Here is a 56,343-nt window from a genome sequence, read left to right as displayed (position 1 = left end):
CCTGGCCATGGAATCGGCACGCGCGGTGACATCGGCGAGGTTCAGTTCGCTGAGGGCGGCGGCTACCTGGCTGTATTCACCACGGGCCTGCTGGCCGGACGCGAACATTTCGTCGAAGGCGGGCGTGCGGCTGGCGGCAGCGGCATAATCTTGGAAGAGATCGGACATGGGTTCAACATTGCCACGGATTTCTTGGAATACATATTGTGCAGTAGGTCACTCGTGTGGCGTTTTGAAGCGGCCTCAAGGGCGTCGAGCCTGGGAGAGCGTAGAGTGCCGCCATGACCCGCTATGTGATCGATCCGCCGACGCTCGTGCACCTCGTCAACCAGGACCGGCGCCCCAGTGCGGAGCATCAGCTGGTGGCACCGAATACCATCCGTTCGCAGGCCCTCGCCATCCTGTTTGCCGCCGTCCGCTGCGGGGAGCTCACCGAAGCGGAGGCCCTCAAACAGCACGACCGGATGACCGAGCTGAAGCTGCGGCTCCTGGGAGACCGGGTGTCTCGCCGGACCGCCTGGATGATCGCGCGGGATCAAGGCTGGGCCGCTATCGACGACGCCGAGTACCTCGCCGTCACCCGGCTCCAGGCCGATGCGCTCGTCACGGTGAATGAGGATTTCGCGGTGAAGGCCCATGGCGTGGTCCCGGTCGCTCCCCTGGGGTCCCTGTTCGCTGACTGATATTCCGGCTGCCACCCGTGATTGAATGACCGGGTGATGAACGAGAATCTCCGCCGCGATGAAGCGGCCCACCGGTCCAGTCTCCTGAGCGTCGACAGCTACGAGGTCCACCTTGACCTCACTGCGGCTGCCGACCCCGATGTCGCCGGCTTCCTGTCCCGGTCGACCGTCAGGTTCACCTGCGCCGAACCGGGCAGCGATACCTTCATGGACTTCATCAGCGGTGAGGTCCACTCGATCACCCTGAACGGCAGCGAGCTGGACCCCGCAGTCGTCGTCGACGGCGCCCGGATCAACCTGCCCGGACTGGCGGCAGAGAACACCGTCACGGTGACGGGAACAGCTCTCTACAGCCGGAGCGGCGAAGGAATGCACCGCTTCACCGACCCGGCCGACGGCGAGACCTACCTCTACACGCAGTACGAGCCAGCCGACGCCCGCCGTGTTTTCGCAAACTTTGAGCAGCCGGATCTGAAAGCCTCCTTCACCTTCTCGGTGACCGCGCCGAACGGGTGGATCGTGGCTTCCAACGGCGCGGAGGTCTCCCGGACAGAAGAGGAGCCACCCGCCGCGGCTGGGGACCGCGTGGCGGTGTGGAGGTTCGCTCCGACCGAACGGATCTCCACGTACATCACCACGGTCCTCGCCGGACCCTACTTCGCAGCCACCGACCATTGGTCCGGCACCCTGTCCGACGGCGGCACCCTGGAGATCCCGCTGGGTCTCTACTGCAGGGCGTCCCTGGCCAGTGCGTTCGACACCGATACCATTTTCGACGTCACCAAGCGCGGGCTTGAGTACTTCCACGAGCGGTTCGAATATCCCTACCCGTTCGGCAAATACGACCAGGCGTTCGTTCCGGAGTACAACCTCGGAGCCATGGAGAACCCGGGCCTGGTCACGTTCACCGAGAGCTACATCTTCCGGTCCAAGGCAACCCACGACGAGTACGAAGCCCGCGCCAACACCATCCTGCACGAGATGGCCCACATGTGGTTCGGCGACCTGGTGACCATGTTCTGGTGGGACGACCTCTGGCTGAAGGAGTCCTTCGCCGACTACATGGGCGCCCTCGCGGTGGCCGAGGCAACCGGCTCCGCCACCTCGTGGGTGAGTTTCGCGAACCGCCGCAAGGCGTGGGCCTACCTCCAGGACCAACTGCCCTCCACCCACCCGATCACCGCTGACATTGTTGATCTGGAAGCAGCCAAGCAGAACTTCGACGGCATTACCTACGCCAAGGGTGCCTCGGTGCTGAAGCAGTTGGTGGCCTACGCCGGCAGCGACGCGTTCTTCGAAGCGGCCCGCGCCTACTTCAGGAACCATGCCTTCGGGAACACCCGACTGGCCGACCTGCTCTCAGCCCTGACCGACGCCACCGGCCAGGACATGACCGGGTGGGCCCAACAGTGGCTCCAGACCTCCGGTGTGCCTTCGCTGGGTGCCGAGGTGACGGTCGACGACGACGGCGCCTACCGCTCCGTAGTGATCCATCAGGAGGCCGTAGACCCGGTCACCGGTGAATCAGCGTTGCGGCCGCACCAGATCCGGCTGGGACTCTACAGTCGGGTCGCCGGGGCCCTCATCCGCACCGGCACCGTCGATGTGCGCATCAACGGTGCTCTCACAGAGGTTCCGGAACTGCGCGGTACGCTCCAACCGGATCTGCTCCTGATCAACGACGACGACCTGACCTACGCGAAGATCCGCTTCGACGACCGCTCCCTGGCGACCCTGCTGAAGAGTGTGGGGCAGCTGGACGAGCCGTTGGCACGCGCGGTGTGCCAGGCCGCACTGTGGTCGAACACCCGTGACGCCGCGCTCTCCGCGGCCGACTATGTCGGCGCTGTCCAGCTGGCTGCGCCCGGCGAGACGGGCGTCGGTGCGTTGCAGGTCATGCTGCGCAACGCGCACTACGCCGTCGAACACTATGCGTCGGCGGAGGGACGCGGGCAGCTCCGGGAGCGGTTGTTCGGCTTTGTGGTGGACGGCCTTCGCGCCGCGCGGCCCGAATCGGACCAGCAGCTGGTCTGGGCACGCGCTGCCGCCGCGCTGGGTCGTCACAGCGACACCCATTCGGACCTCTTCAGAGCGCTGCTGGAAGGACAGGACCGCGTGCCCGGACTCGCCGTCGACGCCGAACTGCGCTGGCTCCTCTGGCAGGCCCTCGCTGCCCAGGCACGTGCGTCCGCAGTGGACCTGGAGGCTGAGCTGGAACGCGACCGCACTGCGGCTGGCAAGGCCGGGTTCACCCGGGCATCCACCTCGGTTCCCGACCCGGCCATCAAGGAGAAGGCGTGGCAGGAAGCGGTGTTTGGCACCCGGCTCTCCAACGAGCTGCTCTCGGCGACGATCGCTGGGTTCGCTGAAGGCCCGGACGAGCTGCGCGCCCCCTACCTGGAACAGTACTTTGCCGAGATTGGGCGGGTGTGGGAAACCAGGGGCATCGAGATGGCCAGCCGGATTGTGCGCGGACTGTTCCCCGGCTCCCAGGACCTTGAGCCAGGGTTGCCAGCAGGGGAACATCGGGTGGTGCGGGCGGCCGATGCGTGGCTGGCGGACCACCACTCGGCCCCTGCCGCCCTGCGGCGGATCGTGCTGGAGGAACGCGACCACCTGCTGCGCTCACTCCGGGCGCAGGAGAAGCAGGCCCGGTAGGGAAAGATCCGGTGCCTAGGGCACCCGGTAAAGCCAGTCGGAGGTGCCGAATTTCTCGTCCACGAGCTGTCCGGCGCGGGCGAGCTCAGCCTCGGTGAAGGTCGAGTCCTGCGCACCGTACCGCGCCTTGAACGTGTCAATCATGACCCTGATGATGTCCTCCCGGCTGCGACCGGTCTGGCGGCGGAGCGGGTCGACCCGTTTCTTGGCGCTCCGCGTGCCCTTGTCGGACAGCTTCTCCTTGCCGATCCGCAGCACCTCGAGCATCTTGTCCGCGTCGATGTCGTAGGACATGGTGACGTGGTGGAGCATTCCGCCATTGCTCAGCCGTTTCTGCGCTGCCCCTCCGATCTTGCCGACGTCGGTGGCGATGTCGTTCAGCGGCTGGTACCAGGCCTCAATGCCGAGCGTCCGGAGGGCCTCCATCACCCAGGCATCCAGGAACGGGTAGGACTCGGCGAAGCTCAGCGAATCCACGAGGGTTTGCGGCAGGTACAGGGAGTAGGTGATGGCGTTACCGTGTTCCATGAACATCGCTCCCCCGCCGCTGACCCGCCGGACCACGCTCACGCCGTGCCGCGCCACCCCGTCAGGATCGACCTCGTTGCGCATCGACTGGAAACTGCCGATCACCACCGACGGCGATTCCCACTCCCAGAACCGGAGGGTCGGGTTGCGACGGCCGTCGCCCACCTCACGGGTCAGCACCTCATCCATGGCGACATGCATCTCGGTGGACAGGGGCGTGGGGGCGATGACATCCCACTGGTGGTCGGACCAGCCGGTAGCCAACCCCAGCGCGCGGCGGACCGCCGTCGCCACCGCCTCCGGGGAAAAGCCGAACAGCTGGGCTGCCGGGTCCAGGCCCTGCGCGACGGCCGCGGTCAGCTCCCCGTGCGTCGCAGCTGCCGGCTGGCCCTCCAGCGCCCGGTTGATGTCGTCGAGCGCCTCATCGGGTTCAAGGAAGAAGTCACCGTTAATTGACACCTTGGTCAGGAAACCGCCGTCAACGGTGAAGTCAGCGGCGACAAGCTTTCCGCCGGGCACCTTGTACTCGCCGTGCAGTTCTCCCGCGGGGAGTGGGCTGGTCATCTGGTGGCTCCTTGGAGGCGTAGTGGGTGGTGAACGAGAAATGGGTCCGGACCACCGAAGTGGTCCGGACCCATCCGGCAGAACTAGGCCGCGGTCGGCGTTACTTCTTGCCGAAGCCCTTGAAGCGGGCGTTGAAGCGCTCCACGCGGCCGGCGGAGTCCATGATCCGCTGCTTGCCGGTGTAGAAAGGGTGCGATTCGGAGGAGATTTCGACCTCGACCAGTGGGTAGGTGTTCCCGTCTTCCCATTCAATGGTCTTCTTGGAGGTCACGGTGGACCGGGTCAGGAATGACTTCTCGGACGCGAGGTCGCGGAAGACAACCGTTGAGTACTTGGGGTGGATATCAGACTTCACAGTGTTACCTTCGTTAGTTGCCTGGATTTGGCCAGGCACAAGGGGGTTGGAAAAGTTGTTTGGCCCGTGGACCAGCAACCTACTCTACCGCACCGCGCGCCTTCGCGGCTAAAAGGCCAACGGTGCGCGTGGCCCGCCTAGCTGAGGCGGCATTCCCAGAACGCGACGGCGCTGGCAGCGGCCACATTGAGCGAATCGACGCCCGCCCGCATCGGGATCTGCACGCTCTGGTCGGCGAGGTCCAGGGTCGCCTGGGTGAGCCCGTCGCCCTCGGTGCCGAGGACCAGGGCCAGCCGCTCGTGGCGTGCCGCGCTGAGCTCGTCGAGGTCCACGGACCGCTCCCCCAACGCCAGCCCCGCAACCACAAACCCGGCGTCCTGCAAGTCGGCGAGCTGGGTTGGCCAGTCGGTCAGCCGCACCCAGGGCACCTGGAAAACGACGCCCATACTGACCCGGATCGCCCTCCGGTACAGCGGGTCGGCACACCGGGGACTGATCAAGACGGCGTCGACGCCGAGCGCCGCAGCGGAACGGAAGATGGCACCGAGGTTGGTGTGGTCGACGATGTCCTCCAGGACCGCGATCCGGCGGGCTCCGTTCAGGACGTCGGCAAGCGCCAGCGGGCGTGGCCGGTCCATGGCGGCCAGGGCCCCGCGGTGAAGATGGAAGCCGGTGATCTGCTCAAGGATGTGCTCGGTCCCGACGTACGCCGGGACGTCCGGGAAACTGTCCAGCAGGTCCTGCAGGTCGGGCAGCCACTTGTCGGTGAGGAAGAAGGACCGCGGCGTGTGGCCGGCGTCGACCGCGCGGCGAAGCACCTTGGTGCTTTCGGCGATGTAGAGACCCTCGGCAGGCTCCCTGCGACGGCGCAGCTGGGTGTCGGTGAGCGAGGTGTAATCCGACACCCGCGGGTCGGCCGGGTCAACGAGCCGGTGGATGCTCATCCGATCACCAACCGCGCAACCATGATGTACAGGGCCACCAGTCCGAGCGCCACGATGATGGAGCGCAACACCACCGGCCGCAACCGGCGGCCGATCAGCGCGCCCAGGAACCCGCCAATCAGCGAGCTGACCGCGATGACCAGCACCACCCACCAGTTGATCCGGTCAAAGGCGAAGAGCATGTAGGAGATTCCCGCCACCACGTTCACAGCCAGTACCAGCAGGTTCTTCACCGCCGTGGCATTCTGGATGGTTCCGTGGAGGAAGATCCCCAGAATGCCCACCAGCAGGATCCCCTGCGCAGCCACGAAGTACCCGCCGTAGACGCCAGCCAGGTACACCAGGATGGTCAGTCCGACGGGGTGCGAACCGGTGGATTCTCGGCGTTCCGCCCGGAGGAGGACCCGTCGTTGCAAGGCGGGCTGAAAAATCACGAAGCCGAGGGCGATGATGATCAGCACCGGTGCGGCGAATTCGAACACCTGCTCCGGGAGATTCAGCAGCAGTGCCGCCCCGGTGATGCCGCCCAGGATTGAGGCGGGCAGGAGGCGCAGGATGGTCGAGCGGAGGCCAGCGAGTTCCCGGCGGTACCCCCAGGTGCCCGAGACGCCGCCGGCAATCAGCCCCATCGCATTGCTGATCGTGGCAGTCACCGGCGCAAACCCCAGGGCGAGCAACACGGGGAAGGTCACGAGGGTGCCGGAGCCGACCACCGAGTTGATGGCGCCCGCCCACAGCCCGGCGACAAAGATCAGGGCGCCCTGCAATAGTTCCATCAGCAGGTTCCCTGGATATCAGGCGCTGACGCGGGCGACAGCCGTGTAGCGGCCGTCCTGCTGGCGGACGTCCAAGGGCACGTCGAACGCCGCGCTGAGATGCTCCTCGGTGAACACGGTGTCGATGGGGCCGGACGCCACGATCCCGCCGTCGCGCATCAGCATGGCGTGGGTGAACCCCGGAGGCACCTCTTCCAGGTGGTGGGTCACCAGGATCATGACGGGTGCTTCCTCGTCCTGCGCCAGGGTGGTGAGGCGGCTGATCAGGTCTTCCCGGCCGGCGAGGTCGAGTCCTGCGCCGGGCTCGTCCAACAGCAACAGTTCGGGGTCGGTCATCAGGGCACGGGCGATCTGGACCCGTTTGCGCTCCCCCTCACTGAGGGAGGAAAACTTGCGGTTCATGAAGGTCGACATGCCCCACGTGTCGAGAAGGGCGAAGGCCCGGCGCGCGTCCTGCTTCTCGTACTGCTCCCGCCACCGGCCGGTTACGCCGTAGGAGGCGGTAACGACCACGTTCAGCACCGTTTCGTGCTCGGGAATCTGTGCGGCGAGGGCCGCGGAGGCGAGCCCGATGCGTGGCCGTAGTTCAAACACGTCAACGGCACCGAGTACTTCATCGAGAATGCCTGCCACTCCGGTGGTGGGGTGGATCCGCGCTCCGGCCACCTGCAGCAAAGTGGTCTTGCCGGCACCATTGGGACCCATGATCACCCAGCGTTCGCCCTCCTTGACCTGCCAGTCCACACTGTCCAACAGCTTCTTACCGCCCCGGACAAGGCTTACCCCAGCTAACTCAAGAACATCACTCATAGCACTAGACATTAGGCCAACTGCCGGGGCAAACGCGAAACGGCTCACCCGTCACCGGATGGGTCCCGTGGACGGCGCCGTCGCCGGGCAACGATTTCGGACGCCGCCCGGCGCATGCCCATAATGACTAAAGGAAGCGGACGGCGATCCGGCTGCACGACGATTAGTGAAAGCTGAGGAATATGCCCAGGGAATTCGGTGTGGTCAGTTACGGCATGGAACTCGCGGATGACTTCCTGATCGCCGTGCAGGGCGCGGTGCAGGAGACCGGAGCGCAGATCGTCGAGTTGGAGAACGCCGACGAGTCCCGTTTCCAGGCGTCCACCCTCCTGGTTTCCTTCGACGGCACCGCAACAGAGCTCCGCACAGCGGTGCAGTCCCGGGTCACCGGCGGCCACGGGTGCGCCGTCGTTCCACCGGCATTGCTGGCGGAGGGCCGGAAACTGCTCATCATGGACGTTGACTCCACCCTGATCCGTCAGGAGGTCATCGAGCTGCTCGCTGCGCACGCCGGGCGTCAGGCCGAGGTCGCGGCGGTCACCGAGGCGGCAATGCGCGGGGACATCGACTTCACCCAGAGCCTGCGCTCACGGGTGGCGGTGCTCAAGGGACTTCCCGCCAGCGTCCTCACCGATGTGGGGGCAACCATCGAACTCAGCGATGGCGCGGCGGAGCTGGTGCGGCACTATCTGGCCTCAGGGCACGCCGTCGCCGCTGTTTCGGGCGGGTTCACCCAGCTGCTGGATCCCCTCGCCGCGCAGCTCTGCCTGACGTTCGCCGAGGCCAACCTGTTGGGAATCAGTGCCGACGGGTACCTCACCGGTGAGGTGGTGGGCCCCGTGGTGGACCGTGCGGCGAAGGAGCGTTCCCTGCGGCGCTGGGCTGCTGAGGCGGGTGTTCCGGTGGATCGGACCATCGCCGTCGGCGACGGAGCGAATGACCTGGACATGCTCACGGCGGCCGGACTGGGCGTGGCGTTCAACGCGAAGCCCGCGGTGCGGGCCGCCGCGGACGCATCCATCGATCTGCCCTACCTGGACGTGGTCAAGTACTTCAGCAGGCACTGACCTGATCCCCACTGCCCCCGGGAGTCGATCCGGGGGCGGTGAGCGAACCGGTTACCTGGTGAAGTATTCGTGACCGCCGACGTACTCGGTGTGGCCGTTGGGCACATCCGCGGTGGCCATTTTCGCGATTTCGGCAGCAAACTCGGCGACTGAGTAGAGCTTCCCTGCCTGCTCGCGGCGTGCCTCGATAGCCCCCGGGGTGGCCCGGTCGAGCAGGGTGGCGGTGACAGTGCCCTCGATCATGTCGCCGGAGACCACCACAAGGGTGATGCCCTTGGCTTCCAGCTCGGGGAGAAGCTCGCGGAGCGCGTCCTCGCCGGCACGCTTGCTGCGGGCAACGGCCTCGTAGGCTGCCATGGTGGGGACTTCATTGATGAAGTGCGCCTGGTGGCTGGTGATGAAAACCACCCGCGACCCTGCAGGCATGACCTCCATCGCGGCGCGCAGCATGTTGACCTGGGCATCGCGGTTGAGTTTCAGGGCGTAGTCTTCCTCGACCCCCGATTCCATCCCGCCGGACGCGTTGAGGACCAGCAGGCCTAGCCCGCCGAAGTTGTCGACGGCTGCCTGGATCAGCGCTGCCGACCCCTCAGCGGTGGTGAGGTCGGCGCCCACGGCGACGGCCTTGCCCCCGGCAGCCTCGATCCCGGCCACCACCTTCGCAGCGCGGGGTGCCTTCTGGCGGTAGTTCACGACGACGGCGGCACCCTCGTCGGCGAGCAGTTTCGCGACATCAGCCCCGATTCCCCGTGATGATCCAGTAACGATTGCGGTTGTGCCGGTCAGCGCAGCCATGGGTACTCCTTAGGTTTGATGAATGAGGTGAAGATGCCGCACGGGGTTCTCACACGGCGCTAGTGGCCCATGCCCAGACCGCCGTCAACCGGGATGACGGCACCGGAGATGTAGCCGGCGTCGTCGCTGGCTATCCACTTCACCACGTTGGCTACCTCAGTGGGCTCGGCGAAGCGGCGGGCAGGGATCGTCGCGAGATAATTCTTGCGGGTGTCCTCAGGCAGTTCGGCGGTCATGTCGGTGTTGATGAAACCTGGGGCCACGACATTGGCGGTGATCCCCCGCGAGCCGAGCTCCCGGGTGAGCGAGCGGGCGATGCCGATCAGGCCCGCCTTGGAGGCCGAGTAATTGATCTGGCCTGGTGCGCCGTACAGGCCCGTGACGGAGGAGATCAGGACCACGCGGCCCTTGCGAAGCCGGATCATGCCCTTCGACGCGCGCTTGATGACGCGGAAAGCACCGGTGAGGTTGGTGTCGATGACGTCGGTGAAGTCGGACTCGCTCATCCGCATCAGCAGGGTGTCGCGGGTGATCCCGGCATTGGCGACGAGCACCTCAACCGGACCGTGGGCTTCCTCGACGGCGGAGAACGCCGCATCAACCTGGTCCTCGCTGGTGACGTCGGCCTTGACGCCCAGCATGCCCTCGGGAACGTCGCCGCTGCGGTAGGTGATGGCCACCCGGTCGCCGTTCTCGACAAAGGCCTGCGCAATGGCGAGCCCGATGCCGCGGTTGCCTCCGGTTACCAAAACACTGCGTCCCTGTTCGGCGTCTGCCACGGAATCCTCCAAAATCATTGCTCCAACTATCCCTGCCGATCCTAGCTGGCGCCCACGCAACCGCAAGTTTGCGGCAGGAGGGAACCTTTGGTGTCGCTGGGGCTTTTAACAACTGGAGCACTGGGTGAGACAATTGAGAAGTCCCTTGGAGTGTGATGAGCAAGCAGATCCGGCACGGCGCTGACGTACACAGTATTACTGACGCGCGAACCCCTCATAGTGACGAAGTCCGCGGGCGGATGATCAAGTACTCCATTTCGATGGGGATCCGCCTGGTGTGTCTCGTTCTGGTGTTCTTCGTCGAGGGTTGGCTGCAGTGGGTGGTCATCGCGGGCGCGGTTGTCCTCCCCTACTTCGCCGTGATCTTCGCCAACGGAGGATCCGACACAAGCGACATCCCGCACAGCCAGTCCCTCATTGACAATGTGCCGCTCCCAGCGCTTGAGCCCATGGCTCCGGCCCCGGTGGAGCCTGCCGACGATGTGCTGCAGGGCGAGATTATCGACGACGACATCGATCCCACTGCCATCCAGGACGCTGACCGTGAGTACATCGACCGTGAGTACATCGACCGTGACAAGGGCCGACCCACCGCATGAACCTTCTTGACCAGCTGCAGCAGCTCAACCCTGCCCCGGACGAGCGGCCCGCGGAGGCTGTCTGCTCGCGCAAGGCCTGCCGCCTGCCGGCTGCCTGGCAGCTGCTCTGGAACAACCCCAAAATCCACACCCCAGACCGCCGCAAGACCTGGGTGGCCTGTGCCGACCACCGGGACTGGCTTGAGGACTACCTACAGACCCGTGGTCTGTGGAAGGAGACCCTTCCCCTGGCTGGGTCCCACCCGGAGGGGAACCCTTCACAAGGCACGGCATCGGGAGGAAGCAGCCCCGCTGACAGCACCACCGGAGAAAGTGCCACCGGAGAAAGCACCAACGCAGAGAGCGCCACCGCGGACAACACCACCGGAGCAAGTGCCACTGCAGAGAGTGCCACGGCGGAAAATTCTACTGGCGGGAACACGGACTAGATGTATCGGTTCCTTATCTCACCCCGCTGGCTCGGTTGGCTGGCGCTCGTGACTGTCCTGGCCCTCGCCTGCGGTGCGCTCGGCATGTGGCAGTTGGACCGTCGGGATCAGCTGGCTGACACGATCGAGCGGATCGAGGCCAACTACGATCAGCCGGCGGTGCCCTATGCTGCTGGGTCCGCTGATTTCAGGTCCTTCGACCCGGCGGAGGAGTGGCTGCCCCTTGAGCTGACCGGCACCTATGACACGGCCAACCAGCTTGTGGTCCGTAACCGCCCCTTCAGCGGGCGGCCGGGCTACGAGGTGCTGGTGCCACTGCAGCTCCCCGACGGGTCAGCCGTGGTCATCAACCGGGGCTGGCTTCCCATCGGCAACGATGAGGCGGGACGTCCCGACGCTTTCCCGCAACCGCCAGAGGGTGAAGTGACGGTGACCGCCAGGATCAAACCCGGTGAGCCAGAGCTGAATCGCGGCGCGCCCGACGGCCAGATCCCGTCGATTGACCTCACCCGGTACCAGGAGGTGGTCGGCTACGACCTGCAGACCGGTGCTTACGGCCTGATGTCGGCAGAGAGTCCCAGCCCCGCGACGTCGCCCCAGATCTTCCCCCGTCCCTACCTGGACTCCGGACCACACCTGTCCTACTCGATGCAGTGGTTTGCGTTCGGCGCCCTCCTCTTCGTCGGCTTCGGCTACGCCGCCCGACAGCAGCAGCGTTCCGATGAGGAAGACCTGGCGGAAGCCAACGGCACCGTGCAGGCCGCGCCAGTCAGGCGACAGCGCCGGCCGACCGCCGAGGAAGAAGAGGACGCCTATCTCGACGCGCGCGGCTACTAGCGGACGGCTTCCAGGTCGGTTGCAGCCAGCTCCGCCGTAGTCACGCTAGCTGTAGTCACGCTCCCAGTAGCCAGGCTCGCAAGAACCCGGCCCGCACTCTCTAGGCCATCGTTCTAGGCCATCGTCACCAGGTCGAGGTAATCGTCGCTCCACAGGTCCTCGACGCCGTCGGGCAGCAGGACCACCCGCTCCGGGTTCAGTGCTTCCACTGCCCCCTCGTCGTGGCTGACCAGGACGACGGCGCCGCTGTAGTTGCGGAGTGCATCGAGAATTTCGGCGCGGCTCGCGGGGTCGAGGTTGTTGGTCGGTTCATCGAGGAGCAGGACATTCGCTGACGACGCGACGATCGTGGCCAGGGCCAGTCTCGTCTTCTCACCACCGGAAAGCACGCCCGCAGGCTTGTCGACGTCGTCACCCGTGAACAGGAACGACCCGAGAACACCACGGACCTCCGCGTCTTTCATGTCCGGCGCCGACGAGCGCATGTTCTCCAGCACGGTCCGCTCGGTATCGAGGGTTTCGTGCTCCTGGGCGTAGTAGCCCACCTTCAGGCCGTGGCCGGGGATGACCTCGCCGGTATCGGGCTTGTCAACGCCCGCCAGCATCCGCAGCAGGGTGGTTTTGCCTGCACCGTTGAGTCCGAGGATCACGACCTTCGATCCCCTGTCGATGGCCAGGTCGACGTCGGTGAAGATCTCCAGTGACCCGTAGGACTTGCTGAGACCCTCAGCGGTCATCGGCGTCTTGCCACACGGCGAGGGTTCGGGGAAGCGCAGGGCGGCGACGCGGTCCTGCGCACGCACCGCTTCCAGCCCGCCAAGGAGACGTTCGGCGCGCTTCGCCATGTTCTGCGCGGCGACGGCCTTGGTGGCCTTCGCGCGCATCTTGTTGGCCTGATCCATGAGAACCTGGGCCTTCTTCTCCGTGTTGGCACGCTCACGCTTCCGCGCGCGCTCGTCTGTTTCACGCTGCTGCAGGTAGCGCTTCCAGCCGATGTTGTAGATGTCGATCGTGGCGCGGTTGGCGTCCAGGTGGAATACCTTGTTCACCGTCGCCTCCAGGAGGTCCACATCGTGGCTGATCACGATCAGTCCACCCTGGTGGTTCTTCAGGAATTCCCGCAGCCAGGTGATGGAATCGGCGTCGAGGTGGTTGGTGGGCTCATCGAGGAGCATCGTCTCGGCACCCGAATAGAGAATGCGCGCCAGCTCGACACGACGGCGCTGGCCACCGGAAAGGGTGCTCAAGGACTGGTTGAGGATCCGGTCCGGGAGGGCAAGGTTGGAGGAGATGGCAGCAGCTTCGGCTTCTGCCGCGTAGCCGCCGTGGGCGAGGAACTCCGCCTCAATCCGGTCGTAGCGGGCCATGGCCTTGTCACGCACCGCGTTGTTCTCGCTGGCCATGTCTTCCTGGGCCGCGCGGAGCTTGGTGACGACGACGTCCAGGTTGCGGGCGGACAGGATGCGGTCGCGTGCCAGCTGGGCCATGTCCGGGGTGCGCGGATCCTGGGGCAGGTAACCGATCTCACCCTTGCGGCTGACGGTGCCGCCGGCGGGCAGCCCCTCCCCCGCCATGACGCGGGTGAGTGTGGTCTTACCGGCACCGTTGCGCCCCACCAGGCCAATCTTGTCCCCGCGGTCAACACGGAATGACACCGCATCCATGAGCAGGCGTGCTCCCGCGCGCAGCTCTAAGTTCGAGACGGTAATCAATTACGTGGCCTTTCAATGGACGGGTCCGCACCATCGGATGGTTGCTGGATGCCTAGTTTTGTAGGAAACCTACAAGCGAATTTGGATCCGGGGGCACTAATCTCAGTAAGTGACGGCAAGCTGTTGTCGATAACTAACAGAAAGAGCCATCATGCGTCTGAAGAATCAGGTTCCGGCGGCCGCCGCTGTGGATACTCCCACTCACGCCAGGCGCCGCTGGAATGCCACGGATCTTTCGCTGATCGCGGTCTTCGCGGCCTTGGTGGCCGCTCTTGCAATCCTACCCGCTATCCCCGTCGGCCCGCTCGGTGTGCCGCTGACCCTCCAGACCCTCGCCGTCATGGTCACGGGAATTGTCCTCGGCCCGGGCCGAGGATTCGCGGCGGTGGCCCTGTATCTGGTCGTCGGACTGGCCGGACTTCCCATTTTCAGCGGCTTCAGCGGGGGTGTCGGGGTTCTCGCGGGCCCGTCCGCCGGGTACCTGCTGGCCTTTCCCCTTGCCGCGCTGGTCGCCGGTTTCCTGGCACGACTGGTGCTGGCCAGGGTCCAAAGGTTCCGGTACGCAGCTCTTTTCGCGGCCTGCCTGGTCAGCAGCCTGCTGGTCATCCATCCCCTCGGTATTGCGGGTCTGATGATCAACGGAAAGCTGGATCTGATGGCAGCCGTCGCCGCCGACGTCATCTATTTGCCCGGCGATGTGCTGAAAAACCTGGTCGCCGCGGCCATCGGGCTGAGCGTGCACCGTGCGTTCCCCCGGTTGATCGGTACCGGTCGGCGCCCGGTAACCGCCGCCGGGACTGCTTCCTGAGCGGGCGGTCGCACCGGATAAAACCATGATTGTCTTTGAGGGTGCCGCGGTCAGCGTCACGGGACCGGAGGGTGAGCGCCGGATCCTGGCGCCCCTTAACCTCAGTCTCACCGAGCGTCGGATCGCGGTGATCGGTGCCAATGGGTCGGGTAAATCCACCCTGCTGAAGCTCATCAACGGCCTGGTCCCCCCTACGGCCGGACGGGTGGCGGTGGAGGGACTCGACACGGTCAAGGCCGGCCGGGCGGTCCGCCAGCGCGTCGGGTTCGTCTTCACCGATCCCCTGTCGCAACTCGTGATGCCCACGGGACTCGAAGACGTGGAGCTGTCGTTGCGCGCCCGTCTCCGGAACCCCACCGAACGACGGACCGCCGCCCTGGCTGTCCTGGAGCGCCTGGGGCTGGCGTCCCTGGCCGAGCAGAGTATCTATGACCTTTCGGGTGGTGAGCGGCAGCTGATGGCACTGGCTGCCGTCCTCGCCGTCGACCCCGGCATCCTTGTGGCCGACGAACCCACCACCCTCCTGGACCTGCGCAATGAGCGCCGGGTCCGGCGGCTGTTCAGCGGCCTCGACCAGCAGCTGGTCTTCACGACGCATGACCTGGAGTTCGCGGGCGACAGCGACCGGGTTTTAGTGATCGACGACGGACGACTGGTGTTCGACGGCGCTCCCCGCACCGCCATCGACCACTACCGCCGCCTGCACCTGGACGCGGAAGCGCTGCCGGGAGACGACCGGTGAGGGGCCACGGAAGCCTGTTGGGCACCTACGTGGAGGGTGACTCGCGGCTGCACCGCGCTCCTCTATGGTCGAAGGGCCTCGCCGTCCTGCTCCTGTCGACGGGCGTACTGCTGGCCAATCGTCCCGCGGTCACCGGGGCGGCCCTGGTGCTGGTCGTCGTCGGGTATCTGGTGGGTGCTCGGCTGGCGCCGGTGCACCTGTGGCGGCCGTTGGCCCCGGTCTGGCCGATGCTGGTCATCCTCGGCGGGTACCAGGTGATCGTCAACGGCCCTGCGCCGGCGGTGCTGCTCGTGGGGAACATTGCCACCTGTCTCCTGGCTGCCCGCCTGCTCACCCTGACCACCGAGGGGCAGCGTCTGCTGGATGGGCTGGTAACCCTTGCCGTCCCGTTCCGCCGGGTGGGAGCAGATCCGGAGCGGTTTGGGCTGACCCTTGCCCTCATGACCCGCAGCATTCCCTACCTTGTCGGCTCGGTCGCTGACGTCCGGGACGCGGCGAGGGCGCGCGGCCTGGAGCGGAACCCGCGGGCCCTGGTCATCCCGGTGGTCATCGGCGCGGTCGCCTACGCGCACCAGACCGGTGAAGCGCTGGCTGCCCGCGGGCTTGGCGAGTCCGGCCCGGAGGATGGCTAACGCACCAGGAAACGGCGACCGCAGTGAAAATGGCAGCCGCAGAACGGCCGGCACAGCAGAAAAACGGCAGCCGCACCAGAAATATCTGGTGCGGCTGCCGTTTTACACTGCGGACTACCGGATCGCCCTGTCCTGAATACTGCGCCGTCCTAAATACTGCGTTGTCTTGAATCCTGCGCTGTCCTAGACCTAGATGTTGAACCCGAGGGCCCGCATCTGGTCGCGGCCGTCCTCGGTGATCTTCTCGGGACCCCAGGGCGGCATCCACACCCAGTTCAGACGCCAGTCGTCGACGACCCCGTCGAGCGACTGCCCCACCTGCTCCTCGATGACGTCCGTCAGCGGGCAGGCCGCCGTCGTGAGCGTCATGTCGATCAGGAGGGCGCCGTCGTCGGCGTACTTGAGCCCGTAGAGGAGGCCCAGGTCGACGATGTTGACGCCCAGCTCGGGGTCAATCACGTCCTTGAGGGCTTCCTCGACGTCGTCTATCGCGGTCTGTCCCGCGTTCACTTCACTCATTGTTGTCTACCTTCTCGAAGCGTCACCGAGCTCACTACCAACGAACCTAGGCGCCGGCCGGGGCAGCAGCTGAAGCCGGGGCGGGGGTTCCGAAGCGGTCGTAGCCTTCGGCCTCAAGCCGGTCGGCCAGCTCGGGGCCACCCTGCTCGGCGATCCTGCCGTCGACGAACACGTGCACAAAGTCAGGCTTGATGTAGCGCAGGATCCGTGTGTAGTGGGTAATCAACAGGGTACCCATTCCGCCCTTGGAGTGCTCGCGGTTGACGCCCTCTGAAACCACTTTGAGCGCGTCGACGTCGAGGCCGGAGTCGGTCTCGTCGAGGATGGCGAAGCGGGGCTTGAAGAGCTCGAGCTGGAGGATCTCGACGCGCTTCTTCTCGCCGCCGGAGAAGCCCTCGTTGACGTTGCGCTGGGCGAAGTCGGCGTCGATGCGCAGCTGCGACATCGCTTCCTTGACGTCCTTGGTCCAGTGGCGCAGGCTCGGGGCCTTGCCGTCCAGGGCGGTCTTCGCGGTGCGCAGGAAGTTGGTCATGGTCACGCCGGGCACCTCAACGGGGTACTGCATGGCCAGGAAGAGGCCTGCGCGGGCACGCTCGTCGACGCTCATGTCGAGGACGTCCTCACCGTCGAGGGTGATGGATCCGCTGTCCACGAGGTACCGGGGGTGGCCGGCGATCGTGGAGGCGAGGGTTGACTTGCCGGAACCGTTGGGCCCCATGATGGCGTGGGACTCGCCGGTGTTGATGGTCAGGCTGACGCCTTTGAGGATCTGCTTCCGGGCCCCCTGCTCCGTCTCGATGCTGACGTGGAGGTCCTTGATTTCAAGGGTGGACATCTGTGGTTCTCCTTCGCGCCCTGCGTGGCAGGGAGTGCAATGTGGGTTAGACCGTGGTGGTCGAAAGTGTGTGGGTGGCTAACCGAGGTCAGGGACAGCGGCACCGTTGGTGACGGTGCTGATGTCCACGTAGACCTCGTCGCCGTGGATTTCCAGGGCAAACACCGGGACGGGTTCGTAGGCTGGCAGCTGCAGCGGGGCACCGCTGCGCAGGTCGAACTGCGACCCGTGGCCCCAGCACTCGATGACGCACCCCTCGACGTCGCCCTCGGAGAGGGAGATGTCGGCGTGGGAGCAGGTGTCTCCGAGGGCGTGGATGGCGCCCTCGGAGTCCTTCACCACTGCCACCGGGTAGTCGTCGATCAGGATGCGCAGGGCCTGCCGGACCTCAATGTCGTTGACATTGCAGACCAGCTCGCCCTTCGGTGCGTCGGCCATTAGATGTTTCCTGCCGCGAGTTCCCGCTCGACGGCGTCGGTGAGCCGTTCCTCGAGCTCTGGCACCTTGATCTGCTGGATGACCTCGTTGAGGAACCCGCGGACCACCAGCCGGCGGGCGGTCTTCTCGTCGATGCCGCGTGCCATCAGGTAGAACAGGTGCTCGTCGTCGAACCGGCCGGTGGCGCTGGCGTGGCCGGCACCCTCGATGAGCCCGGTCTCGATCTCCAGGTTGGGGACCGAGTCGGAGCGCGTGCCGTCGGTCAACAGGAGGTTACGGTTCGTCTCGTACGTGTCCGTTCCCTCGGCCGCCTTGCGGATCAGCACGTCGCCGACCCACACGGTGTGGGCGTCCTGGCCCTGCAGTGCGCCCTTGTACGTGACACGGGATTTGCAGTTCGGTACGGCGTGGTCCACCAGGAGCCGCTGCTCCAGGTGCTGGCCGGCGTCGGCGAAGTACAGTCCGTACATTTCCACCTCGGACCCGGGTCCGGTGAAGAGCGACGACGGGGTCATCCGCACCAGGTCTCCGCCGAGGCTGACCACCACGTGCTTGAACTTTGCGTTCCGACCGATTTTGGCCTGCTGGGTGGAGGCGTGAACGGCGTCGTCGTCCCATTCCTGCACGCTGACTACCGTGAGCTCGGCCCCGTCTCCGACGACGATCTCGACGTTCTGCGCGAGGGTGGTTTTCCCGTGATGGTCCAGGACCACCACTGCCTTCGAGAAGCGTTCCGCGTTGATGATCAGGTGCTGCGCGGCCGGAGCCTCGTCGACACCGTTGATGCTGATCTTTACGTCGGCGTCGGCAATGGTCTCCACCGGAATGGTCACCACTGTCGCCTCGGTGAACGCCTCCCAGGCCGCAGCCGACACCCGGTCGTCGGGAACGGACGCGGAGCCGATCCGCGAGTCGTCCCGACCGACCGTCTCAACGGTGACGTTGGTGGCACCCGTCACGTCAACAGTGGGTCCCGCGCCGGTCAGCGGCTGGTTGTGCAGGCCGCGCAGACGCTTCAGCGGCGTGAACCGCCAGTCCTCTTCCCGGCCATTCAGTGGCGCAAAGTCGGCCAGCTTGTAGGACTTCAGACGTTCCCCGCGGGACGCCTCCGGGATGACCGGGGCGTCGCCGTGGCTATGCTTCTTGGCGCCGTGCTGCACAGTCCCTTCGTTGAAGGGGGAAAGGTTCTCCCCTTCCTCGGTGAAACCGTCGATGGCAATTTTCTCTGCGGACGCTGGTGCGTCCAGCTGGGTAGCTTCAGCCATGTGTTAGCCCACGGCCCCTTCCATCTGGAGTTCGATCAGGCGGTTCAGTTCTAGTGCGTACTCCATGGGGAGCTCACGGGCGATCGGCTCGATGAATCCGCGCACGATCATTGCCATGGCCTCATCCTCGGGCATGCCGCGGGACATCAGGTAGAACAGCTGTTCCTCGCTGACCCGCGAGACGGTTGCCTCGTGGCCCATCGTGACGTCGTCCTCACGGATGTCCACGTATGGGTACGTGTCCGACCGCGAGATCGTGTCGACCAGCAGAGCGTCGCACCGCACGGTGTTCGCCGAATGCTTGGCACCCTCGCGAACCTGGACCAGGCCGCGGTAGGCGGCTCGCCCACCACCCCGGGCAACCGACTTGGAAATGATCGATGACTTGGTGTTCGGCGCGATGTGCACCATCTTCGACCCGGTGTCCTGGTGCTGGCCCTCGCCGGCAAACGCGATCGACAGGGTCTCGCCCTTGGCATGCTCGCCGACCAGGTACACGGCCGGGTACTTCATGGTGACCTTCGAGCCGATGTTGCCGTCGACCCACTCCATGGTGGCGCCCTCGTGGGCGATGGCCCGCTTGGTGACCAGGTTGTACACGTTGTTCGACCAGTTCTGGATGGTGGTGTATCGGACGCGGGCGTCCTTCTTCACCACGATCTCGACGACGGCCGAGTGCAGGGAGTCCGACGTGTAGATCGGGGCGGTGCAGCCCTCGATGTAGTGCACGTAGGAACCCTCGTCGGCAATGATGAGGGTGCGCTCGAACTGGCCCATGTTCTCGGTGTTGATGCGGAAGTAGGCCTGCAGCGGGATTTCGACGTGTACGCCGGGTGGCACGTAGACGAAAGAGCCGCCGGACCAGACCGCGGTGTTCAGCGAGGCGAACTTGTTGTCGCCCACCGGGATGATGGAGCCGAAGTACTCCTCAAAGAACTCGGGGTGTTCCTTCAACGCGGTGTCGGTGTCCATGAAGATGACACCCTGGCGTTCGAGTTCCTCGTTGATCTGGTGGTAGACCACCTCGGACTCGTACTGGGCTGCCACGCCGGAAACGAGGCGGTTACGCTCGGCCTCGGGAATCCCGAGCTTCTCGTAGGTGTTCTTGATGTCCTCCGGGAGTTCCTCCCAGCTGCCAGCCTGCTTCTCCGTGGAACGCACGAAGTACTTGATGTTGTCGAAGTCGATGCCCGACAGGTCGGCACCCCATGCGGGCATGGGCTTCCGGTCGAAGTACTTCAGGCCCTTCAGCCGCAGGTCGAGCATCCATTCTGGCTCGTCCTTCTTGGCCGAAATGTCGCGGACCACCTCTTCGCTGAGTCCACGCTTGGCGTTGGCACCGACGTCGTTCTTGTCGGACCAACCGAAGGCATAGTTACCGATGCCTTCGAGCTCGGGGTTGCGCTCCAGGATGTCGCTGATTACTGCTTCCGGAACGGCTGCCTCTGCCATTGTCTTCTGGTCTACTTGATCCGTCATCACGGCCTTTCTTGCTGATGGGTGGATACGGTCGGTTCTAGCTCGGAGGTGTCAGCTCCGGCGGGGGCAGGTGTAACCCGGCCCACGGGAATATGGGTGGTGCAGACGTGGCCGCCGCGGGCGAGCGTCGACAGCCGCCGTACATCGACGCCGAGCAGCCGGGAGAACACTTCGGTCTCCTGATCGCAGAACGACGGGAATTCGGCGGCCAGCTCCTGGACGGGGCAGTGCCCCTGGCAGAGCTGGACGGCCAGCATGGCAGCGTTGGGGGCGTTCCGGCCCACGACCGTGGTCGACCCGACAAAACCGTCGGTGGTCAGGGCGCTGGCCAGGGCACGCGCCCGGTCTTCGAGGTCCGGGCCTGCGGCTTCCACCAGGGGACGGTACCGGGACTCCATTTCGGCGAACCGGGTGCGGGCGAACTGCTCGACGGCGTCCGGGCCGGCCACGTCCTGCAACTGTGTGAGTGCGGCCTTGGCGATGGAAAGGTAGTCGGTGCCGAGCTCGGTCTGCCCACGCTGGCTCAGGACGTAGAGCCGGGCGGGACGGCCGGCGCCGGAGGACGGATTACCGACGAGTTTCACTTCGATGAGCTGCTTGCGGGACAGGGCGTCAAGATGGCGTCGGACCGCTGCGGGGGTGAAGCCGAGGCGTTCGCCGAGTTCGGCGGCGCTGACGGGTCCGTGCTCCAGGACCGCTGCCAGGACCTTGCTGCGGGTCCGGTCTTCTGCGTCGGAGGGGCGGGGCATCACGGACCGGGAACCGGCTGGGCGTGCTGGAGCCGGATAGGTATTGGCTGGCTGTATCTGGCTCATTTCGCCTCCTCTGGAATCCGGCCTCGTCGGGAGCCACAGAAATTTCTGTGTCCATTTAATAGACAACACAATCATGTCCTAATCTGTTCCCTACTGCCAGTAAGGTGAGGCTACCCAGCGCGCCGCTCGCAGGATGGGCACCTGTACTACATGCCGTAGAATAATTGAGTGCCAAACCCGTCTCCCGCGCTTGAAGTCACAGCGCTCGTCAAGGACTTTGGACCCGTATCGGCGCTCGACGGCAAAATGGTCAGGGTGCTCGACGGCGTCCACCTTCGAGCCTACCCCGGGCAGGTGACGGCCCTCCTGGGCGCCAACGGTGCCGGCAAGACCACCACCCTTGAATGCGCGCAGGGTCTGCAACGCCCTAACGGTGGGACCGTCAGGTTGCTGGGGGAAGACCCATTCAACGCCGGGGCGGCACTGCGCAGCAGGGTGGGGGTCATGCTGCAGGAGGGCGGGCTTCCGCCGTCGGCCCGACCGTTGGCCCTGTTGAACCACGTGGCGGCCATGTATGGCTCGCCGAGGCCCGTCGCTGAACTGGCCGGCCGGCTGGGCATCAATTCCTACGCCGGCACCGGCATCCGGCGGCTATCCGGCGGTCAGAAGCAGCGGCTCGCCTTGGCCTGCGCGCTGATCGGCAACCCCGAAGTGCTGTTCCTTGATGAGCCGAGCGCTGGCCTGGATCCGCAGTCACGCACCATCGTCTTCGACCTGATCCGCGAACTCCGCGCCGAGGGGTTGGCCATCATCCTCACCACCCACCTGCTCGACGACGCCCAGAAGCTCGCCGACTACGTCTATATTCTCGACGGCGGCCGGACGGTGACCCACGGCACGGTGGCCGACCTGACCGCCGACGACGCTGGGGACACCTACCGTGACCTGCGATTCCAGGCCGTCCCCAGCCTGGACCTCCCGGCAGCAGCGTTTCCAGCACTCACCCTGCGGGAAACCGAGCCGGGACGGTATTCGGTGGCCGGCTGCTTCACCCCTGCCGACCTGACGGCGCTGGCGCGGTGGTGGGAAGACGCCGGAATTCTGCCGGTCGCCATCACCATGGAGCCACGCTCCCTGGAAGACGTGTTCCTTGACATCTCCGGACGGGAAATCCGATGAGTACGGCCGCTCCCCTGACCAAACGGATCCTCCTTCAGGGCCGCTACGAGGCGCTGGCCATGCTCCGCAACGGTGAGCAGCTGGTCCTCGCCATCGCCCTCCCACTGCTGGGGCTGGTGGTACTGGTCCTCACCCCGTTCCTCGACGGAATGGCATCGAGCCGAATCGACGCCGCAACCCCCGGCATCATCGCCCTCTGCGCCATGTCCACCGCGTTCACCGGACAGGGGATCGCTACCGGGTTTGACCGCCGGTACGGGGTACTGCGGTTTCTCTCGACCACTCCCCTGGGCAAACCCGGGCTGATCCTGGGCAAGGCGCTCGGCGTCGTCGTGGTGCTGGCGGTTCAACTGGTGGTGATCTGCACGGCCGCGGCGCTCCTGGGATGGCGGCCCGATCCTGCGGGCCTGCTGATCGGGCTGGTGCAATTGATCCTGGGCGCTGCCGCGTTCACCGGCCTGGGCCTCCTGGTGGCCGGAACCCTCCGCCCGGAGGCTACCCTCGCTGTGACCAACCTGCTGTGGATCCTGCTGGCGGTCGGCGGCGGCATCGTGCTGCCGGGAACCCTGCTGCCCGACGCCATCCGTCCGTTTGTCGACATCCTGCCGTCCGCCGCGCTCGGCGATGGACTGCGCTCAGCGCTCATCGACGGGGCGTTCAACCTCCCCGCCCTGCTCATCCTCGTGGCCTGGGCAGTCCTGTCCAGCCTCGCCGCCATCCGCTGGTTCAAATGGAGTTAGTTTCATGACACACCCTGCACCCACCGGCTGGAGCCGCGTCACGGCGAAGCTCCCCCGCACCACCTCCCGGCTCGTCCGTCGACTGGCCCTTGCTTCGCTGATCTCCCAGATCATGATCGTGGTCACCGGGGGCGCCGTCCGGCTCACCGCGTCGGGGCTGGGTTGCCCCGAATGGCCCCGGTGCACCGCCACCTCGATCGTCAACACCCCGGAGATGGGCATCCACGGGGTCATCGAGTTCGGGAACCGGCTGCTCACCTTCGTCCTGACGGCGATCGCCATCGCCATGGTCGTGTCGCTCTGGAACCTCCGCAAGGAGCGCAAAGATCTGTTCCGGCTCGCGATCGCCCTGGCCGCCGGCATCCCCGCCCAGGCCATCCTCGGCGGTATCACCGTCCTGACCCAGCTCAACCCCTGGGTGGTGGGCTGGCACTTCATCGTCTCGATGGTCCTGATTGTGCTGGCGACTGTGCTTCTCAACCGGGTCCGGCTCAGCACCGCACAGGCGGCGAGCTCAGCCTCGCCCCTCGGCTCGCGGCTCCTGCGGCAGATCCTGACCGCCGCGGCGGCCCTCACCGCGATTACGGTCTTCCTCGGCGTCATCGTCACCGGTTCCGGACCCCACGCGGGCGACGCCGGCGCCGCCCGGAACAACCTCGACCCGGACCTGATGACCCGCATCCATGCGGCGCCCGTCTACCTGCTGGTCCTGACGGTCGCCGTCGCGCTGGTTCTCGTCTACCGCGAATCTTCGGCACCACGGCTGAGGAAGTCGGTGGAACTCCTCGCCGCCGTGGTGCTGGCGCAGGGCGCCGTCGGCTACCTGCAGCATTTCCTCCACCTGCCGGTCGCCCTGGTGGCCCTGCACATGCTGGGGGCCTCAGTGTTGACAGCAGCAATGGCGAACAGCCTGTATCTGGCGGTCAGCCGCAAGGAGCGCGCCACGCTGACGACCAATTCCGCAGGCGCCGGTTCAGCGGGCGCCGGGGTGGCATCGGCGGATCTCAGAGACGCCCGGTAACCTCCAGCGCGTCGACCAGGCGGGCAAGGTCGCGCTGCTCGCTGCCCGGGACCGGCAGGACGGGTAGCCGGGGTTCGCCGGCGTTCACGCCGCAGGCCTTCGCCAGCGAGTGGAGCCCGCTCAGTTTCCGTAGCCGCAGGACCGCCTGGACCACGGGGAGCAAGAGTTTCCGCGACTCAGCGATGCGTGCCGCATCACCGCTGAGGACCGCCGCCCGGAACTCGGTGTAGGCGACGGGAAGCAGCGCAGCCGGGCCTGTGTGCCAGGCGTCGGCGGCGACATCGCCTGAGGCAATCAGGAGGTCGCCGCTGAGTCCGTGGCTCACCGGCTGGTTGGTCAGGGACCGCAACCGGTCGTAACGCTGCCTGAAGGTTACGACGTCGGCGGCAGTGTCCTTGAAGGCGACCACGTTGGGCAGGTCCAGGAGTTCGGCAACCAGTTCCAGATCGTAGTGGAACTGCGTGGTGCCCGGATTGTTGTAGAGGCAAATAGGCAGGTTCGTCACGTCGCAGACGGCAGCGGTCTGCGCGGCCACCTCGTCGTTGTTCAGGGGCACGTACGAGACCGGTGACAGCACCACGCCCGACGCACCGACGCGCTCCGCGTCGCGGGCGGCGTCCAGCACCTCCCGGGTGCCCACCGAGCTGATGCCGACCACCACCGGGACGTCGGCGCCCGACGCGCTGACGGCGTCCACGGCGGTCTCGGCCACCCTGGAGCGCTCCTCGGCGCTCAGGTAGGCAAAACTGCCCGATGAACCGAGCACCGCTATCGCATCAACCCCTGAGGACGCCAGCGACGCCACCAGCGAGGACAGCTCGGGGAAATTGATGTCACCGTTCTCGAGGAAGGGAGTGACCGGATACGCGATAAGACCGTTGAACACCATGTGCTCATGCTAGCTGTCTTGCCCCCGGCGGGGCGCACAGGGTTAGAAGACCGGGCCGCCGATGAAGGGGTCGATGGCCAGTGCCAGGAACACAACGGTGAGATAGCTGATGGAGCCGTGGAAGACCTTCATCGAGCCCTTGTCGGTCACGGTCCCGCGGACGGCCGAGGTGTGCAGCTTGTGCGTTTCCGACAGGAACCAGATGCCAGCGGCAACGGCGGCCACGGTGAACACCCAGCCGGCACCGCCCACGGGGATCAGCAGCAGGGAGCAGGCGACGGTGGCGTAGGCGTAGAGAACCACCTGGACGGAGACCACGCGGGCTCCCGCGATGGCGCCCAGCATGGGTACCTTCGCTGCGTTGTAGTCGTCGCTGTACTTCATGGAGAGCGGCCAGTAGTGCGGCGGCGTCCACAGGAAGATGATGAGGAAGAGGACGACGGCGGGCCACTCGACGGTGTTGGTCACCGCGGCCCAGGCGATCAGGACCGGCATGCAGCCAGCGGCGCCGCCCCACACGATGTTCTGCGGGGTGCGGCGCTTGAGTATCAGCGAGTACACCACCACGTAGAAGAAGATCGCGGCCACGCCGAGCGCGGCGGCCAGCGGGTTCGCACCGAACCACAGCACGGTGATGGCTGCGATGCCGAGGACCCAGGAGAAGATCAGTGCTTCCCGCGGTGTCACCTCACCGGTGACCAGCGGGCGCTTCTCCGTACGGTGCATGACTTTGTCAATGTCCCGGTCGATATAGCAGTTGAACGAGCCTGCACTACCTGCCGCCAGGGCCCCGCCCACCATGGTGGAGATGATCAGCCAAACACCGGGCAGACCGCCCTGGGCAAAGATCATGGTAGGTAGCGTGGTCACCAGAAGCAGCTCAATGACCCGCGGTTTGGTCAGCGCGAGGTAGGCCTTCGCCTTGCGTTTGAAACCCGTACTGCTGCCCGTTGTACTGGCAAGGCCCGGATCCTGCTCGGTCTTCACGAGGTAACACTGCCGTTTCTGCTGGGGGGAAAGTCCTCTCTCATCATACCGTCCCGTCCATCCCAGATTTTACAGCGTGTAGAAGTATGGGCCCCCGTTGCTGGGGCGAGACTCTCCGCGTCACGATGTGCACAATGAATTTGATTAACTGCCCAAAGCGATAGGGTTGACGGTAACGCCCAGGCCGTTTCCGTCGGTGCCATCTGCCGGTGTGAGCGGAGCGTGGGTAGCGACAATGCAGATCTAGACGACAATGCAGATTTTCAACGGTGAACGGCCAGCTGGCCAGGTGCTAGGGGACGGCGATCGCCAGTCTTACTGAGGCGCCGCGGCGCTGGCCGTGGAGCACAGAGAGGGGCTGAGGTTTTCGTGCCGCAGCTTGATACGCAAGAACTGACCTGGACTGACCTGGACAACCGCGCGGTGGATGCCGTGCGCGTGCTGGCAGCCGACGCTGTGGAGAAGGTGGGTAACGGCCACCCGGGCACGGCGATGAGCCTGGCGCCCGCGGCCTACCTCCTCTTCCAGAAACTGATCAGGCACGACCCCTCCCAGCCTGAGTGGACCGGCAGGGATCGTTTCGTCCTCTCCCCCGGTCACACCTCGCTCACCCTTTACATCCAGCTCTTCCTCTCCGGCTACGGCCTGGAGCTCGAGGACCTGCAGTCCCTGCGAACGTGGGGCTCCAAGACCCCCGGACACCCGGAGTACCGGCACACGGCCGGCGTTGAGATCACCACCGGGCCGCTCGGCCAGGGCCTGGCTTCCGCTGTCGGTTTCGCCTACGCCCAGCGCCGCATGCGCGGCATGATGGACCCCGACGCCGCAATCGGCGAGAGCCCGTTCGACCACACCATCTGGGTCATCGCTTCCGACGGCGACCTGCAGGAGGGTGTCACGGCCGAGGCCTCCTCGCTGGCCGGGCACCAGGAACTCGGCAACCTGGTGGTGCTCTATGACGAGAACCACATCTCGATCGAGGATGACACCGACATCGCGTTCACCGAGAACGTTCTGGGCCGGTACGAGGCGTACGGCTGGCATGTCCAGCGCGTCGACTGGACCAAGACCGGCGAATACGTCGAAGACATCGAAGAGCTCCACCGTGCCCTGACGGCTGCCCGGGCCGAGACGTCGAAGCCGTCGATCGTCTCCCTGCGCACCATCATCGGCTGGCCCGCCCCCACCAAGCAGAACACCGGAAAAATCCACGGCTCCGCCCTCGGCGCCGACGAGGTTGCGGCTTTGAAGGAGACGCTCGGCCTCGATCCGGCCAAGCACTTCGACGTGGCCCCCGAGGTCCTGGACCATGCACGGCAGGTGGGTGAGCGCGGGAGGGCCCTGCGGACTGAGTGGGAGCAGTCGTTCGCCACCTGGCAGCAGGCCAACCCGGACAACGCGAAGCTCCTGGACCGGATTTCTTCCCGCACGCTTCCTGATAACTGGGATGACGCACTCCCCACCTTCGAGGCCGGCAAGGACATGTCCACGCGTGCGGCGTCGGGCAAGGTGCTCTCGGCGATCGGCCCGGTGCTCCCCGAGCTGTGGGGCGGCTCCGCTGACCTCGCGGAATCGAACAACACCACGATCGAAGGATCGCCGTCGTTCGTCCCCGTGGGCAAGCAGACCGACGCCTGGCAGGGCAACCCGTACGGCAGGGTGCTGCACTTCGGCATCCGGGAGCATGCGGCAGCGGCGATCGTCAACGGCATCGTCATGCACAGCAGCACCCGGGCCTTCTCCGGTACCTTCCTCATCTTCAGCGACTACCAGCGGCCAGCCGTCCGGTTGGGCGCGTTGATGGGAGTGCCGTCCATTTACGTGTGGACCCACGACTCGATCGGCCTCGGCGAGGACGGTCCCACCCACCAGCCCGTGGAACAGCTCGCGGCGCTCCGCGCAATCCCCGGTCTCGACGTCGTCCGCCCGGGCGACGCGAACGAGGTTGCCGTCGCGTGGCGCACCATCCTGGAGAACACCGAAAACCCGGCCGGCATTGTGCTCACCCGGCAGAACATCCCGACGTACGAGCGTGGTGAGGGTGCCGCCAACGGCGATACGTTCGGCTCGGCCGAAGGCGCTGCCCGCGGAGCGTACATCCTTGCCGAAGCAGCGCAGGGAACCCCCGACGTCATCCTCATCGGCACCGGGTCGGAGGTCCAGCTGGCTGTCGAGGCGCGCGCGACGCTTCAGGCCGAAGGGATCGCCGCACGCGTCGTCTCGATGCCGAGCCTCGAATGGTTCAACCGGCAGGACGAGGCGTACCGCGAGTCGGTACTGCCCGGCAACGTCCTGGCACGGGTCTCCGTTGAAGCCGGCGTAGCCCTGGGCTGGCGCGAACTCATTGGCGACGCCGGCCGATCGGTCTCGCTGGAGCACTTCGGTGCGTCAGCCGACTACAAGCGCCTGTTCAACGAGTTCGGCATCACTGCCGAAGCCGTGACCCAGGCCGCCCGCGACTCCATCGCCGCGGCAGGCAACCACCGGGCACCGAACGGCACGCCGGCCTGGTCCGGCCCCACCTCATCCGAAACCGGCGACCAGCAGTAACCGTCGACAATCCAAGGAGATCCACTATGACTTCTACTCCCACGGCAGACCTTTCTGCCGCCGGCGTTTCCATCTGGCTCGACGACCTCTCCCGGGAGCGCATCAACTCGGGCGCGTTCAAGCACCTCATCGAGGAGCGCAACGTGGTTGGTGTGACCACCAACCCGAGCATCTTCGCTGCCGCACTGCAGCAGGGCGAATCGTACGCCACCCAGGTTGAAGCCCTCGCGGCCGCCGACATCCCCGTCAATGACGCCGTCTTTGACATCACCACCCACGACGTCGCCCAGGCCTGCGACATTTTCGCTGCGGCAGCGAAGAGCACCGACGGTGTCGACGGCCGGGTGTCCATTGAGGTGGACCCACGCCTGTCGAAGGACACCGAGGGCACCATCGCCGAGGCGAAACGGCTCCACGCCAAGGTGCAGCGCTCCAACGTCCTGATCAAGATCCCCGCCACGGTGGAAGGTCTCGAAGCCATCGCGGCGACCATTGCCGAGGGGATCAGCGTGAACGTGACGCTCATCTTCTCGCTGGAACGCTACCGTGCCGTCATCAACGCCTTCATGCTGGGCATTGAGCAGGCCAAGGAGAACGGACACGACCTCTCCACCATCCACTCGGTAGCCTCCTTCTTCGTGTCCCGCGTGGACAGCGAAGTGGACAAGCGGCTGGACGCCATCGGCACCGACGAGGCAGCGGCCCTCAAGGGCAAGGCCGGGCTCGCGAACGCACGACTGGCCTACCAGGTATACGAGGAGCTGTTCGACACCGAGCGGTGGGCGGTACTCGCAGCAGCAGGTGCCCGTCCTCAGCGCCCGCTGTGGGCCTCGACCGGCGTCAAGGATCCCGCCCTGCCGGATACCCTGTACGTCACCGAGCTGGTGGCACCCGGCGTCGTCAACACGATGCCGGAAAAGACGCTGGAGGCCACCGCTGACCACGGCGTCATCACCGGGGACACCGTCACCGGGTCCTACGAAGACTCCCACGCGGTCCTCAACGACCTCGAGAACATCGGTGTTTTCTACGTTGAAGTGGTTGAACAGCTGGAAATCGAAGGGCTGGACAAGTTCGTGGTGAGCTGGAACGAGCTCCTCGAAACCGTTCAGACCGCATTGGACAAGGCGAAGGGCTAAACCAGATGAGTTCCATGACGCTCGCGGCGGCCGGCGCCGCTTTGGAAGCCATCGACCGCGTCACCGCCACCCTCGTCGAGGACAGGGTGGCGTCGCGGCTGATGGCCAAGGATTCCACCCTGTGGGGTCACGACGCCGAAGCGGAGGCGGCGGTCCGGTTGGGCTGGGTTGACCTCGTCGACGCGTCCCGCGGCCTCGTCCCGGGCATCATGGAACTGCGGGATTCCCTGCGGGCGGAAGGGGTCAGCCGGATCGTCCTGTGCGGCATGGGAGGTTCCTCCCTGGCGCCCGAGGTGATCACCCAGACCGCAGGCGTCGAGCTGACGGTGCTCGACTCCACCGACCCGGACCAGGTCCGCCGGACGGTCGGGGAACGGGTGGCGGAGACGGCCGTGGTGGTCTCCTCGAAGTCGGGGTCGACCGTCGAAACCGACTCCCAGCGCCGGATCTTCGAGGCTACCTTCACTGCAGCAGGCATCGACCCGCTGAGCAGGGTGGTCATCGTCACCGACCCGGGGTCTCCGCTGGACGCCTCAGCCCGTGAGGCCGGCTACCGCGCCGTATTCAACGCTGACCCCACCGTCGGCGGCAGGTACTCAGCCCTGACCGCGTTCGGGCTCGTCCCTTCCGGTCTGGCGGGAGTCGACCTCGATGCCCTGCTGGACGACGCTGAGGAAACTGTCGAGTTCCTCGGCGAGGACGATCCGACGAACATCGGATTGCGGCTGGGAGCCGTGCTGGGCGGCACGAGCCCCCTGCGGGACAAGATTGTGTTCGCCGATGAGGCGTCGGGGATCCCCGGACTCGCCGACTGGGCGGAGCAGCTCATCGCTGAATCGACCGGCAAACTGGGCACCGGTGTACTGCCGGTGGTCGCCGAGGAGTGCGCGCCGGAGATCCTTGCCGGCGACGACGACGTCCTCGCCGTCCGCCTGACCGCACCGGACGCCGACATTGAGCCCGTGGGGAACCAGATCACCGTCAGCGGTAGCCTCGGCAGCCAACTACTCGTGTGGGAGTTCGCCACCGCGGTTGCCGGACGGCTCCTGGGCATCAACCCGTTCGACCAGCCCGACGTGGAGGCCGCCAAGACAGCCGCCCGCGGCCTGCTCGATGCGCAACCCGAGTCCACCCCCGCGAATTTCGTGGACGGTGCCGTGGAGATCCGCGCCGATGGAGGACTGCTCGGGGACGCCAGCACCCTCGGCGATGCTCTGCAGCAACTCTTTGCGACCCTCGAGCCCAACGGGTACCTGGCCGTCCAGGCCTACCTGGACAGGTCCGTGCAGTCACGGCTGGAAGACATCAGGTCACCACTCGCGTCCCTGACAGGGCGTCCCGTTACGTTTGGCTGGGGTCCCAGGTTCCTGCACTCCACCGGGCAGTTCCACAAGGGTGGTCCGGCGCAGGGTGTGTTCCTCACCATCACCGGTGCAGCGGCTGAAGACCTGGACATCCCCGAGCGTCCCTTCACCTTTGGTGAACTGATTACCGCGCAGGCGGCAGGCGACGCCCAGGTCCTCGCCGGCAAGGGACGCCCGGTGCTGAGCCTGCACCTGGCAGACCGGACTGCTGGCCTGGACCAGCTCGTTCAGGTGGTCTCCCATCTGCTCAGCGGTGCCGCAGGCCAGCGGGCCGTCAACGAGAACGGCACACCATAGTGCCCGACTCAACCGACGCGCGACCCGCCAACCCGCTGCGGGACCCGCGCGACCGCCGGCTCAGCCGTATCGCCGGGCCGTCGTCGCTGGTGCTCTTCGGGGTCACCGGGGACCTGGCCCGCAAGAAGCTGATGCCAGCGATCTACGACCTGGCGAACCGGGGGCTGCTGCCGCCGAGTTTCGCGCTGATCGGGTTTGGCCGGCGGGACTGGGACGATGAGAGGTTCGTCGAGGAGGTGCGCGAGGCTGTCACCCAGTACTCGCGGACCCCGTTCGATGAGACCGTCTGGGAGCAGCTTTCCGCCGGGATCAGGTTCGTGCAGGGAAACTTCGACGACGACGACGCCTTCGGGCGGCTGGAGGTTACCCTTCAGGAGCTGGACTCCAGTCGCGGAACCCGGGGGAACCACGCGTTCTACCTGTCCATCCCGCCGAAAGATTTCGAACTGGTCTGCCAAAAGCTCTCGGAGCACGGCCTCGCCCAGCCCAACGAGGGCCAGTGGCGACGGGTGGTCATCGAGAAACCCTTCGGGCACAACCTGCAGTCGGCCCGCGAACTCAACGCCGTGGTGGAACAGGTCTTCCCACCGGACGCCGTGTTCCGGATCGACCACTATCTGGGCAAGGAAACCGTCCAGAACATCCTGGCCCTCCGGTTCGCGAACCAGCTGTTCGAACCACTGTGGAACGCCAACTACGTGGACCACGTCCAAATCACCATGGCCGAGGACATCGGCATCGGCAGCCGGGCCGGCTACTACGACGGGGTTGGCGCGGCCCGCGACGTCATCCAGAACCACCTGCTGCAACTGCTGGCACTGACCGCAATGGAAGAACCCATCTCCTTCAACGCCAACGACCTCCGGGCGGAAAAGGAGAAGGTCCTCGCAGCGGTGAAACTCCCGGACGACCTCTCCGGTTCCTCCGCGCGTGGTCAGTACGACGCCGGATGGCAGGGCGGTGAGCAGGTCAGGGGCTTCCTGGAGGAAGAAGGCATCCCCGCACAATCCACCTCCGAAAGCTTCGCTGCGCTCCGCCTCGACATCCATACCCGCAGGTGGAGCGGCGTTCCCTTCTACCTGCGGGCGGGTAAGCGGCTGGGCCGCCGGGTGACCGAGATCGCCGTTGTCTTCAAACGTGCACCCAACCTGCTGTTCCGGGACCACGGGGAGGACGACTTCGGCCAGAACGCCGTCGTCATCCGCGTGCAACCGGATGAGGGCGCGACCATCAGGTTCGGTTCCAAAGTGCCCGGCACCCAGATGGAGGTCCGGGATGTCACCATGGACTTCGGCTACGGGCACTCGTTCACTGAGTCGAGCCCCGAAGCCTATGAGCGGCTGATCCTCGACGTGCTGCTCGGCGAGCCGCCCCTGTTCCCCCGGCACGAAGAGGTGGAACTGTCCTGGAAGATTCTCGATCCTTTCGAGGAATACTGGGCATCCCTCGGCGACCAGCCGGAGAAGTACGTGCCGGGAAGCTGGGGCCCGGCCTCCGCTGACGAGCTCCTCGCCCGTGATGGAAGGACGTGGCGCAGGCCATGATCGTCGAACTGCCTGACACCACCACCTCAAAGGTGTCCAAAGAAATCATGACGCTGCGCGACAAGGGCGGAGTCGTCGCGCTGGGTCGGGTGCTCACCCTGGTGGTCATCACGTCGTCCGGCCACGAGGAGGAGGCGATCCTCGCTGCGAACCTGGCCAGCCGTGAGCACCCCTGCCGGATTATCGTCCTCGCGCTCGGCTCCGATGAGGAGCAGACCCGGCTGGACGCCCAGATCCGGGTGGGCGGTGACGCCGGCGCCTCCGACGTGATCGTCCTCAAGGGCTACGGGCAACTCGCCGAGGAAAACGAATCCCTCGTGTCGGCGCTGCTGCTCCCCGATGCTCCCATAGTGGCCTGGTGGCCCCACGGTGCACCGGAAAACGCCTCCCGGACATCCATCGGCAGTATTGCGCACCGGCGGATCACCGATGCAGCCAACGAGCCGGACCCCGTGGCTGCCCTGTCAACGATCCGGGGGACCTACGCGGCCGGTGACACCGACCTGGCCTGGACCCGGCTGACAAATTGGCGGATCCAGCTCGCGGCGGTCCTCGACCAACTGGACGACTCACCCATTACCGCTGTCACAGTGGAGGGTGCAGTGGATTCGCCCAGCACCGTGCTCCTTGCCGCCTGGCTTACCCTGGCGCTGGACGCACCGGTCACCATCGCAGCCGGACCGGCGGGCACCGGACTGCGTCGGGTGAGGTTGTCCCGACCCGCAGGCGACGTCGAATTGAACCGGCCCCACCAGTCCGTCGCCGAGCTTTACCAGCCGGGCCAGCCGGTGCAGCGGATTTCCCTGCCACGGCGGAGCCTGCAAGACTGTTTGGCAGAAGAGCTCCGCCGTCTCGACCCGGATGAGGTATTCGGCGAGGTGATTATGGAGGGGCTCGCACGGACCAACCTAAGGAGCGTGCGTCCAAGTGAACGCTGAACCCAAAGTAAGTATCCACCCTGATTCCTCGTTGCTGGCGGCCACTGTCGCCGCCCGGTTGATCACCCGGCTCGTCGACGTGCAAAACGAACGCGGATCCGCGACCGTGGTGCTCACCGGTGGCGCAATCGGTACTGCGGCACTCGCGGCCGTCGCCGAATCGCCGGCCTGCTCGGCGGTCGACTGGAGCAGGGTCGACTTCTGGTGGGGAGACGAACGCTTCCTCAGCGCCAGCGACCCGGATCGCAACGCAGTCCAGGCACGTGAGGCCCTTCTCGGGAAGCTCGGCCTTGCCGAGTCCCAGGTCAACGAGTTCGGTTCGAGCGATGACTTCGCAGACCAGGACGCTGCCGCGGCCGACTATGCCGCGCGGCTTCAGGACGCCGCCGACGCCGAACGGGCCCTCGCCGGTGATGGAACCGCCGACGGCAACCGTGCGGGAGACAGCCAGGATGCACGGCTCCCCCGGTTCGATGTCCTCTTGCTGGGGGTGGGACCGGACGCCCACATTGCGTCCCTGTTTCCGGAGATGCCCGGTATCAGGACCAAGGAGCAGACCGTGGTGGGAGTGACGGACGCGCCGAAACAGCCACCGTTGCGCATTTCCCTGACCCTCGAGGCGTTGAACTCCGCGCAGGAGATCTGGATCGCCGCGGGCGGGCAGGACAAGGCGGGCGCAGTGGGCCTTGCCCTGGCCGGTGCAGGCACTGTGCAGGTTCCAGCGTCGGGTGCACGCGGCCGGCGCAAGACGCTCTGGCTTATCGATCAGGAAGCAGCGGCTCAACTTCCCGGGCGGCTGATCGACTCCGGGAATGACGAACCCGACGACGAGGCTCCTTGAGATTCAGCTGCGCTAGGTAACCAGAAGACTAGGTAACCCGAAGACCTGACCGCCGGGCCCGCAGGTTGCAGAGTGCCTGCTCGAGGACGGAAGCCGCTTCCTCGTCGGTGCGGCGCTCCTTCGCGTACTGCAGGTGGCTCTTGAACGGTTCGATGCAATCCACGAGGGGTTCCACGCCGGGCAGCCTGCCAGCTGCACGACCGCACGACCCGCATTCCCAGACTTCGGGGATCTCGTCCTCGTGGAGTTTGGCAAACGTCGGTTTCGTCTCGTGGTTTTCGATGCACCAATAGCTCACTACGGTTCGGTCCACGACAACCGGACTCCGTCCGGATTCGGCTTGCCAGCCAGCCATTCCCCCGTAGGAATCAGTTCCGATTCGTGTGCCCTTAAATGCGTTTCCCGCGATAACCATGGATTGCTCCTGGACTAGGCTCCGACAACAGGGTCAGTCTACGCCCAGTAAATGATGGTTAACGCGGGAAAGCAAAAAACTTTTGCCGTGCCGGCGCGGAAGAGACGGCCGGCAAAACTGCTAGTCGGCGAACCGCTGGATCAGTCCAAGCGCCACGATGACTACGCCCCAGCTCAGCCCGAGGGCGACCGTGAAACGATTGAGGTTCCGCTCAGCAACACCTGACGAGCCCATGCTGGTGGTCATGCCGCCACCGAACATGTCGGACATGCCACCGCCGCGGCCCTTGTGCAGCAGGATCAGCAGGACGAGCAGCATGCTGGTGATGGCAAGGAGAACCAACAAGATGATTCGGAGAATGTCCACAGTGGCCTTTCAGGGGTAACTGACGTGCGCGATCGGCCGACAGCAGGAAGCGTTCTTAGTCAGTGACCAGAAGATGTTCGAACCTGACAATACTAGCAAACTCGGCAGCGTCCAGGCTGGCACCACCGACCAGCAAGCCGTCAACGTCGCGGCCCTTCAGGATGGAGCCTGCGTTCGCGGCCTTGACCGATCCGCCGTAGAGCAGGCGCACCTTCCCAGCCGTCTCCGCGTCGTACAGGGTGGTAAGTTCGGCCCGCAGGGCGGCGCACATCTCCTGCGCATCCTCCGGACCCGCCACCTCGCCGGTGCCGATGGCCCAGACCGGCTCGTACGCGACGACCAGCTCGGCGACCTGCTCGGCGCTGAGTCCTTCGATGCTGCTCCGCAGCTGGCTGAGGGTATGCTCCACATGGTTGCCGGCCTGCCGTACCTCAAGGCCCTCGCCGGCGCACAGGATGGGGGTCAGGTTGTGACGGAACGCAGCCTTGACCTTGCTGGCTAGCAGCTCGTCGGACTCCTGGTGGATCGCCCGCCGCTCGGAGTGGCCGACGAGAACGTAGGAGCATCCCAATTTCTCGAGGAACTGCCCGGAAATATCCCCGGTGTAGGCCCCGGAGTCGTGCGGGGACAGATCCTGGCCGCCGTACACCACCTGCAGGTCGTCGCCCCGGACGAGGGTCTGCACCCCGCGGAGGTCGGTGAAGGGCGGGAAAACTGCCACTTCGGCGCGCCGGTAGTCATGCCCGGCATCGTCGAGGGTCCAGGCGAGCTTCTGGAGAAGAGTGATTCCCTGGACGTGGTCCAGGTTCATCTTCCAGTTGCCAGCGATCAGGGGACGGCGGTCGTACGTGCCGTTGGTTGAGGAAGTCATCTGCTGCTCCTACTGCCCGAGGGCGGTCAGTCCGGGGAGTTCCTTGCCTTCGAGGTACTCGAGGCTGGCACCTCCGCCGGTCGAAATATGGCCAAACTGGTTGTCGCTGAAACCGAGTGAGCGGACCGCCGCGGCAGAGTCGCCACCGCCGACCACCGTCAGTGCACCGCGGGTGGTCGCCTCGGTGAGGGCCTGCGCCACGGCTTTGGTACCGCCCGCGAAGGCGTCGAACTCGAACACACCCATCGGCCCGTTCCAGAACACGGTCCCTGCGGTCGCGATGGACTCGGCAAAGGCGGCACCCGACTCGGGTCCGATGTCGAGGCCGATCCCGTCGGCGCCGAAAGAGCTTCCTTCAATGGCATCCGCGGCGACGGTCTCGTGCTCGGCGTCGGCAGCGAACTTCGCGGCCACCACAATGTCGGTGGGGAGCACGAACTCGGTGCCCGCCTGCTGCGCCCGTTCGAGGTAGCTCCTGACGACGTCGAGCTGGTCTTCCTCGAGGAGGCTCGCGCCCACCCTGTGGCCCTGCGCAGCAAGGAAGGTGAACACCATGCCGCCGCCGACGAGGATGCGGTCCGCGATACCCAGCAGGTTTTCGATCACCGCAAGCTTGTCCGACACCTTGGACCCCCCGAGCACCACCACGAAGGGTGCCACCGGTTCGCCGGTGAGACGCTGCAGCACTTCCACCTCAGTCCTGACCAGGTCGCCCTGGTAGGACGGCAGGACCGCTGCGATGTCGTAGACGCTCGCGTGTTTCCGGTGCACCGCACCGAAGGCATCGTTGACGTAAGCGCCGTCGTCGCCGGTAAGAGCGGCGAGTTCGGCAGCGAAGGCCTGCCGTTCGCCGTCGTCCTTGCTGGTCTCCCGGGCGTCGAAGCGCACGTTCTCCAACACCAGGACGCTACCGGAGCGCAGCCCCGCGGCCTGCTCCCTGGCGTCCTCCCCGGTGGTGTCCCCGGCGAGCGTGACGGGGAAATCTGCCAGCTCGGCGAGCCGGTCAACCGCTGGTTTCAGCGAATACCGCTCATCGGGTGCACCCTTCGGGCGTCCCAGATGAGCCATCACGATCACCGCGGCCCCCTCCTGGGTGAGCTTCTGCAGCACCGGCAGGGAAGCCCTGAGCCGGCCATCATCGGTCACCCGCGGGGCGGACCCCGAGGTGTCGAGCGGGACGTTCAGGTCCGACCGGACCAGGACGGTGCGTCCACGGACGCCGAGCTGCAGGAGGTCATCAAGGGAGGAGGCCACTTCGGTCCTTCGGGGTTAGGAGAGCTTGGAGGCAACGATGCTGGTCAGGTCGACCAGGCGGCTTGAGTAGCCCCACTCGTTGTCGTACCAGCCCACAACCTTCACCTGCTTGCCGATGACCTTGGTCAGGCCCGAGTCGAAGATGGAGGACGACGGATCGCCCACGATGTCCGACGACACGATCGGGGCGTCCGTGTAGGTGAGGTAGCCGGCCATCTTGCCCTCCGAGGCGGCTGCCTTGAAGGCGGCGTTGACTTCCTCGACGGTGACCTCGCGGGAGACCGTGACTGTCAGGTCGGTGGCCGATCCGGTGGGGACCGGAACGCGGATGGCGTAGCCGTCAAGCTTGCCCTTCAGCTCCGGAAGCACCAGGCCGATGGCCTTGGCCGCACCGGTGGAGGTGGGAACCATGTTCAGGGCTGCGGCACGGGCGCGGCGCAGATCCTTGTGCGGGCCGTCCTGCAGGTTCTGGTCTGCGGTGTAGGCGTGGATGGTGGTCATCAGGCCACGCTCGACGCCGAAGCTGTCATTGAGCACCTTGGCGAGCGGCCCCAGGCAGTTGGTGGTGCAGGAGGCGTTGGAGATGATGTTGTGGTTCTCGGGATCGTACTGGTCGTCGTTGACGCCCAGCACAACCGTGAAGTCCTCATCGGTGGCTGGAGCCGAGATGATGACCTTCTTGGCGCCGGCGTCAATGTGCTTCTGCGCATCCGAGGCCTTGGTGAAGAAGCCGGTGGACTCGATGACGATGTCCACTCCGAGGTCCTTCCACGGCAGGCTCGCGGGGTCGCGCTCCGCGAGGACCTTGATGGACTTGCCGTCCACCACAATGTTCCCGTCCTTGACCTCGACGGTGGCTGCCAGACGACCCGTGACGGAGTCATACTTCAGCAGGTGGGCCAGGGCCTCAGGGCTGGTCAGGTCGTTGACGGCAACGATTTCCAGGTCAGCACCCTGCTCCAGTGCGGCGCGGAAAAAGTTGCGCCCGATTCGACCGAAGCCGTTGATTCCTACACGAGTAGTCATTCGTTCTATCTCCTTGAACTGTATTGCGGGTAAGGTCCGGAACGCCGCCGCCATGGCGGCGTCCCGGGTACGCCCAAAGGGCGCTGAGCCTGATGCGACTAGCCGACGACGATCAGCGAGGTAGCCGACGTGCGGGCAGCGGCGAAGCGCTTGGCGACGTCGGCCCAGTTCACGATGTTCCAGAAGGCCTTGACGTAGTCAGCCTTGACGTTGACGTAGTCCAGGTAGAAGGCGTGCTCCCACATGTCCAGCATGAGCAGCGGCGTGGTGCCGACCGCCACGTTGCCCTGCTGATCGTAGAGCTGTTCGATGACCAGGTTGCCGCCGATGGGCTCGTAGGCGAGGAACGCCCACCCGGAGCCCTGCAGGGCAAGGGCAGCCGCGCTGAACTGGGCGCGGAACTTGTCGAACGAACCAAAGGCGTCGTCGATGGCTGCGGCGAGTTCACCCTCGGGAGAGTCGCCGCCCTCTGGGGAGAGGTTGTTCCAGAAGACTGAGTGGTTGATGTGGCCGCCAGTGTGGAAGGCGAGGTCCTTGGAGAGCTTCGAGATATTTCCGAAGTCACCCTTTTCGCGGGCCTCCGCCAGCTGGGCCATGGCGTCGTTGGCACCCTTGACATAGGCGGCGTGGTGCTTGCTGTGGTGGAGCTCCATGATGCGTGCGGAGATGTGCGGCTCCAGGGCAGCATAGTCGTAGTTCAGTTCGGGCAGTACGTACTCGCTCACGAATTCCTCCAGGTCGGTCCGACACAGCGGGTGATTTGGCACCGCAGCAGGTCAGACACCGTAGTTGGTTCAATATGGCATGGAACCCCGCCGTAGTCGGAGGTATTCCCGTGCCTCTTCCATCCTATGCAGAGATTCACTCGTCCAACATGTCGGCTGTCACATTGGCGTCGGTTCCCGGTATTCCAATCTCTATGGCACGCTTGTCGGCCATCGCGAGCAGCCGTCGAATACGCCCAGCGATCGCGTCCTTGGTCATGGGAGGGCTGGCCAGTCCACCGAGTTCGTCAAGACTGGCCTGCTTGTGGGCCACCCGCAACTCACCGGCGTACTTGAGGTGGTCGGGTACACCCTCCCCCAGAATTTCGAGGGCACGCTCCACCCGCGCCCCCGCAGCGACCGCCGCCTGGGCGGATCTGCGGAGGTTGGCGTCGTCGAAGTTGGCCAGCCGGTTCGCGGTAGCGCGCACTTCCTTGCGCATCCTGCGTTCCTCCCAGACCATGAGTGCGTCGTGTGCTCCCATGCGGGTGAGCAGAGCGGCGATGGTGTCCCCGTCGCGGATGACCACACGGTCCACTCCCCTGACCTCGCGTGCCTTGGCAGCGATGCCGAGCCGGCGTGCTGCGCCCACCAGTGCCAGCGCGGACTCCGGGCCGGGACAGGTGACTTCGAGGGAGGAGGAGCGCCCAGGCTCGGTCAGGGAGCCGTGGGCGAGAAAGGCGCCCCGCCACACCGCTTCGGCGTCGGCCGTGGAGCCGTTCACCACGGCGGAGGGGAGCCCGCGGACCGGGCGGCCACGGTTGTCGAGGAGGCCGGTCTGCCGGGCGAGGGATTCGCCGTCGCGCACCACCCGGACCACATACCGGTTGCCGCGGCGCAGGCCACCTCCGGAGACGACGATGATTTCGCTGTTGTGTCCATACACTTCGGCGATGGTGGTGCGCAGCCGACGTGCCGTCGACGCGAGGTCCACCTCCGCTTCAATGACAATCCGGCCGGAAATGATGTGCAGGCCCCCAGCGAATCGCAGCAGGGCCGACACCTCGGCTTTGCGAACCGATGACTTCTTGACAGAGAGGTGCGACAGCTCCTCTTTAACGTCCGCAGTCAGCGCCACAAATACACCCTCAGCTCGATTAGTCTTCACCAAACATGTCATGGAACGCCGTTGCGAGGCGCAGGGGATCATGAACAGGTTTGCCCGTTGAAGAACCTACCTTACCCAACACGGCACGGCCTCCCATCTCGGCGACGGCAGCAACAAACTGCTCGCGGTTGCCAATGACGGCAGGATCTGCGATGACGACGTCGACAGTGAAATCGGGAGCGTACCGTCTGATCACTTCCAGATGGTCGACCGCCGACATGCCCGCGGTTTCCTTGGTCTCGTTGCTCAGGTTCATGGTCAGGCACCGCTTGGCGGTGGTGCTGCACAGGGCTTCCCGCAGTTCGGGCAGGAGCAGGTGGGGTAGTACCGAGGTGTACCAGGAGCCGGGGCCCAGGATGACCCAGTCGGCAAGCTCCACCGCGGTCAGCGCATCAACGCAGGCGGGGGCATCGGCCGGGAGCAGGCGGACATTGTTGACATTCGCTGCGCTGCCGGCCACGGCCAGCTGGGATTGCCCACTGACGGTGCGCAGCCGCAGGGAGCCGTTTTCCTCGGTGAGCACGTCGCCCTCGATGGTCAGTGGCACGCTGGCCATCGGCAGCACGCGCCCGCGTGCACCGAGCAGCGCGCCGGCCCACTGCAGGCCCGCCACAGGGTCACCAAGCAGTTCCCAGAGCGTCACGATGAGCAGGTTGCCGAGCGCGTGGTTGTCCAGGGAGCCGTCGATTCCTTCCCGGGACGTGAAGCGGTGCTGCATCACGTCGCGCCAGGTCCGCCCCCAGTCGGTGTCGTCGCAGAGCGCGGCGAGGGCCATCCGCAGGTCACCGGGTGGCAGTACCCCGAGTTCCTGGCGCAGCTTCCCCGAGGAACCGCCGTCGTCGGCGACGGTCACGATGGCAGTCAGTTCGGAGGTGAGCAGCCGCAGCGCGGAGAGCGACGACGACAGGCCGTGCCCGCCTCCGAGCGCCACCACCGAGGGGGCGTTCTCCTGCGGACCGGAGCCGCGACGGTTGGCCGCCGCTGCGGGGAGCAGCGGGAGGGAACCGGTGAGGAGTGCCACTACTCCCTGCCCAGATCACGGTGGTGAGCGCTCACCTGCAGGTGGGGTTGCTGGGCGAGGCGCTTGGCGATCTCCTCGGTCACGGCCACCGAGCGGTGCTTGCCGCCGGTACAGCCGATGGCGATCGTCGCATAGTGCTTATTCTCACGTCGATAGCCATCCAGGACGGGTTCGAGCGCGTGCACGTACCGGTTGACGAACTCGGCGGCTCCCGTGGCTCCCAGCACGTAATCGCGAACCGGCTGGTCCAGTCCGGTCTGCGGCCTGAGGACCGGGACCCAGTGCGGGTTGGGAATGAAGCGCACATCCGCCACATAGTTGGAGTCGACCGGGAGTCCGTACTTGAAGCCGAAGCTCATCACGTTGATCCGCAGGACGATCGGACCCGATTCGGAGAACAGCTCGGTGATGGAGGTGGCGAGGGCGTGCACGTTCAGTTCCGACGTGTCGACCACCAGTTCGGCCGCTTCCTTGAGTTCCTTGAGCACTTCCCGCTCGGCGGCGATGCCGTCGAGGATCCGGCCCTCATCCTGCAGCGGGTGGGGGCGGCGGCCCTGTTCGAACCGGCGGACCAGGGTGTCATCATTCGCGTCCAGGAAGAGGACCCGGTAGTTGACCCCCGAGACGCGGAGGGCTTCGAGGGAGCTGCGGATGTCATGGAACAGTTCCTGGCTGCGGACGTCGACGACGACGGCGAGCTTCGGGATGGTCTGGGGCATGCGGGCGACCAGGTCGGTCAGAGTGCCCAGCATCTGGGGCGGAAGGTTCTCCACCACATACCAGCCGTGGTCTTCCAGTGCGTTGGCGGCAGTGCTTCTGCCGGCCCCGGACATACCGGTCACCACCAGCAGTTCCGATTCGGCAGGTTTGATCGGAGTCAGGGTGGCTTCGCCCTCAGTCATTTGCGTGTTCCATCCCGGCAGGTATTAGCGGTTCTTGCGGATTCCCCCACGCTCTACCCTAGCTAAGAATCGAGGATTTCGCCGGTGGCCATATTCACGGCCGGGGCCGGTGCGTTGCCGGAACCGTCGGCCGTCGCGGCGGCCAGGGCACTGTGCACCGTTTCGGCGAGGGACGGTCCCACCCCGGGCACGGCCTGGAGTTCCTCCACCGAGGCGCCGCGCACCTTCTTCACCGACCCGAAGTGGGCCAACAGGGCCTTCCGCTTGGCCGGGCCCAGGCCCGGGATCGCGTCGAGCGCCGACGCCGTCATCGATTTGCCGCGCTTCTGCCGGTGGAAGGCGATGGCGAACCGGTGCGCTTCATCGCGGATCCGTTGCAGCAGGAAAAGCCCCTCGGAGGCGCGGGGCAGGATGACCGGGAAGTCGCTGTCGGGGAGCCAGACCTCCTCCAGCCGCTTTGCGAGTCCGATCACGAAGACGTCGTCGATCCCCAGGTCCTTCAGTGCCCGCGCGGCGGCGTGTACCTGCGGCTGCCCGCCGTCGACCACCACCAGGTTGGGTGGGTAGGCGAACTTCTGGCGGGTGGAGGCGGTGGTGGTGTCGGCCAGCGGGGCCGGTGGAGCACCGCCGTCGACCATACCGCCGTCGGGCACGCTGCTGCCAGCAGGCTGGACAGCGGGTGCCGCCTTCTCCTGCAGGTAGTTCCGGAAGCGGCGCTGGATCACGTCGTACATCGAGGCCGTGTCGTCCCGGGCGGCGTCGCCGGTGATGGAGAACCGGCGGTAGTCGGCCTTGCGGGGCAGTCCGTCCTCGACGACCACCATCGACGCGACCACGTTGGTGCCCTGCACATGAGAAATGTCGAAGCACTCGATGCGCATCAGGGGCTGGGGCAGGTCCAATGCCTCCTGCAGTTCCTGGAGGGCGGCGGACCGGGTGGTGATATCGCCGGCGCGGCGGCTCTTGTGGAGCCTGAGGGCGTCCGCGGCGTTCTGTTCCACCGTCCCGAGGAGGGTGGCCTTGTCGCCGCGCCGCGGGACCCGGAGGTCCACCCGGGCGCCCCGGAGACCGGCGAGCCAGACGGACATCTCCTCCGCGTTGCTTGGCAGCTCGGGGACGAGCACCTCGCGGGGAATCTGGTTGTTGCTGCTGCTGCCGTCGCCGTAGACCTGCTGCAGGAGGTGCTCCACCAGGTCGGCGGTGCTCATGTCCTCGACCTTTTCCACCATCCAGCCCCGCTGGCCACGGATCCTGCCGCCGCGCACATGGAAGACCTGGACCGCTGCCTCGAGTTCGTCTTCCTTGAGCGCGAAAATATCGGCGTCGGTGTCCTCGGACAGCACCACTGTGTTGCGTTCGAACACCCGTTTCAGTGCCGCGATGTCGTCGCGGATCCTCGCGGCGGACTCGTAGTCCAGGTCGGCGACGGCGGCGGCCATCCGCTTCTCCAGGTCGACGATGAACCGGGTGGCCTGCCCGCCCATGAAGTCGCAGAACTGGGCTGCCAGTTCCTTGTGGTCCTCGGGACTGATGCGTCCCACGCAGGGTGCTGAGCATTTGTCGATGTACCCGAGCAGGCAGGGCCTGCCGGTACGCTCGGCCCGTTTGAAGACGCCGCTGCTGCAGGTACGGACGGGGAAAACGCGGAGCAGGGTGTCGACCGTCTCGCGGATTGCCTTGGCGGGGTAGAAGGGGCCGAAGTAGCGGGTGTCCTTCCGCCGGTCGCCGCGCATGACCTGGACGCGGGGGTACTTCTCCCCCATCGTGACGGCCAGGTAAGGGTAGGACTTGTCGTCACGGAACATGACGTTGAAGCGGGGGTTGAACTCTTTGATCCAGGTGTACTCGAGCTGCAATGCTTCGAGCTCGCTGCCGACGACCGTCCATTCAACGCTCGCCGCGGTGAACACCATCGCCCGGGTGCGCGGCAACAGGCCCTGCGGGTTGGCGAAGTAGGAGTTCAGCCGGGAGCGCAGGTTCTTGGCCTTGCCCACGTAGACCACCCGTGAGTGTTCGTCGCGGAAGCGGTAGACGCCCGGATCCACGGGGATCTCTCCGGTCTGCGGGCGGTAGGTGCGGGGATCTGCCATCAGTCGAGGACCGGGCTCTGGTTGTAGCTGGCGGAGCGCTGCTGGCCGCTCAGTTGGGCGATTGAATCCATGATGGTGTCAGTGACCTGCCGGCGGGCGGGTAGGGAGTGCCCGGGCCCGGTTTTCTCGAAGTACAGGGGCACGCCGATCCTCATGGTGAAGTGTTGGGGTTTGATCCGTTTCTGGCCTGCCGGCTGCAGGTTCTCGGTACCCAGCAGACCGACGGGAAGTACCGGGGCGCCGGTGGTCAGCGCGAGCCAGCCGACGCCGGTCCGCCCCCGGTACAGCAGCCCGTCACGGGACCGGGTGCCCTCCGGGTAGATGCCGATCCCGTTGCCGCCTTCCAGCAGTTCATGAAGGGTCTTCAGCGCCTGCACACTGGCCGCCTGCTGTCCGCGCTCCACCGGGATGGAGCCGACTCCCTCGAAGAAGGAGCGCATTGCTTTGCCTTTCAGGCCGCGGCCGGTGAAGTACTCGGCCTTCGCGAAAAACGCGACCGGGCGGGGCATGAGGGCCTGGATCAGGACGCTGTCCAGAAATGAAAGGTGGTTGGCGGCGACAATGAGCGAACCGTCCGCCGGGACGTTGGCCAGACCTTCGACGGTGGGGCGGCAGAGCCCGGCGATCAGTCCCCGGGTGCCGCTGCGGGTGAGGTCATAGATGCCCATGACGCACCTCCCGCGGCACCCGTGCGAGGATCAGGTCCAGCAGGACCTCAGCCGTATCGGCCGTTTCGGTGGCGCCCGCGGCACGGAACTCCTCGGGTGAGCCGAAGCCCCAGCCCACGGGGATGCAGTCAAGCCCGTTGGCCGCCGCTCCGCTGATGTCGTGCGATCGGTCGCCCACCATGACGGCGCCGTCGTACCTGCCCTCGTGACGGGCGAGTGCCGCGGCGATAATCGGAGTCTTGCCGTCCGGGCCTGGAACCTGTTCCTCATCGGGCGAACCATCGACCGAGTCGAACAATCCGTCCATCTGCTGGACGCGGAGCAGCTCACCCGCCAGCCCCTGCGGCTTCTGGGTCGCGACGGCGACCAGGTGTCCGGCGGCACGCAGCCGTTCCACGACCGCGATAATCCCGGGGTAAGGCTGGCTGCCCGCCATGCCCTTTAGTCGGTAACCCTCCCGGTAATGGGCGATGACCGGGTCCATGAGATGCTCCGGAACCGCCGCGATCTCGCGCAGGGAGGTGACCAGGGGTGGCCCCACCATGGCGCGCAGCTGATCATCCGACGCCTCCGGAAGCCCGTGGGCCCTCAGCGACGCGGTGATTCCACCGGTGATGGCGCCTGCAGGGTCGACGAGGGTTCCGTCGAGGTCAAAGAGCACGAGCAGGCGGTAGTTCATCACCGGCCAAGTTTCCCACAGCCGGTCCCCAGTGGAAAACTGCATTCCCTTCACGGAATATATCGACTGCTACCTATCGTCCGAGGGTTTCGGCGAGGAAGGTCCCGGTGTAGCTCTTCGTCGACTTGGCCACCTGCTCGGGGGTGCCGGTCGCGATAATCTGGCCGCCACCTGATCCGCCGTCGGGCCCGAGGTCGATGACCCAGTCGGCACTCTTGATCACGTCGAGGTTGTGCTCGATCGTGATCACGGTGTTCCCCTTGTCGACGAGTCCCTGCAGGACGAGCAGGAGCTTGCGGATGTCTTCGAAGTGCAGGCCGGTGGTCGGCTCGTCGAGCACGTAGATGCTGCGTCCGTTGGACCGCTTCTGCAGCTCGCTGGCTAGTTTCACGCGCTGCGCCTCACCACCGGACAGGGTAGTGGCAGGCTGACCCAGCCTCACATAACCGAGGCCCACCTCGACGAGCGTGTTGAGGTGCCGGGCGATCGGGCTGAAGGCGGCGAAGAACTCGGCTCCCTCCTCGATGGGCATGTTCAGCACGTCGGCGATGGTCTTGCCCTTGTAATGCACTTCAAGGGTTTCGCGGTTGTAGCGCTGTCCGTGGCAGACCTCGCACGGCACATAGACGTCGGGGAGGAAGTTCATTTCGATCTTCAGGGTTCCGTCGCCGGAGCAGGCTTCGCAGCGGCCGCCCTTCACGTTGAAGGAGAACCGGCCGGGAAGGTAGCCGCGCACCTTCGCCTCGGTGGTCTCCGCGAAGAGCTTCCTGATGTTGTCGAAGACCCCGGTATAGGTGGCGGGGTTGGAGCGCGGCGTCCGGCCGATCGGACTCTGGTCGACGTGAACCACCTTGTCCAGGTGCTCCAGACCGTCGATCCGCTTGTGCCGGCCGGCAACCTGCTTCGCGCCGTTCAGTTTGTTGGCGAGGACCTTGTAGAGGATCTCGTTGACCAGGGTCGACTTTCCGGATCCGCTGACCCCTGTCACCGCGGTCAGCACACCCAGGGGGAACGCGATATCGAACGAGGTCAGGTTGTGTTCACGTGCTCCGATGACCTTGAGCTGGCGTGACTTGTCGATCTTCCGGCGCTTCTTGGGAATCTCGATCTTCCGACGCCCCGACAGGTAGTCGCCGGTGATCGAGCGCTCATTGGTGAGCAGGTCTTCGAGCAGACCGGAGTGGACCACCTCGCCACCGTGCTCCCCCGCGCCCGGACCGATGTCGACAATCCAGTCGGCTTCCTGGATGGTGTCCTCGTCATGCTCGACCACGATCAGGGTGTTGCCCAGGTTACGGAGCCGGGCGAGCGTTTCGATCAGGCGTCGGTTGTCCCGCTGGTGCAGACCGATGGACGGCTCGTCGAGTACGTAGAGCACTCCCACCAGACCGGAGCCAATCTGGGTGGCCAGCCGGATCCGTTGGGCCTCGCCACCGGAGAGGGTGCCGGAGGAGCGTTCCAGGTTCAGGTATTCCAGCCCGACGTCGAGCAGGAACTGCAGGCGCGCCTGGATCTCCTTGAGCACCTGGGCTGCGATGTGGGCTTCCCGCCCGGTCAGGACCAGGTTGTTCAGGAAGTCGCTGCAGTCCCGCATCGGCATCGCGGCGACTGAAGCGATGGATTTGCCGTTGATCAGCACCGACAGGGACGCGGGGTTCAGCCGGGCTCCCCCACACGTGGGGCACGGAATCTGCCGCATGTATTCTTCGTAACGGTCGCGGGCGTGATCCGACTCGGTTTCCAGGTGCTTGCGGTGGATGTACTGCACCGCGCCTTCGAAACCGGTGCTGTACTTCCGCTCGCGTCCAAAGCGGTTCTTGTACTGGACAACCACCTTGTGGTCCTTGCCGTACAGGGCGGCCTCGCGGGCGCGGTCCGGCAGTTTCCGCCACGGCACGTCCATCTTGAAGTTCAGTTCCTTGGACAGGCCCTCGAGGAGCCGGGTCCAGTATTCAAGGGTCGCGGTGCCCAGTGACCAGGGGGCGATGGCGCCTTCCGCGAGGGAGAGGTCAGGGTTGGGTACCACCAGTTCCTCGTCAACCTCCAGCTTGGTGCCAATACCGGTGCAGGCCGGGCAGGCTCCGAAGGGGTTGTTGAAGGAGAAGGAGCGTGGCTCGATCTCGTCGATCGCCAGCGGGTGCTCGTTGGGGCAGGCGAGGTGCTCGGAGAAGGCCCGGATGCGCTTGGCATCCTTCTCGGGGAGGTCGACGAAGTCGGCGAGGACGCGACCGTCGGCGAGTTTGAGTGCGGTTTCCACCGAGTCGGTCAGGCGCTGGCTGATGCCGTCCTTGACCACCAGGCGGTCGATGATCACCTCGATGGTGTGCTTGTACTGCTTGCCGAGCTTCGGAGGGTCGGACAGCTGGATGACGTCGCCGTCCACGCGGGCCCGGGCGTAGCCTTTGGCGGTAAGTTCCTGGAACAGGTCGACGAACTCGCCCTTGCGTCCACGGACCACGGGGGCGAGGACCTGGAAACGCGTGCCCTCTTCCAGTTCCAGCAACTGATCGACGATCTGCTGGGGGGTCTGCTTCGCCACCGGCTCACCGCAGGTGGGGCAGTGCGGGCGTCCCACACGGGCCCAGAGCAGCCGCATGTAGTCGTAGATCTCGGTGATGGTGCCAACAGTGGACCGGGGGTTCTTGTTGGTGGACTTCTGGTCGATTGAGACCGCCGGCGAGAGGCCCTCGATGAAGTCGACGTCGGGCTTGTCCACCTGGCCGAGGAACTGCCGGGCGTACGCGGACAGGGACTCCACGTAGCGTCGCTGTCCTTCGGCGAAGATGGTGTCGAACGCCAGGGAGGATTTACCGGACCCGGACAACCCGGTAAACACGATCATGGCATCGCGAGGCAGGTCCAGATCGACGTTGCGGAGGTTGTGCTCACGCGCCCCCTTGACGATCAGGCGCGACAGGTCCTGGGACATTCTCGGGTCGGAAAACTCTGATTCGAGCGAAGTTGCAATAGACACCTGACTACTCTAATTGAAACTGCGTTCGAATACATGTTCGATCAGCGTGTTTTCAGCGTGTCGTCGGCGGGTTGGGGCGGGATGTTCACCGACGGCGCAGAGCCGCCCGTAAATAGGCGACCGCTTCGTCCTCGGTCAGGCCGTTGGCCTTGATCACATCCGCGTAGTCGTCAGCGGCTTCTGCGGCGCGTTGGCGGGCTTCGTCTCCAGCTGCTGCCACGACGGTTCCGGCCCGGGAGCGGGTGACGACGATGTTCGCCTGCTCCAGTTCCCGATAGGCCCGGGCGACGGTGTTCACCGCGACGCCCAGGTGGCCGGCGAGGGTCCGCACCGGTGGCAGCCGGGTGCCAACGGGCAGCGTCCCACTGTTCGCGGCGTCCAGGATCTGGACGCGGAGCTGTTCATACGGGGGAACCGAGCTTGCCTGGTCGATGCGCAGCCAGCCGGTGACATCGGTGCTGCCTGTTGCGCCAGGATTCACTGTTGCCTTTCGGTCTGAGGACTATCTTGTGATCTGTCAGCCCGCATTTCGGGCGCAGTGCAGATGCAGACATTGTTCCACGCGTCGATTCGACCCGATAGTCCCGCCCACTTCCCGGCGTGCCTAGACTTGGGCCATGCATAATCTTCAGGGCCTCACCATCCGCTCCATCTCCGTCAGCGAGATGGACAACAACGTGTACCTGCTGACCTCGAAGGCGACCGGCGCCCAGGTGCTGATCGACGCTGCTGACGACGCCGCCGCCATCGGCCAGCTGCTGCAGGATGGCTCCGCCGACAGCACCGCCGAGACCAAGCTGGCGCTGATCATCACCACCCACTCGCACTGGGATCATGTGCGGGCGCTGGCCGACGTCGTCGGGCAGACGAAGGCGCGGACCGCCGCCGGGACGGAGGACACTCCGGATATCGCCGTACCCACCGACGTTTCCCTCGATCACGGGGACATCGGCAACTTCGATGGTTTCGACCTCGAGGCGATCAAACTGCGCGGGCACACACCGGGCAGCGTGGCGTTGCTGTATCGCGATCCGCACGGTCCGGCGCACCTGTTCACCGGGGACTCATTGTTTCCCGGTGGCGTGGGAAACACCCAGGGTGACGCGGGCCGGTTCGAGTCGCTGCTGAACGACGTGTCGGAGCGGGTCTTCGACTACCTGCCGGACGACACCATCGTGCACCCGGGCCATGGCAAGGGCACCACGCTAGGGGCCGAACGGCCCCACCTCGACGAATGGCGGGCCCGCGGCTGGTAGCAGCAACCGACCAGGCTAGTTTTCCCGGTTCTTGACGCCGACGGCGAAGACCCGGCGGAACCCGAAGACTGTGCCCCATGGTTCCTCGGGATAGGCGCCGCGCAGCAGGGCGGTGTACTGGTCGAAAAAGGCCGCGGCGTCGTCGATGGAGAGCACATCCAGCACTGGCCGCAACCCGGTGCCCTTGAGCCATTGCAGGACGGGATCTGGTCCGGCGAGCACATGCTGGTAGGTGGTTTCCCAGACGTCGGCGGTCATCCCTGCCTCGCTGAGCATCCGCAGGTACTCATCCGGTTCCGACACGACGTCGGTATGCCTCAGCACTCCCCCGAGCTTGTCCTGCCAGGCGTTCGATCCGGCCAGCTCCCGCATCAGGGTGTGCGCCGGGGACCCGAAGTTGCCGGGAACCTGCAGGGCCAGCCACCCGCCGGGGCGAAGGGCACGCACCCACTTCTGCACCAGCCCGGCCTGGCCGGGCACCCACTGCAGGACGGCGTTGGTCACGACGACGTCGACGTCGCCTGCGGGTGAGAAGTCCCGGACATCTCCGGTCTCGAACCGCAGGTTAGCCGGCAGGTCGGACTGGTCCTTGGCGCGCTGCACCATTTCGGCCGACGAGTCGATGCCCAGCACCGCGGCCTCGGGCCAGCGGTCGGCCAGCAGCCGGGTCAGATCCCCCGGCCCGCACCCCAGGTCGATGACGACCTGCGGATCGGCGTGGTTGATCCGACCGACCAGGTCGACGAACGGCCTGCCACGGTGGTCGGAGAACAGCGAGTACTGTGTGGGATCCCAGCGCATGCTTCCAGCGTATCGGGCAGCCCGAACGAGCCAGTGCCCCCGGCGAGGCGGCAACGGATAGGCTGGAGTCCTATGAGAATCCAGGAACACCTCCCCGCAGGCACGGACCAGGCCGACGATGTCTACAGCGCGTTCCTCGCGTGGACAACCAGCGAGGGAATGAACCTGTACCCGGCGCAGGACGAGGCGGTGCTTGAGCTGGTCTCGGGCAACAACGTGATCCTCGCGACGCCCACCGGCTCCGGGAAGTCGCTGGTCGCTGTGGCCGCCCACTTCGACGCCATCGCCCGCGGCAAGCGTAGCTACTACACGGCGCCGATCAAGGCGCTCGTGTCCGAGAAGTTCTTCGCCCTCTGCGAGACGTTCGGCGCCGAGAACGTCGGCATGATCACCGGCGATTCGGGAGTGAACCAGGACGCCCCCATCATCTGCTGCACGGCCGAGATCCTGGCGAATATTGCCCTCCGTGAGGGTGCACAGGCCGACGTCGGCACAGTCATCATGGACGAGTTCCACTTCTACTCCGACCCGCAGCGCGGCTGGGCCTGGCAGGTCCCGCTGCTGGAGCTGCCGCAGGCCCAGTTCCTGCTGATGTCGGCGACACTCGGTGACATGACCCGCTTCGAGGAGGCGCTGACGGAGCTCACCGGCCGCGCCAGCACCACCATCAGTAGCGCCGAACGCCCCATTCCCCTGCACTTCTACTACGTCGAGACGACCGTCCAGGAGTCCTTGGAGGAGCTACTCAGTACCCGGCAGGCGCCGGTGTACGTGGTGCATTTCAGCCAGGCGGAGGCCATCGAGCGGGCGCAGAACCTGATGAGCGTCAGCGTCTGCTCCCGGGAGGAGAAGGACAGGATCGCCGATCTGATCGCCACGTTCCGGTTCTCCTCCGGCTTCGGAAAGACGCTGAACCGGCTCGTCCGGCACGGTATCGGCGTCCACCACGCCGGCATGCTTCCCAAGTACCGCCGGTTGGTCGAGCAGCTGGCGCAGGCCGGGCTGCTGAAGGTCATCTGCGGAACCGACACGCTGGGCGTGGGCATCAACGTCCCCATCCGCACCGTCCTGTTGACAGCGCTCAGCAAGTACGACGGCGTCCGCACCCGTTTGCTCAACGCCCGCGAGTTCCATCAGATCGCCGGCCGTGCCGGGCGGGCCGGGTATGACACGGCGGGAACCGTCGTCGTGCAGGCCCCAGACCACGTCGTTGAGAACACGCGGGCCATGGCCAAGGCCGTCGGCAAGTTTGGTGACGACCAGAAGAAGCTCCGCCAGGTGGTCCGGAAGAAGCCGCCCACCGGTTTCGTCTCGTGGGGCAAGCCCACCTACGAGCGGTTGGCGGCTGGCACGCCCGAACCGCTCACGTCGAGCTTCGCCGTCAGCCATTCGATGCTCCTGAACCTGCTGGAACGTCCCGGCAACCCGTTCTCGGCGGCACAGCGGCTGCTCAATGAAAACCATGAGACCCGGGCATCCCAGCTGCAGCTGACCCGCAAAGCCATCGGTATCTACCGGTCGCTGGTCACGGCGGGCATTGTTGAGAGGCTTCCTGAGCCCGACGCCGACGGACGCTCGATCCGTCTCAAGGTGCACCTACAGGCCAACTTCGCACTGAACCAGCCGCTGTCCCCGTTTGCGCTGGCCAGCCTGGAGCTGCTCGACCCCGAGAGTCCCACCTACGCGCTGGATGTGGTCTCGGTGATCGAGGCGACGCTGGAGAAGCCACGCCAGGTCCTCAACGCCCAGGAGAAGAAGGCCCGCGGCGAGGCGATCGGCGCCATGAAGGCCGACGGCATCGAGTATGACCAGCGGATGGCGCTCCTCGAGGAAGTCACCTACCCGCAGCCGATGGCGGAGCTGCTGTTCCAGGCGTTCGACGTCTACCGCAGCGGCGCTCCCTGGCTGGGCGACTTTGAGCTGACCCCGAAGTCGGTGGTCCGGGACATGTACGAGCGGGCTATGAACTTCGGCGAGTACATTGCCTTCTACTCACTGACCCGGTCCGAGGGCATCCTCCTGCGTTACCTCGCCGACTGCTACAAGGCACTGCGCCAAACTGTTCCCACCGAGGCCCTCCGGGAAGACCTCACCGACATCATCGAGTGGCTTGGCGAACTGATCCGCCAGGTCGACTCCAGCCTGCTCGAGGAGTGGGAGCTCTTGGCCGCCGGCGGACGACCCGACGGCGACACCACCGTTGATCTGCCGCCGGAACCCGACTCCGTAACCTCCAACGAGCGTGCCTTCCGGGTGATGGTCCGCAACGAGATGTTCCACCGGGTCAAGCTCTTTGCCGACGAGGACGACGTGGCGCTGGGTGCCCTCGACGGTGCCTCCGGGTGGGACACCGATCGGTGGACTGAAGCCCTCGATGGCTACTTCGGCGACTACGAAGATATCGACGACGGCCCCGAGGCCCGCGGTCCAGCCCTGCTGATCATCGAGAAGGTGCCCGGCAGCTGGAAGGTCCGCCAGATCTTCAAGGACCCGTTCGGCAACCACGACTGGGGCATCAATGCCGTCATCGATCTGGCGGCCTCCGACGAGGCCGGCGTCCCCGTGGTCACGGTGACCGGAGTCGGGGCGCCCTAGCTGGACTGGGTTTCCTAGCTGGCCTGGACCGCACTGGCCTGGGGCTAGCTGGTCTGGAACTCCTAGTGGGTCCAGTGTCTGTCCTAGCTTGCCTGGGGCGCGCTAGCGGGTCTGGGGTGTCCGCGGTTGGGGCACAGAGCCGGGTTCGCTCCAGCCACAGGCCTTCCGGCCCGACCTTCTCAGCCCTTCCGGCCAGACTTCCTATGCATAATCTGAACCTATGCATGATCTGAACAGAGCCATACACGAGCAGGGTCCCAGAACCCTCCACGATGGAGAGGCGAATCTGGTTAGAAGGGTGGCGGGTCGTCCTGTGGTGCCGGTGGTGGGTCTGGTCGGGTGAGGTAGGTTTCGCCCATGGGTGAGATGGCGATGATCAGTCCGGGTTCGGGTTGTTGGTAATGCCAGTAGCCCTCGGATTTGAGTTTGTGGTGGCGTTTACACAGGACTGCCAAATTCGAGTAGCTGGTTTTCCCGCCTTGTGACCAGGGTTTTGTGTGGTCGAGTTCGCAGAACACGGCCAACCTGTTACACCCCGGATGCCTGCACGTCCGGTCCCGCACCCGGACCGCGTCCTGGAGGTCTTTCGGGACCCGGTAGGTCGTGGCGTCGGCGCCGAGTCTGGCACCGGTGAACGGGTGGGTGAGGATCCTCGTGAATGATGGTGCGTGTCCGGCCAACCGGCGGGCAGTGTCGGGGTCGATCGGACCGTACCCTTCGAGTTCGCCCGGGGTGTCCCCGCCGAGGAGGGTCATCACGGGGACAGTAACGAACACTTTCGCCTGCACACCCCAATACGCACCTGCACCACCACGGCCGGCCAACCCGCCGGATGCATCGGCACCGTCGGTGGTGCCGGCGCTGGTCAGGACATCTGCGAGGACGTCGGCGCGGAGCTGGGTGAGGGTGCGTGCTTCGTCGGGGCCTTGGAGGTTGCGGGCGGCCGTGTCGACCCGGTGGAAAATCCCCGCAGCCTGATCGACCGGAAGATAGGCTTCGAGCCAGGCCATCCCGTCATAGGCAGGGGTGAGGTACACCCCGCGTTCCTTCACCGCTTTCTGGTGTCGGGCGGTGACGGATTCTGGGTGGAGTTTTTCCCGGAGCCGGTTCGCCTGCTGCCGAAACTTCACCACGGTCGTCTGGGACGCCATCCCGATCAGCCGGGCCTCGAACTCGGCTGTCGCTGTGGGGTCGGTGTCGGGGATGCCGGTGGCTTCCTCCACCACAGCCCAGGCGTGCCGCCGGCTGAGTTTCCCGGCCTCCAATGCTTCCAGGGTCGCGGGGTAGTACCGGGTTAGCAGCGTGCTGTGCTCGACCAGGAACCCGGCCGTCCGCTCCGGCAAATGCAACGCCGCACTGATCTCAGCGGCGGTGAGGGTTGCTTCGTAACCCCAACCCCGGGGGTCGTGGCGGGTTTGCTCGGTTTGCAGGTCAAGGACCCGGGTAACAATCTTGGCTTCCTGGGCGTCGAGCCAGGACCGTGCTTCGTCGATGTCTTTCAACGTGTCCAACGCCTGACAGGCATCCAAACCACCCACCGCCGCCAGTTGAAGCTGCCCAGTCAGTGCGGGAGGCTCGCTACTGGAACGGACCCGTTCATCCGGGTCGCCTCCCAGATGAAAGGAAACCCCACGATTCAGAGAACAACCACGCCGAATCAGACTCTGTAGATTCAGACTCTGTTGAATCTGACTCCGTTGATTCTGGCCCTGTTGAATCGGACTCGGCAGTCTCCCCTTGGTTCGGATCAGCGTCGTCCTCAGCGGGGTCCGTGGCGGCGGTGGGCCTGGGCTGCTCAACTACCGGGGCCGTCCACACCGACTCGACACCCAACGGACCAGCCGGCCCATACCCCGAGGAAGACCCGGTGGAAGACCCAGTGGACGTCTCCCCGGACGTATCCCCGGACGTCTCCCCAGCTGTCTCCGTGGAAGTATCCGGAGTCCCGCTATCGGAAGCAGAATCCGCGCCAGAATCGGGGGATGATCCCGGTCCGGGAGAAGAAGCTTCACTGCTTTCCATACCTCAATTCCATCACCCGGCACTGACAAAATAAGGGGCGATCGAGGGGTGCCCAAGAAACTTTTGGATCTTTTTTCTGGGCAGGTGATTCTGCTCTGGCATCGCTTTGGCAGCCTTCAAACGGCCCTCGCGCACGGCTCAAACTGCCCTGATGTCGGGCCTCCGAAACAACCCGTCAAGCACCCCCTTAAGCGACCCGTCAAGCAACCCGTCGACGTAACCATCATCGCTCCCGTTGAACGACAGGTTCAGGCGAGGTGCAGGTTCGAGCCTCTCCAGAATTCCCCCACGCTGCCCCTGGGCTACCGGCCGCCAGCGGAATCGCTAGGGTTGAAGACATGACTATCCGAGACGCCCGCCCGGAGGATGTACCCACTATCCTCCAGCTCATCCATGACCTGGCCATCTACGAGAAGGAACCCGACGCCGTCAGGAACACACCCGAGCAGCTCACCCAGGCCCTCTTCGGCGACTCACCGGCAGTGTTCGCCCACGTCGCCGAATCAGATGGCGCCATTCAGGGTTTTGCGCTCTGGTTCCTGAACTACTCCACCTGGGAGGGCGTCAACGGGATCTACCTTGAGGACTTGTATGTCCGGCCCGAAGCCCGGGGCGAAGGCCACGGCAAGGCACTCCTGCAGAACCTGGCACGCATCGCCGCCGAGCGCGGTTACGCCCGGGTCGAATGGTCGGTCCTCAACTGGAACGAGCCGTCCATCAGCTTCTACGACAGCCTCGGCGCCTTCCCCCAGGACGAGTGGACCACCTACCGCCTCACCGGCCCCGCCCTCACGGCCGTTGCCAGCGGATCCGCCACGTGAGTGCTCAGCCAGAGGCCGACGTCGTCCCCCATCAGCGCGGTGTTACCCACCTGATGCACGGTGCCCGCACCACCGGTCACCACTTCACCATCCCGTTGGACCACAGCGAGCCCGACGGCGAAACCATCACCGTCTTCGCCCGCGAGTACAGCTCCCTGGATCACGACGACGTTGCTGGGCTGCCCTGGCTGCTGTTCCTGCAGGGCGGCCCCG

At 65.7% G+C, this 56,343-nt stretch carries 55 protein-coding genes and 1 pseudogene (2 of these 56 running past the window's edge); 23 read left to right on the top strand and 33 right to left on the bottom strand.

All coding sequences use genetic code 11. The features are described 5' to 3' along the window. Nucleotides 1–168, bottom strand: the start of a protein-coding gene (locus IWX64_RS09620; RefSeq protein WP_196866906.1) for a circularly permuted type 2 ATP-grasp protein. 1,458 nt of this gene lie to the left of the window's left edge; 168 of the gene's 1,626 nt are visible here — the first part of the coding sequence; its start codon is at nt 166–168; its stop codon lies beyond the left edge, outside the window. A 113-nt stretch (nt 169–281) separates the two neighbouring features. On the opposite strand from IWX64_RS09620, the gene IWX64_RS09615 reads away from it, so the two are divergent. Together IWX64_RS09615 and pepN are read left to right on the top strand one after the other, a co-directional pair. Further along, a complete protein-coding gene (locus IWX64_RS09615) occupies nt 282–683 on the top strand; it encodes a hypothetical protein (protein WP_196866905.1) in 402 nt (133 codons plus the stop codon). A 36-nt stretch (nt 684–719) separates the two neighbouring features. Beyond that, a complete protein-coding gene (pepN, locus tag IWX64_RS09610) occupies nt 720–3,341 on the top strand; it encodes an aminopeptidase N (RefSeq protein WP_245345639.1) in 2,622 nt (873 codons plus the stop codon). A 15-nt stretch (nt 3,342–3,356) separates the two neighbouring features. On the opposite strand, the gene IWX64_RS09605 is transcribed toward pepN, so the two are convergent. The 5 genes from IWX64_RS09605 to IWX64_RS09585 form a co-directional block, all read right to left on the bottom strand. Further along, nucleotides 3,357–4,433 (bottom strand): lipoate--protein ligase family protein, encoded by a 1,077-nt coding sequence (locus IWX64_RS09605; protein ID WP_196866903.1) that lies wholly within the window; start codon nt 4,431–4,433, stop codon nt 3,357–3,359. Nucleotides 4,434–4,533: 100 nt separating this feature from the next. Beyond that, nucleotides 4,534–4,788 (bottom strand): type B 50S ribosomal protein L31, encoded by a 255-nt coding sequence (locus IWX64_RS09600; RefSeq protein ID WP_171585149.1) that lies wholly within the window; start codon nt 4,786–4,788, stop codon nt 4,534–4,536. Nucleotides 4,789–4,925: 137 nt separating this feature from the next. Next, complete coding sequence (locus IWX64_RS09595; RefSeq protein WP_196866902.1) at nt 4,926–5,732, bottom strand: TrmH family RNA methyltransferase; 807 nt, start codon at nt 5,730–5,732, stop codon at nt 4,926–4,928. Then, nucleotides 5,729–6,508 carry a sulfite exporter TauE/SafE family protein gene (locus IWX64_RS09590; protein ID WP_196866901.1) on the bottom strand — a complete coding sequence of 260 codons (780 nt, stop codon included), beginning with the start codon at nt 6,506–6,508 and terminating at the stop codon, nt 5,729–5,731. Before IWX64_RS09590 ends, IWX64_RS09595 begins: the two co-directional genes overlap by 4 nt. An 18-nt stretch (nt 6,509–6,526) precedes the next feature. Next, the gene (locus IWX64_RS09585; protein WP_196866900.1) at nt 6,527–7,318 is read right to left on the bottom strand and encodes an ABC transporter ATP-binding protein; all 792 of its coding nucleotides are present in this window, start codon (nt 7,316–7,318) and stop codon (nt 6,527–6,529) included. A 182-nt stretch (nt 7,319–7,500) separates the two neighbouring features. On the opposite strand from IWX64_RS09585, the gene serB reads away from it, so the two are divergent. Beyond that, the gene (serB, locus tag IWX64_RS09580; protein ID WP_196866899.1) at nt 7,501–8,385 is read left to right on the top strand and encodes a phosphoserine phosphatase SerB; all 885 of its coding nucleotides are present in this window, start codon (nt 7,501–7,503) and stop codon (nt 8,383–8,385) included. Between the two features lie 51 nt (nt 8,386–8,436). On the opposite strand, the gene IWX64_RS09575 is transcribed toward serB, so the two are convergent. Further along, complete coding sequence (locus tag IWX64_RS09575; protein WP_196866898.1) at nt 8,437–9,180, bottom strand: SDR family oxidoreductase; 744 nt, start codon at nt 9,178–9,180, stop codon at nt 8,437–8,439. A gap of 59 nt (nt 9,181–9,239) precedes the next feature. Further along, nucleotides 9,240–9,977 carry a beta-ketoacyl-ACP reductase gene (locus IWX64_RS09570; protein WP_196866897.1) on the bottom strand — a complete coding sequence of 246 codons (738 nt, stop codon included), beginning with the start codon at nt 9,975–9,977 and terminating at the stop codon, nt 9,240–9,242. Nucleotides 9,978–10,114: 137 nt separating this feature from the next. On the opposite strand from IWX64_RS09570, the gene IWX64_RS09565 reads away from it, so the two are divergent. From IWX64_RS09565 to IWX64_RS09555, 3 genes and pseudogenes are all read left to right on the top strand, one after another. Further along, nucleotides 10,115–10,558: a DUF3099 domain-containing protein gene (locus IWX64_RS09565; protein WP_196866896.1), complete on the top strand. Its 444-nt coding sequence runs from the start codon at nt 10,115–10,117 to the stop codon at nt 10,556–10,558. Beyond that, a pseudogene (locus tag IWX64_RS09560) lies at nt 10,555–10,812 on the top strand (hypothetical protein); the annotation flags it as partial. The gene IWX64_RS09565 and the pseudogene IWX64_RS09560, both read left to right, overlap by 4 nt. Before the next feature lie 174 nt (nt 10,813–10,986). Continuing rightward, a complete protein-coding gene (locus tag IWX64_RS09555; RefSeq protein ID WP_196866895.1) occupies nt 10,987–11,823 on the top strand; it encodes an SURF1 family cytochrome oxidase biogenesis protein in 837 nt (278 codons plus the stop codon). A 113-nt stretch (nt 11,824–11,936) separates the two neighbouring features. On the opposite strand, the gene IWX64_RS09550 is transcribed toward IWX64_RS09555, so the two are convergent. Further along, nucleotides 11,937–13,535 carry an ABC-F family ATP-binding cassette domain-containing protein gene (locus IWX64_RS09550; RefSeq protein WP_196866894.1) on the bottom strand — a complete coding sequence of 533 codons (1,599 nt, stop codon included), beginning with the start codon at nt 13,533–13,535 and terminating at the stop codon, nt 11,937–11,939. Nucleotides 13,536–13,686: 151 nt separating this feature from the next. On the opposite strand from IWX64_RS09550, the gene IWX64_RS09545 reads away from it, so the two are divergent. The 4 genes from IWX64_RS09545 to IWX64_RS09530 are packed head-to-tail and all read left to right on the top strand — an operon-like array spanning nt 13,687 to nt 15,853. Beyond that, on the top strand, nt 13,687–14,343 hold the full coding sequence (locus IWX64_RS09545; RefSeq protein WP_196866893.1) for a biotin transporter BioY: 657 nt from the start codon (nt 13,687–13,689) through the stop codon (nt 14,341–14,343). Nucleotides 14,344–14,368: 25 nt separating this feature from the next. Next, the gene (locus IWX64_RS09540) at nt 14,369–15,085 is read left to right on the top strand and encodes an energy-coupling factor ABC transporter ATP-binding protein (protein ID WP_196866892.1); all 717 of its coding nucleotides are present in this window, start codon (nt 14,369–14,371) and stop codon (nt 15,083–15,085) included. Then, nucleotides 15,082–15,717 carry an energy-coupling factor transporter transmembrane component T family protein gene (locus IWX64_RS09535; RefSeq protein WP_196866891.1) on the top strand — a complete coding sequence of 212 codons (636 nt, stop codon included), beginning with the start codon at nt 15,082–15,084 and terminating at the stop codon, nt 15,715–15,717. The genes IWX64_RS09540 and IWX64_RS09535 overlap by 4 nt, the downstream gene beginning before the upstream one ends. Continuing rightward, nucleotides 15,710–15,853, top strand: coding sequence for a hypothetical protein (locus IWX64_RS09530; RefSeq protein WP_196866890.1), 144 nt, complete (start codon nt 15,710–15,712; stop codon nt 15,851–15,853). Before IWX64_RS09535 ends, IWX64_RS09530 begins: the two co-directional genes overlap by 8 nt. Before the next feature lie 53 nt (nt 15,854–15,906). Here the strand turns inward: IWX64_RS09530 and IWX64_RS09525 are convergent, their stop codons facing one another. The 6 genes from IWX64_RS09525 to IWX64_RS09500 form a co-directional block, all read right to left on the bottom strand. Further along, nucleotides 15,907–16,236, bottom strand: a complete 330-nt coding sequence (locus tag IWX64_RS09525) for a metal-sulfur cluster assembly factor (RefSeq protein ID WP_196841456.1) — start codon at nt 16,234–16,236, stop codon at nt 15,907–15,909. Between the two features lie 46 nt (nt 16,237–16,282). Beyond that, nucleotides 16,283–17,071 (bottom strand): Fe-S cluster assembly ATPase SufC, encoded by a 789-nt coding sequence (sufC, locus tag IWX64_RS09520; RefSeq protein ID WP_196866889.1) that lies wholly within the window; start codon nt 17,069–17,071, stop codon nt 16,283–16,285. Between the two features lie 78 nt (nt 17,072–17,149). Next, complete coding sequence (locus IWX64_RS09515; RefSeq protein ID WP_196866888.1) at nt 17,150–17,509, bottom strand: non-heme iron oxygenase ferredoxin subunit; 360 nt, start codon at nt 17,507–17,509, stop codon at nt 17,150–17,152. Beyond that, the gene (gene sufD, locus IWX64_RS09510) at nt 17,509–18,774 is read right to left on the bottom strand and encodes a Fe-S cluster assembly protein SufD (RefSeq protein WP_196866887.1); all 1,266 of its coding nucleotides are present in this window, start codon (nt 18,772–18,774) and stop codon (nt 17,509–17,511) included. The genes IWX64_RS09515 and sufD overlap by 1 nt, the downstream gene beginning before the upstream one ends. Before the next feature lie 3 nt (nt 18,775–18,777). Next, nucleotides 18,778–20,253: a Fe-S cluster assembly protein SufB gene (gene sufB, locus IWX64_RS09505; protein WP_171585131.1), complete on the bottom strand. Its 1,476-nt coding sequence runs from the start codon at nt 20,251–20,253 to the stop codon at nt 18,778–18,780. Further along, nucleotides 20,253–21,068: a helix-turn-helix transcriptional regulator gene (locus IWX64_RS09500; protein WP_196866886.1), complete on the bottom strand. Its 816-nt coding sequence runs from the start codon at nt 21,066–21,068 to the stop codon at nt 20,253–20,255. Before IWX64_RS09500 ends, sufB begins: the two co-directional genes overlap by 1 nt. 168 nt (nt 21,069–21,236) lie before the next feature. Between IWX64_RS09500 and IWX64_RS09495 the strand changes: the two genes are divergently transcribed. Genes IWX64_RS09495 through IWX64_RS09485 form a run of 3 tightly spaced genes read left to right on the top strand, consistent with a single transcriptional unit; the run spans nt 21,237 to nt 23,948 of the window. After that, nucleotides 21,237–22,187, top strand: coding sequence for an ABC transporter ATP-binding protein (locus IWX64_RS09495; RefSeq protein WP_196866885.1), 951 nt, complete (start codon nt 21,237–21,239; stop codon nt 22,185–22,187). After that, nucleotides 22,184–22,927 (top strand): ABC transporter permease, encoded by a 744-nt coding sequence (locus IWX64_RS09490; protein WP_196866884.1) that lies wholly within the window; start codon nt 22,184–22,186, stop codon nt 22,925–22,927. Before IWX64_RS09495 ends, IWX64_RS09490 begins: the two co-directional genes overlap by 4 nt. 4 nt (nt 22,928–22,931) lie before the next feature. Then, nucleotides 22,932–23,948, top strand: a complete 1,017-nt coding sequence (locus IWX64_RS09485) for a COX15/CtaA family protein (protein ID WP_334683228.1) — start codon at nt 22,932–22,934, stop codon at nt 23,946–23,948. On the opposite strand, the gene IWX64_RS09480 is transcribed toward IWX64_RS09485, so the two are convergent. Beyond that, nucleotides 23,932–24,837: a dihydrodipicolinate synthase family protein gene (locus IWX64_RS09480; protein ID WP_196866883.1), complete on the bottom strand. Its 906-nt coding sequence runs from the start codon at nt 24,835–24,837 to the stop codon at nt 23,932–23,934. The two genes, IWX64_RS09485 and IWX64_RS09480, sit on opposite strands and share 17 nt — an antisense overlap. 42 nt (nt 24,838–24,879) lie before the next feature. Then, the gene (locus IWX64_RS09475; RefSeq protein WP_196866882.1) at nt 24,880–25,824 is read right to left on the bottom strand and encodes a heme o synthase; all 945 of its coding nucleotides are present in this window, start codon (nt 25,822–25,824) and stop codon (nt 24,880–24,882) included. 369 nt (nt 25,825–26,193) lie between these two features. On the opposite strand from IWX64_RS09475, the gene tkt reads away from it, so the two are divergent. The 6 genes from tkt to pgl are packed head-to-tail and all read left to right on the top strand — an operon-like array spanning nt 26,194 to nt 34,497. Beyond that, nucleotides 26,194–28,374: a transketolase gene (gene tkt, locus IWX64_RS09470; RefSeq protein WP_196866881.1), complete on the top strand. Its 2,181-nt coding sequence runs from the start codon at nt 26,194–26,196 to the stop codon at nt 28,372–28,374. A 26-nt stretch (nt 28,375–28,400) separates the two neighbouring features. After that, a complete protein-coding gene (gene tal / locus IWX64_RS09465; RefSeq protein ID WP_196866880.1) occupies nt 28,401–29,513 on the top strand; it encodes a transaldolase in 1,113 nt (370 codons plus the stop codon). A 5-nt stretch (nt 29,514–29,518) separates the two neighbouring features. Next, nucleotides 29,519–31,174, top strand: coding sequence for a glucose-6-phosphate isomerase (locus tag IWX64_RS09460; RefSeq protein WP_196866879.1), 1,656 nt, complete (start codon nt 29,519–29,521; stop codon nt 31,172–31,174). After that, a complete protein-coding gene (gene zwf, locus IWX64_RS09455) occupies nt 31,174–32,718 on the top strand; it encodes a glucose-6-phosphate dehydrogenase (RefSeq protein ID WP_312883990.1) in 1,545 nt (514 codons plus the stop codon). Before IWX64_RS09460 ends, zwf begins: the two co-directional genes overlap by 1 nt. Then, on the top strand, nt 32,715–33,656 hold the full coding sequence (locus IWX64_RS09450; protein ID WP_196866922.1) for a glucose-6-phosphate dehydrogenase assembly protein OpcA: 942 nt from the start codon (nt 32,715–32,717) through the stop codon (nt 33,654–33,656). The genes zwf and IWX64_RS09450 overlap by 4 nt, the downstream gene beginning before the upstream one ends. Continuing rightward, on the top strand, nt 33,646–34,497 hold the full coding sequence (gene pgl / locus IWX64_RS09445; protein ID WP_196866878.1) for a 6-phosphogluconolactonase: 852 nt from the start codon (nt 33,646–33,648) through the stop codon (nt 34,495–34,497). The genes IWX64_RS09450 and pgl overlap by 11 nt, the downstream gene beginning before the upstream one ends. 28 nt (nt 34,498–34,525) lie before the next feature. On the opposite strand, the gene IWX64_RS09440 is transcribed toward pgl, so the two are convergent. From IWX64_RS09440 to IWX64_RS09375, 14 genes are all read right to left on the bottom strand, one after another. After that, entirely contained in the window at nt 34,526–34,912 is a 387-nt protein-coding gene (locus IWX64_RS09440) for an RNA polymerase-binding protein RbpA (protein ID WP_196866877.1), read from the bottom strand. Nucleotides 34,913–35,032: 120 nt separating this feature from the next. Continuing rightward, nucleotides 35,033–35,278 carry a preprotein translocase subunit SecG gene (gene secG, locus IWX64_RS09435; RefSeq protein ID WP_196866876.1) on the bottom strand — a complete coding sequence of 82 codons (246 nt, stop codon included), beginning with the start codon at nt 35,276–35,278 and terminating at the stop codon, nt 35,033–35,035. Nucleotides 35,279–35,333: 55 nt separating this feature from the next. Continuing rightward, entirely contained in the window at nt 35,334–36,149 is an 816-nt protein-coding gene (tpiA, locus tag IWX64_RS09430) for a triose-phosphate isomerase (protein ID WP_196866875.1), read from the bottom strand. 9 nt (nt 36,150–36,158) lie between these two features. Next, nucleotides 36,159–37,403 (bottom strand): phosphoglycerate kinase, encoded by a 1,245-nt coding sequence (locus IWX64_RS09425; protein ID WP_196866874.1) that lies wholly within the window; start codon nt 37,401–37,403, stop codon nt 36,159–36,161. A 15-nt stretch (nt 37,404–37,418) separates the two neighbouring features. Beyond that, nucleotides 37,419–38,429: a type I glyceraldehyde-3-phosphate dehydrogenase gene (gene gap / locus IWX64_RS09420; RefSeq protein ID WP_196866873.1), complete on the bottom strand. Its 1,011-nt coding sequence runs from the start codon at nt 38,427–38,429 to the stop codon at nt 37,419–37,421. Nucleotides 38,430–38,527: 98 nt separating this feature from the next. Beyond that, entirely contained in the window at nt 38,528–39,154 is a 627-nt protein-coding gene (locus IWX64_RS09415; RefSeq protein WP_196866872.1) for a superoxide dismutase, read from the bottom strand. A gap of 136 nt (nt 39,155–39,290) precedes the next feature. Next, the gene (whiA, locus tag IWX64_RS09410) at nt 39,291–40,271 is read right to left on the bottom strand and encodes a DNA-binding protein WhiA (RefSeq protein ID WP_196866871.1); all 981 of its coding nucleotides are present in this window, start codon (nt 40,269–40,271) and stop codon (nt 39,291–39,293) included. A 19-nt stretch (nt 40,272–40,290) separates the two neighbouring features. Continuing rightward, nucleotides 40,291–41,322, bottom strand: coding sequence for a gluconeogenesis factor YvcK family protein (locus IWX64_RS09405; RefSeq protein ID WP_196866870.1), 1,032 nt, complete (start codon nt 41,320–41,322; stop codon nt 40,291–40,293). Then, nucleotides 41,322–42,224 carry an RNase adapter RapZ gene (rapZ, locus tag IWX64_RS09400; protein ID WP_196866869.1) on the bottom strand — a complete coding sequence of 301 codons (903 nt, stop codon included), beginning with the start codon at nt 42,222–42,224 and terminating at the stop codon, nt 41,322–41,324. The genes IWX64_RS09405 and rapZ overlap by 1 nt, the downstream gene beginning before the upstream one ends. Before the next feature lie 62 nt (nt 42,225–42,286). Then, complete coding sequence (gene uvrC / locus IWX64_RS09395; protein WP_196866868.1) at nt 42,287–44,314, bottom strand: excinuclease ABC subunit UvrC; 2,028 nt, start codon at nt 44,312–44,314, stop codon at nt 42,287–42,289. Then, nucleotides 44,314–44,982, bottom strand: a complete 669-nt coding sequence (locus tag IWX64_RS09390) for a lysophospholipid acyltransferase family protein (protein WP_196866867.1) — start codon at nt 44,980–44,982, stop codon at nt 44,314–44,316. Before IWX64_RS09390 ends, uvrC begins: the two co-directional genes overlap by 1 nt. After that, entirely contained in the window at nt 44,969–45,706 is a 738-nt protein-coding gene (locus tag IWX64_RS09385) for an HAD hydrolase-like protein (protein ID WP_196866866.1), read from the bottom strand. The genes IWX64_RS09390 and IWX64_RS09385 overlap by 14 nt, the downstream gene beginning before the upstream one ends. Before the next feature lie 28 nt (nt 45,707–45,734). Beyond that, the gene (uvrA, locus tag IWX64_RS09380; RefSeq protein ID WP_196866920.1) at nt 45,735–48,590 is read right to left on the bottom strand and encodes an excinuclease ABC subunit UvrA; all 2,856 of its coding nucleotides are present in this window, start codon (nt 48,588–48,590) and stop codon (nt 45,735–45,737) included. A 130-nt stretch (nt 48,591–48,720) separates the two neighbouring features. Next, on the bottom strand, nt 48,721–49,116 hold the full coding sequence (locus IWX64_RS09375) for a GntR family transcriptional regulator (RefSeq protein WP_196866865.1): 396 nt from the start codon (nt 49,114–49,116) through the stop codon (nt 48,721–48,723). Nucleotides 49,117–49,252: 136 nt separating this feature from the next. Between IWX64_RS09375 and IWX64_RS09370 the strand changes: the two genes are divergently transcribed. Next, the gene (locus tag IWX64_RS09370) at nt 49,253–49,891 is read left to right on the top strand and encodes an MBL fold metallo-hydrolase (RefSeq protein WP_196866864.1); all 639 of its coding nucleotides are present in this window, start codon (nt 49,253–49,255) and stop codon (nt 49,889–49,891) included. A gap of 15 nt (nt 49,892–49,906) precedes the next feature. On the opposite strand, the gene IWX64_RS09365 is transcribed toward IWX64_RS09370, so the two are convergent. After that, nucleotides 49,907–50,692 carry a trans-aconitate 2-methyltransferase gene (locus IWX64_RS09365; RefSeq protein ID WP_196866863.1) on the bottom strand — a complete coding sequence of 262 codons (786 nt, stop codon included), beginning with the start codon at nt 50,690–50,692 and terminating at the stop codon, nt 49,907–49,909. Between the two features lie 72 nt (nt 50,693–50,764). On the opposite strand from IWX64_RS09365, the gene IWX64_RS09360 reads away from it, so the two are divergent. Next, nucleotides 50,765–53,287, top strand: coding sequence for a DEAD/DEAH box helicase (locus IWX64_RS09360; protein WP_196866862.1), 2,523 nt, complete (start codon nt 50,765–50,767; stop codon nt 53,285–53,287). A gap of 290 nt (nt 53,288–53,577) precedes the next feature. Here IWX64_RS09360 and IWX64_RS09355 read toward each other — a convergent pair whose 3' ends face one another. Beyond that, nucleotides 53,578–54,798 (bottom strand): HNH endonuclease signature motif containing protein, encoded by a 1,221-nt coding sequence (locus IWX64_RS09355; protein WP_334683227.1) that lies wholly within the window; start codon nt 54,796–54,798, stop codon nt 53,578–53,580. An 849-nt stretch (nt 54,799–55,647) separates the two neighbouring features. Here IWX64_RS09355 and IWX64_RS09350 point away from each other — a divergent pair. Both IWX64_RS09350 and IWX64_RS09345 read left to right on the top strand, forming a co-directional pair. After that, on the top strand, nt 55,648–56,130 hold the full coding sequence (locus IWX64_RS09350) for a GNAT family N-acetyltransferase (RefSeq protein ID WP_196866861.1): 483 nt from the start codon (nt 55,648–55,650) through the stop codon (nt 56,128–56,130). Between the two features lie 53 nt (nt 56,131–56,183). Continuing rightward, nucleotides 56,184–56,343, top strand: partial view of an alpha/beta fold hydrolase gene (locus tag IWX64_RS09345; RefSeq protein WP_196866918.1) — the beginning only. 1,106 nt of this gene lie beyond the right edge of the window; the window shows 160 of its 1,266 coding nt (coding positions 1–160); it begins with the start codon at nt 56,184–56,186; its stop codon lies beyond the right edge, outside the window.

Origin of the sequence: Arthrobacter sp. CAN_A212 (assembly GCF_015752345.1) — a bacterium.
In the GTDB taxonomy this organism is placed as follows: Bacteria; Actinomycetota; Actinomycetes; order Actinomycetales; family Micrococcaceae; genus Arthrobacter_D.
This window is presented reverse-complemented; position numbering and strand designations above follow the sequence as displayed.

Bases quoted from the DNA above. Each gene is read 5' to 3' on its own strand.
- IWX64_RS09615 (WP_196866905.1), top strand. From the start codon at position 282: ATGACCCGCTATGTGATCGATCCGCCGACGCTCGTGCACCTCGTCAAC.
- pepN (WP_245345639.1), top strand. From the start codon at position 720: ATGAACGAGAATCTCCGCCGCGATGAAGCGGCCCACCGGTCCAGTCTC.
- IWX64_RS09605 (WP_196866903.1), bottom strand. From the start codon at position 4,433: ATGACCAGCCCACTCCCCGCGGGAGAACTGCACGGCGAGTACAAGGTG.
- IWX64_RS09595 (WP_196866902.1), bottom strand. From the start codon at position 5,732: ATGAGCATCCACCGGCTCGTTGACCCGGCCGACCCGCGGGTGTCGGAT.
- IWX64_RS09590 (WP_196866901.1), bottom strand. From the start codon at position 6,508: ATGGAACTATTGCAGGGCGCCCTGATCTTTGTCGCCGGGCTGTGGGCG.
- IWX64_RS09585 (WP_196866900.1), bottom strand. From the start codon at position 7,318: ATGAGTGATGTTCTTGAGTTAGCTGGGGTAAGCCTTGTCCGGGGCGGT.
- serB (WP_196866899.1), top strand. From the start codon at position 7,501: ATGCCCAGGGAATTCGGTGTGGTCAGTTACGGCATGGAACTCGCGGAT.
- IWX64_RS09575 (WP_196866898.1), bottom strand. From the start codon at position 9,180: ATGGCTGCGCTGACCGGCACAACCGCAATCGTTACTGGATCATCACGG.
- IWX64_RS09570 (WP_196866897.1), bottom strand. From the start codon at position 9,977: ATGATTTTGGAGGATTCCGTGGCAGACGCCGAACAGGGACGCAGTGTT.
- IWX64_RS09565 (WP_196866896.1), top strand. From the start codon at position 10,115: ATGAGCAAGCAGATCCGGCACGGCGCTGACGTACACAGTATTACTGAC.
- IWX64_RS09555 (WP_196866895.1), top strand. From the start codon at position 10,987: ATGTATCGGTTCCTTATCTCACCCCGCTGGCTCGGTTGGCTGGCGCTC.
- IWX64_RS09545 (WP_196866893.1), top strand. From the start codon at position 13,687: ATGCGTCTGAAGAATCAGGTTCCGGCGGCCGCCGCTGTGGATACTCCC.
- IWX64_RS09540 (WP_196866892.1), top strand. From the start codon at position 14,369: ATGATTGTCTTTGAGGGTGCCGCGGTCAGCGTCACGGGACCGGAGGGT.
- IWX64_RS09530 (WP_196866890.1), top strand. From the start codon at position 15,710: ATGGCTAACGCACCAGGAAACGGCGACCGCAGTGAAAATGGCAGCCGC.
- IWX64_RS09525 (WP_196841456.1), bottom strand. From the start codon at position 16,236: ATGAGTGAAGTGAACGCGGGACAGACCGCGATAGACGACGTCGAGGAA.
- sufC (WP_196866889.1), bottom strand. From the start codon at position 17,071: ATGTCCACCCTTGAAATCAAGGACCTCCACGTCAGCATCGAGACGGAG.
- IWX64_RS09515 (WP_196866888.1), bottom strand. From the start codon at position 17,509: ATGGCCGACGCACCGAAGGGCGAGCTGGTCTGCAATGTCAACGACATT.
- sufD (WP_196866887.1), bottom strand. From the start codon at position 18,774: ATGGCTGAAGCTACCCAGCTGGACGCACCAGCGTCCGCAGAGAAAATT.
- sufB (WP_171585131.1), bottom strand. From the start codon at position 20,253: ATGACGGATCAAGTAGACCAGAAGACAATGGCAGAGGCAGCCGTTCCG.
- IWX64_RS09500 (WP_196866886.1), bottom strand. From the start codon at position 21,068: ATGAGCCAGATACAGCCAGCCAATACCTATCCGGCTCCAGCACGCCCA.
- IWX64_RS09490 (WP_196866884.1), top strand. From the start codon at position 22,184: ATGAGTACGGCCGCTCCCCTGACCAAACGGATCCTCCTTCAGGGCCGC.
- IWX64_RS09485 (WP_334683228.1), top strand. From the start codon at position 22,932: ATGACACACCCTGCACCCACCGGCTGGAGCCGCGTCACGGCGAAGCTC.
- IWX64_RS09480 (WP_196866883.1), bottom strand. From the start codon at position 24,837: ATGGTGTTCAACGGTCTTATCGCGTATCCGGTCACTCCCTTCCTCGAG.
- tal (WP_196866880.1), top strand. From the start codon at position 28,401: ATGACTTCTACTCCCACGGCAGACCTTTCTGCCGCCGGCGTTTCCATC.
- IWX64_RS09460 (WP_196866879.1), top strand. From the start codon at position 29,519: ATGAGTTCCATGACGCTCGCGGCGGCCGGCGCCGCTTTGGAAGCCATC.
- IWX64_RS09450 (WP_196866922.1), top strand. From the start codon at position 32,715: ATGATCGTCGAACTGCCTGACACCACCACCTCAAAGGTGTCCAAAGAA.
- IWX64_RS09440 (WP_196866877.1), bottom strand. From the start codon at position 34,912: ATGGTTATCGCGGGAAACGCATTTAAGGGCACACGAATCGGAACTGAT.
- tpiA (WP_196866875.1), bottom strand. From the start codon at position 36,149: ATGACTTCCTCAACCAACGGCACGTACGACCGCCGTCCCCTGATCGCT.
- gap (WP_196866873.1), bottom strand. From the start codon at position 38,429: ATGACTACTCGTGTAGGAATCAACGGCTTCGGTCGAATCGGGCGCAAC.
- rapZ (WP_196866869.1), bottom strand. From the start codon at position 42,224: ATGACTGAGGGCGAAGCCACCCTGACTCCGATCAAACCTGCCGAATCG.
- uvrC (WP_196866868.1), bottom strand. From the start codon at position 44,314: ATGGCAGATCCCCGCACCTACCGCCCGCAGACCGGAGAGATCCCCGTG.
- IWX64_RS09390 (WP_196866867.1), bottom strand. From the start codon at position 44,982: ATGGGCATCTATGACCTCACCCGCAGCGGCACCCGGGGACTGATCGCC.
- IWX64_RS09385 (WP_196866866.1), bottom strand. From the start codon at position 45,706: ATGCAGTTTTCCACTGGGGACCGGCTGTGGGAAACTTGGCCGGTGATG.
- uvrA (WP_196866920.1), bottom strand. From the start codon at position 48,590: ATGTCCCAGGACCTGTCGCGCCTGATCGTCAAGGGGGCGCGTGAGCAC.
- IWX64_RS09370 (WP_196866864.1), top strand. From the start codon at position 49,253: ATGCATAATCTTCAGGGCCTCACCATCCGCTCCATCTCCGTCAGCGAG.
- IWX64_RS09365 (WP_196866863.1), bottom strand. From the start codon at position 50,692: ATGCGCTGGGATCCCACACAGTACTCGCTGTTCTCCGACCACCGTGGC.
- IWX64_RS09360 (WP_196866862.1), top strand. From the start codon at position 50,765: ATGAGAATCCAGGAACACCTCCCCGCAGGCACGGACCAGGCCGACGAT.
- IWX64_RS09350 (WP_196866861.1), top strand. From the start codon at position 55,648: ATGACTATCCGAGACGCCCGCCCGGAGGATGTACCCACTATCCTCCAG.